The organism is Alcanivorax xiamenensis, assembly GCF_009846745.1.
In the GTDB taxonomy this organism is placed as follows: Bacteria; Pseudomonadota; Gammaproteobacteria; order Pseudomonadales; family Alcanivoracaceae; genus Alloalcanivorax; species Alloalcanivorax xiamenensis.
Genome location: NZ_AQPF01000027.1, coordinates 1 through 51826 on the forward strand (window position 1 = coordinate 1; position 51826 = coordinate 51826).

At 62.2% G+C, this 51826-nt stretch carries 45 protein-coding genes, 1 tRNA gene and 2 pseudogenes; 37 read left to right on the top strand and 11 right to left on the bottom strand.

Going from position 1 to position 51826, the window contains the following annotated elements; genetic code table 11:
* Nucleotides 1-139 precede the first annotated feature (139 nt).
* The 5 genes and pseudogenes from fadA (A6D6_RS14610) to fadB all read right to left on the bottom strand — a co-directional run.
* Nucleotides 140-402, bottom strand: a pseudogene (fadA, locus tag A6D6_RS14610) (acetyl-CoA C-acyltransferase); the annotation flags it as partial.
* Nucleotides 403-452: 50 nt separating this feature from the next.
* Nucleotides 453-746 carry a type II toxin-antitoxin system RelE/ParE family toxin gene (locus A6D6_RS14615; protein WP_159661139.1) on the bottom strand — a complete coding sequence of 98 codons (294 nt, stop codon included), beginning with the start codon at nt 744-746 and terminating at the stop codon, nt 453-455.
* Complete coding sequence (locus tag A6D6_RS14620) at nt 743-1003, bottom strand: type II toxin-antitoxin system ParD family antitoxin (RefSeq protein WP_159661140.1); 261 nt, start codon at nt 1001-1003, stop codon at nt 743-745. The genes A6D6_RS14615 and A6D6_RS14620 overlap by 4 nt, the downstream gene beginning before the upstream one ends.
* Nucleotides 1004-1152: 149 nt before the next feature.
* Nucleotides 1153-2328, bottom strand: coding sequence for an acetyl-CoA C-acyltransferase FadA (gene fadA, locus A6D6_RS14625; RefSeq protein WP_116028165.1), 1176 nt, complete (start codon nt 2326-2328; stop codon nt 1153-1155).
* Nucleotides 2329-2352: 24 nt separating this feature from the next.
* Nucleotides 2353-4500: a fatty acid oxidation complex subunit alpha FadB gene (gene fadB / locus A6D6_RS14630; RefSeq protein ID WP_159661141.1), complete on the bottom strand. Its 2148-nt coding sequence runs from the start codon at nt 4498-4500 to the stop codon at nt 2353-2355.
* A gap of 546 nt (nt 4501-5046) precedes the next feature.
* Between fadB and recJ the strand changes: the two genes are divergently transcribed.
* From recJ to A6D6_RS14670, 8 genes are all read left to right on the top strand, one after another.
* A complete protein-coding gene (gene recJ / locus A6D6_RS14635; protein ID WP_159661159.1) occupies nt 5047-6738 on the top strand; it encodes a single-stranded-DNA-specific exonuclease RecJ in 1692 nt (563 codons plus the stop codon).
* 340 nt (nt 6739-7078) lie between these two features.
* The gene (locus A6D6_RS14640; RefSeq protein WP_014993874.1) at nt 7079-7363 is read left to right on the top strand and encodes a DUF7352 domain-containing protein; all 285 of its coding nucleotides are present in this window, start codon (nt 7079-7081) and stop codon (nt 7361-7363) included.
* A gap of 257 nt (nt 7364-7620) precedes the next feature.
* A protein-coding gene (gene prfB, locus A6D6_RS14645) for a peptide chain release factor 2 (protein WP_159661142.1) occupies nt 7621-8740 on the top strand; the annotation gives its coding sequence in 2 pieces (ribosomal slippage) (nt 7621-7692 and nt 7694-8740; 1119 coding nt in all).
* A 98-nt stretch (nt 8741-8838) separates the two neighbouring features.
* Nucleotides 8839-10335: a lysine--tRNA ligase gene (gene lysS / locus A6D6_RS14650; protein WP_159661143.1), complete on the top strand. Its 1497-nt coding sequence runs from the start codon at nt 8839-8841 to the stop codon at nt 10333-10335.
* A 114-nt stretch (nt 10336-10449) separates the two neighbouring features.
* Complete coding sequence (locus A6D6_RS14655; protein WP_133490619.1) at nt 10450-11118, top strand: TetR/AcrR family transcriptional regulator; 669 nt, start codon at nt 10450-10452, stop codon at nt 11116-11118.
* Nucleotides 11111-11791 (top strand): uracil-DNA glycosylase, encoded by a 681-nt coding sequence (gene ung, locus A6D6_RS14660; RefSeq protein WP_133490620.1) that lies wholly within the window; start codon nt 11111-11113, stop codon nt 11789-11791. The genes A6D6_RS14655 and ung overlap by 8 nt, the downstream gene beginning before the upstream one ends.
* 116 nt (nt 11792-11907) lie before the next feature.
* The gene (locus A6D6_RS14665; RefSeq protein ID WP_159661144.1) at nt 11908-13020 is read left to right on the top strand and encodes an enoyl-CoA hydratase/isomerase family protein; all 1113 of its coding nucleotides are present in this window, start codon (nt 11908-11910) and stop codon (nt 13018-13020) included.
* Between the two features lie 207 nt (nt 13021-13227).
* Nucleotides 13228-14229 carry an NAD(P)H-dependent flavin oxidoreductase gene (locus A6D6_RS14670; RefSeq protein ID WP_159661145.1) on the top strand — a complete coding sequence of 334 codons (1002 nt, stop codon included), beginning with the start codon at nt 13228-13230 and terminating at the stop codon, nt 14227-14229.
* A 238-nt stretch (nt 14230-14467) separates the two neighbouring features.
* On the opposite strand, the gene ygfZ is transcribed toward A6D6_RS14670, so the two are convergent.
* Nucleotides 14468-15415, bottom strand: a complete 948-nt coding sequence (ygfZ, locus tag A6D6_RS14675; protein WP_159661146.1) for a CAF17-like 4Fe-4S cluster assembly/insertion protein YgfZ — start codon at nt 15413-15415, stop codon at nt 14468-14470.
* 126 nt (nt 15416-15541) lie between these two features.
* Between ygfZ and A6D6_RS14680 the strand changes: the two genes are divergently transcribed.
* Both A6D6_RS14680 and A6D6_RS14685 read left to right on the top strand, forming a co-directional pair.
* Complete coding sequence (locus A6D6_RS14680) at nt 15542-15799, top strand: FAD assembly factor SdhE (protein ID WP_133490624.1); 258 nt, start codon at nt 15542-15544, stop codon at nt 15797-15799.
* The gene (locus A6D6_RS14685; protein WP_159661147.1) at nt 15759-16193 is read left to right on the top strand and encodes a hypothetical protein; all 435 of its coding nucleotides are present in this window, start codon (nt 15759-15761) and stop codon (nt 16191-16193) included. Before A6D6_RS14680 ends, A6D6_RS14685 begins: the two co-directional genes overlap by 41 nt.
* Here A6D6_RS14685 and nadB read toward each other — a convergent pair.
* Nucleotides 16177-17814, bottom strand: a complete 1638-nt coding sequence (gene nadB / locus A6D6_RS14690; RefSeq protein WP_159661148.1) for an L-aspartate oxidase — start codon at nt 17812-17814, stop codon at nt 16177-16179. The genes A6D6_RS14685 and nadB overlap by 17 nt on opposite strands.
* Nucleotides 17815-18182: 368 nt before the next feature.
* Between nadB and rpoE the strand changes: the two genes are divergently transcribed.
* The 11 genes from rpoE (at nt 18183) to recO (ending at nt 27870) form a co-directional block, all read left to right on the top strand.
* Entirely contained in the window at nt 18183-18767 is a 585-nt protein-coding gene (gene rpoE / locus A6D6_RS14695; protein ID WP_133490627.1) for an RNA polymerase sigma factor RpoE, read from the top strand.
* A 4-nt stretch (nt 18768-18771) separates the two neighbouring features.
* Nucleotides 18772-19353, top strand: a complete 582-nt coding sequence (locus tag A6D6_RS14700) for a sigma-E factor negative regulatory protein (RefSeq protein ID WP_133490628.1) — start codon at nt 18772-18774, stop codon at nt 19351-19353.
* Between the two features lie 3 nt (nt 19354-19356).
* Nucleotides 19357-20334 carry a MucB/RseB C-terminal domain-containing protein gene (locus tag A6D6_RS14705; RefSeq protein ID WP_133490629.1) on the top strand — a complete coding sequence of 326 codons (978 nt, stop codon included), beginning with the start codon at nt 19357-19359 and terminating at the stop codon, nt 20332-20334.
* A complete protein-coding gene (locus tag A6D6_RS14710) occupies nt 20331-20792 on the top strand; it encodes a SoxR reducing system RseC family protein (RefSeq protein WP_133490630.1) in 462 nt (153 codons plus the stop codon). Before A6D6_RS14705 ends, A6D6_RS14710 begins: the two co-directional genes overlap by 4 nt.
* Nucleotides 20793-20888: 96 nt before the next feature.
* Nucleotides 20889-22358, top strand: coding sequence for a DegQ family serine endoprotease (locus A6D6_RS14715; RefSeq protein WP_159661149.1), 1470 nt, complete (start codon nt 20889-20891; stop codon nt 22356-22358).
* A gap of 297 nt (nt 22359-22655) precedes the next feature.
* Complete coding sequence (gene lepA / locus A6D6_RS14720) at nt 22656-24455, top strand: translation elongation factor 4 (protein WP_133490632.1); 1800 nt, start codon at nt 22656-22658, stop codon at nt 24453-24455.
* Nucleotides 24455-25243, top strand: a complete 789-nt coding sequence (gene lepB, locus A6D6_RS14725) for a signal peptidase I (RefSeq protein WP_159661150.1) — start codon at nt 24455-24457, stop codon at nt 25241-25243. Before lepA ends, lepB begins: the two co-directional genes overlap by 1 nt.
* 4 nt (nt 25244-25247) lie before the next feature.
* Nucleotides 25248-25625, top strand: a complete 378-nt coding sequence (locus tag A6D6_RS14730; protein ID WP_133490634.1) for a DUF4845 domain-containing protein — start codon at nt 25248-25250, stop codon at nt 25623-25625.
* On the top strand, nt 25622-26308 hold the full coding sequence (rnc, locus tag A6D6_RS14735; RefSeq protein ID WP_133490635.1) for a ribonuclease III: 687 nt from the start codon (nt 25622-25624) through the stop codon (nt 26306-26308). Before A6D6_RS14730 ends, rnc begins: the two co-directional genes overlap by 4 nt.
* Nucleotides 26301-27209, top strand: a complete 909-nt coding sequence (gene era / locus A6D6_RS14740; RefSeq protein ID WP_133490636.1) for a GTPase Era — start codon at nt 26301-26303, stop codon at nt 27207-27209. Before rnc ends, era begins: the two co-directional genes overlap by 8 nt.
* Nucleotides 27187-27870 (top strand): DNA repair protein RecO, encoded by a 684-nt coding sequence (recO, locus tag A6D6_RS14745; RefSeq protein WP_133490637.1) that lies wholly within the window; start codon nt 27187-27189, stop codon nt 27868-27870. Before era ends, recO begins: the two co-directional genes overlap by 23 nt.
* A gap of 188 nt (nt 27871-28058) precedes the next feature.
* On the opposite strand, the gene pdxJ is transcribed toward recO, so the two are convergent.
* Entirely contained in the window at nt 28059-28787 is a 729-nt protein-coding gene (pdxJ, locus tag A6D6_RS14750; protein WP_133490638.1) for a pyridoxine 5'-phosphate synthase, read from the bottom strand.
* A gap of 247 nt (nt 28788-29034) precedes the next feature.
* Nucleotides 29035-31749, bottom strand: a complete 2715-nt coding sequence (locus A6D6_RS14755; RefSeq protein ID WP_159661151.1) for a response regulator — start codon at nt 31747-31749, stop codon at nt 29035-29037.
* A 281-nt stretch (nt 31750-32030) separates the two neighbouring features.
* Between A6D6_RS14755 and cysM the strand changes: the two genes are divergently transcribed.
* The 7 genes from cysM (at nt 32031) to A6D6_RS14790 (ending at nt 41306) form a co-directional block, all read left to right on the top strand.
* On the top strand, nt 32031-32930 hold the full coding sequence (gene cysM, locus A6D6_RS14760) for a cysteine synthase CysM (RefSeq protein ID WP_133490640.1): 900 nt from the start codon (nt 32031-32033) through the stop codon (nt 32928-32930).
* A 6-nt stretch (nt 32931-32936) separates the two neighbouring features.
* Nucleotides 32937-33716, top strand: coding sequence for a 3'-5' exonuclease (locus tag A6D6_RS14765; RefSeq protein WP_133490641.1), 780 nt, complete (start codon nt 32937-32939; stop codon nt 33714-33716).
* 202 nt (nt 33717-33918) lie between these two features.
* Complete coding sequence (gene rlmD / locus A6D6_RS14770; RefSeq protein WP_159661152.1) at nt 33919-35265, top strand: 23S rRNA (uracil(1939)-C(5))-methyltransferase RlmD; 1347 nt, start codon at nt 33919-33921, stop codon at nt 35263-35265.
* 239 nt (nt 35266-35504) lie between these two features.
* A complete protein-coding gene (gene relA / locus A6D6_RS14775) occupies nt 35505-37742 on the top strand; it encodes a GTP diphosphokinase (protein WP_133490643.1) in 2238 nt (745 codons plus the stop codon).
* Nucleotides 37743-37796: 54 nt separating this feature from the next.
* Complete coding sequence (gene mazG, locus A6D6_RS14780) at nt 37797-38612, top strand: nucleoside triphosphate pyrophosphohydrolase (protein ID WP_159661153.1); 816 nt, start codon at nt 37797-37799, stop codon at nt 38610-38612.
* Between the two features lie 217 nt (nt 38613-38829).
* Nucleotides 38830-39858 (top strand): porin, encoded by a 1029-nt coding sequence (locus tag A6D6_RS14785; RefSeq protein WP_159661154.1) that lies wholly within the window; start codon nt 38830-38832, stop codon nt 39856-39858.
* A 365-nt stretch (nt 39859-40223) separates the two neighbouring features.
* A complete protein-coding gene (locus A6D6_RS14790; RefSeq protein ID WP_159661155.1) occupies nt 40224-41306 on the top strand; it encodes a porin in 1083 nt (360 codons plus the stop codon).
* Between the two features lie 131 nt (nt 41307-41437).
* Here the strand turns inward: A6D6_RS14790 and fabB are convergent, their stop codons facing one another.
* Both fabB and fabA read right to left on the bottom strand, forming a co-directional pair.
* On the bottom strand, nt 41438-42655 hold the full coding sequence (gene fabB, locus A6D6_RS14795) for a beta-ketoacyl-ACP synthase I (protein WP_133490647.1): 1218 nt from the start codon (nt 42653-42655) through the stop codon (nt 41438-41440).
* A gap of 8 nt (nt 42656-42663) precedes the next feature.
* Entirely contained in the window at nt 42664-43194 is a 531-nt protein-coding gene (gene fabA / locus A6D6_RS14800) for a 3-hydroxyacyl-[acyl-carrier-protein] dehydratase FabA (RefSeq protein ID WP_370450515.1), read from the bottom strand.
* A gap of 600 nt (nt 43195-43794) precedes the next feature.
* Between fabA and A6D6_RS14805 the strand changes: the two are divergent.
* The 9 genes and pseudogenes from A6D6_RS14805 to A6D6_RS14845 all read left to right on the top strand — a co-directional run bounded on the left by A6D6_RS14805 (nt 43795) and on the right by A6D6_RS14845 (nt 51454).
* Nucleotides 43795-45733, top strand: a pseudogene (locus A6D6_RS14805) (heme lyase CcmF/NrfE family subunit).
* Nucleotides 45720-46313, top strand: coding sequence for a DsbE family thiol:disulfide interchange protein (locus A6D6_RS14810; RefSeq protein ID WP_133490650.1), 594 nt, complete (start codon nt 45720-45722; stop codon nt 46311-46313). The pseudogene A6D6_RS14805 and the gene A6D6_RS14810 overlap by 14 nt, the downstream one beginning before the upstream one ends.
* On the top strand, nt 46313-46720 hold the full coding sequence (locus A6D6_RS14815; protein WP_159661156.1) for a cytochrome c-type biogenesis protein: 408 nt from the start codon (nt 46313-46315) through the stop codon (nt 46718-46720). Before A6D6_RS14810 ends, A6D6_RS14815 begins: the two co-directional genes overlap by 1 nt.
* On the top strand, nt 46717-47745 hold the full coding sequence (locus A6D6_RS14820) for a tetratricopeptide repeat protein (protein WP_159661157.1): 1029 nt from the start codon (nt 46717-46719) through the stop codon (nt 47743-47745). The genes A6D6_RS14815 and A6D6_RS14820 overlap by 4 nt, the downstream gene beginning before the upstream one ends.
* A gap of 298 nt (nt 47746-48043) precedes the next feature.
* Nucleotides 48044-48700 (top strand): adenylate kinase, encoded by a 657-nt coding sequence (gene adk, locus A6D6_RS14825; RefSeq protein WP_159661158.1) that lies wholly within the window; start codon nt 48044-48046, stop codon nt 48698-48700.
* A 730-nt stretch (nt 48701-49430) separates the two neighbouring features.
* Nucleotides 49431-50135, top strand: coding sequence for a hypothetical protein (locus A6D6_RS14830; RefSeq protein WP_133490653.1), 705 nt, complete (start codon nt 49431-49433; stop codon nt 50133-50135).
* 289 nt (nt 50136-50424) lie between these two features.
* Nucleotides 50425-50661 (top strand): bacterioferritin-associated ferredoxin, encoded by a 237-nt coding sequence (locus A6D6_RS14835; RefSeq protein WP_080530697.1) that lies wholly within the window; start codon nt 50425-50427, stop codon nt 50659-50661.
* 141 nt (nt 50662-50802) lie between these two features.
* Nucleotides 50803-51282 (top strand): bacterioferritin, encoded by a 480-nt coding sequence (gene bfr / locus A6D6_RS14840; protein ID WP_133490654.1) that lies wholly within the window; start codon nt 50803-50805, stop codon nt 51280-51282.
* Nucleotides 51283-51377: 95 nt separating this feature from the next.
* Nucleotides 51378-51454 (top strand) — tRNA-Arg (locus A6D6_RS14845).
* Nucleotides 51455-51826: the final 372 nt, after the last annotated feature.

Here is a 51826-nt window from a genome sequence, read left to right on the forward strand (position 1 = left end):
TGGACTGTCAGGGGAATACCATCACTACACATTTTTTTGTATCCTGGATCTTACTCGATGATTAGATGGTGTCAGCAGAGGCAAGCTTGTGCGCCTTACCCCTCTCTCATCAGAGGAAAAGGGGGCTGTTTAGAAGGACTTAAGCCCGTTCAATAACCGTAGCAATCCCCTGGCCCAATCCAATACACATGGTTGCCAGGCCAAGCGGGCCCCCTTTCCATTCCATGACGTTGAGCGCGGTGCCCCTATTGGTAGGGCGCCGGAGCAGCCCAGGGGGTGGCCCAGGGCGATGGCGCCGCCGTTGAAGTTGACCTTCTCTTTGACTTTGTCGATCAGCTTCAGGTCTTTCAGCACCGGGAGGGATTGCATGGCGAAGGCTTCGTTGAGTTCGACGTAGTCGATGGTCGGGCCGGCGCGGGCCTAACCGCGAGGGAAGCAGACTACTGCTCTGCTCAAAAGTGCCGCGTAACGTCCTGTCTGGCGTGAAGAATTCGAATGACTTGCAACTCTTGCTGGTGAATTCGATAGAAAATGATATGGCTGGTAACGGAAGCGCTGTATACGTCGGGGGATAGCTCAGGTCGCGCCTTGCCGGTCTTCGGTTGTCGGAACAGTTGCCAGAGTTTGGCTTTGAGCGAGTTCATGTACTCGTCCGATCTGGTCGTGCCCCAATGGCGCGATCCGTATTGGTGGATGGAGCGCAAATCCTCGCGGGCGGCGGGCGAGATGATCAGAGAAAGCGTCATCCGGTCTTGATGTCGTCAAACAGGCGGTCGAGTCCGGCCTTGCTGTCAACGCGAATGCCTTGGCCCTGGTTCAATGGCAGGATGCCTTCTTGAAGCTGTTCGCGTAGTCGGGCCAGTTTGAGTTCGTTGACCCATTCCTCGTGGGTTTCCACGAACCGCAGGGCTTCCCGGACCACCTCACTGGCGTTGTTGTATAGGCCGCTGTCCACTTTGGCTTTGATACGGGCTTCGAGTTCGGGGGTTAGTGAGACGTGCATGCCCACTCTCCTGAGGGTGAGGGTATCGTTAGATACTAGTCTTGCTACATAGATTGTCAATCTATGTATTTTCCTGGAGATGAAAAAAGCCCCGGCGGGTTCACCCGCCGGGGCTTTTGAGCTCTTGGCAACGATGGAAGAGAGGGCGATTAAACCCGCTCAATCACAGTAGCAATCCCCTGACCCAACCCAATGCACATGGTCGCCAGGCCGAGCTGGCCGTCTTTCCATTCCATGACGTTGAGCAGGGTGCCGGTGATGCGGGCACCGGAGCAGCCCAGGGGGTGGCCCAGGGCGATGGCGCCGCCGTTGAGGTTGACCTTCTCTTCGACTTTGTCGATCAGTTTCAGGTCCTTCAGTACCGGCAGGGACTGCGCGGCGAAGGCTTCGTTGAGTTCGACGTAGTCGATGTCGTCGATGGTCAGGCCGGCGCGGGCCAGGGCTTTCTGGGTGGCCGGTACCGGGCCGTAGCCCATGATGGCGGCGTCGCAGCCGGCCACGGCCATGCTGCGGATCTTGGCGCGCGGTTTCAGGCCCATGGCCTGGGCTTGTTCGGCGCTCATCACCAGCATGGCGGAGGCGCCGTCGGACAGTGCCGAGGAGGTGCCGGCGGTGACGGTGCCGCTGACCGGGTCGAACACCGGGCGCAGTTTGGCCATGTCCTCGATGCTGGCGTTGGGGCGGATCACTTCGTCGATTTCACACAGCACTTTGTGGCCGTCGGCGTCGTGGCCTTCGATCGGCACGATTTCGTTTTTCCAGCGGCCTTGTTCGGTGGCTTCCCAGGCTTTCTGGTGGGAGCGCACGCCGAACTCGTCCTGCTGTTCACGGGTGATGCCGTGCATGCGGCCGAGCATTTCCGCGGTCAGGCCCATCATGTTGGAGGCCTTGGCGGTGACCTTGGACAGTTCCGGGTTGAGGTCCACGCCGTGGTCCATGGCCACATGGCCCATGTGCTCCACGCCGCCGATCACGAACACCTCGCCGTTGCCGGTCTGGATCGCCTGGGCCGCGGAGTGCAGCGCCTGCATGGAGGAGCCGCACAGGCGGTTGACGGTTTGCGCCGCGGTGGTGCGGGGCAGGCCGGCCAGCATGGCGATGTTGCGGGCGATGTTCATGCCCTGTTCCTTGGTCTGGTTCACACAGCCCCAGATCACGTCCTCGGTTTTGCTCAGGTCCCAGCCCGGGTTACGGGCTTGCAGCGCTTCCACCAGCAGGGCGGACAGCTTTTCCGCGCGAACGTTGCGGTACTGGCCGTTTCTGCTTTTCCCCATGGGGGTACGGACAGCGTCGACAATGACTACGTCTTTCGGATTCAAACTCATAAATAAATCTCCTCTGCCCGTGCCTTACGCGAAGAAGGACTCGCCCTTGGCGGCCTTGTCCTTGAGCATTTGCGGCGCTTCATAAAGGGCGCCCAGGTGTGCGTACTTGTCGCACAGGTCGGCGAATGCCTTGGTACCGATGCTGTCGATGTAGCGCAGCGGCCCGCCACGGAACGGCGGGAAGCCGATGCCGTAGATCATCGCCATGTCCGCTTCGGCGGCGGAGCCGACGATGTTGTCTTCCAGACAGCGGACGGTTTCGGTGCACATCGGGATCATCATGCGGGCGATGATCTCTTCGGCGTCGAATTCCTTGCGCTCGGCGGCCATCGGCTTGAGCAGCTCGTAGCTGCCTTCGTCGGCCACTTTCTTCGGTTTGCCCTTCTTGTCCTGCTCGTAACGGTAGAAGCCAATGCCGTTCTTCTGGCCGTAGCGCTCGTTCTCGAACATGATTTCGGTGGGGTCCTTGAAGTCGTGCTGCATGCGGTCCGGGAAGCCTTCCGCCATCACTTTGGCGGCGTGCACGCCGGTGTCGATGCCGACCACGTCGAGCAGGTAGGCCGGGCCCATGGGCCAGCCGAACTTCTGCATTACTTTATCCACTTGCTGGAAGTCGGCGCCGTCGCGTACCAGCATGCCGAAGCCGGCGAAGTACGGGAACAGCACGCGGTTCACCAGGAACCCGGGGCAGTCGTTGACCACGATCGGGTTCTTGCCCATTTTCTGGGCGTAGGCGACCAGGGTGGCGATGGTTTCGTCGGAGGTTTTCTCACCACGGATCACTTCCACCAGGGGCATCATGTGCACCGGGTTGAAGAAGTGCATGCCGCCGAAGTTTTCCGGTTTTTTCAGCGCTTCCGCCAGTTTGGTGATGGAGATGGTGGAGGTGTTGGAGGCCAGAATGGTGCCGTCCGCCACTTTCTCTTCCACTTCCGCCAGCACGGATTGTTTCACCTTGGTGTTTTCCACCACGGCTTCGACGATCACGTTGACGTTTTCAAAGTCGCCATAGTTGAGGGTCGGGCGAATGGAGGAGAGCACCTTGCCCATCTTGGCGGCGTCCATCTTGCCTTTGGCGACGCGCTTGGCGAGCAGTTTGGAGGCCTCGTTCATGCCCAGGTCCAGCGCCTTGTCGGCGATGTCCTTCATGATGATCGGGGTGCCTTTGAGGGCGGACTGGAAGGCGATGCCGCCGCCCATGATGCCGGCGCCCAGTACCGCGGCCTGCTGGATGTCCTTGGCGGTCTTGGCGACCTTGCCGTTGACTTTCTTCACTTGCTGGTCGGCCAGGAACAGGCCCACCAGGGCGGTGGCTTGCGGGGTCTTGGCCACTTTGGCGAAGCCCTGGGCTTCCACGTCCAGCGCTTCCTCGCGCTTCATGCCGGCGGCTTTCTGCATCACCTTCACGGCTTCCACCGGCGCCGGGTAGTTCTTGCCTGCCTGCTGCATGACCATGGCGGTGCAGGTCTGGAACGCCATCATGTTTTCCATCGGCGGCAGCTTCAGCGGCTCCAGCTTTTCCTGGCGCTTGGCGCGGAAGTCGATCTTGCCGGCCAGGCATTGCTTGACCAGATCGATGGCGGCGTTGTGCAGGTCGTCGTGCTTGACCACCGCGTCCACCACGCCGTCTTTCAGGGCTTTTTCCGGTCTTTGCTGGGCGCCGGTGGCGATCCACTCAACGGCGTTGTCCACGCCCACCAGGCGCGGCATGCGCACGGTGCCGCCGAAGGCCGGGAAGATGCCGAGTTTCACTTCCGGCAGGCCGATCTGGGCCTGTTCGCTCATCACCCGGAAGTCGCACACCAGGCACATTTCCAGGCCGCCGCCCATGGCGAAGCCGTTGATCGCGACCACCTTGGGAATGTCCAGATCCTCGAAGGCGCTGAAGATGTTGTTGGCTTCACGGGACCATTTGGCGATCTCCGCTTCTTCCTGGGCGAACATTTCGGTGAATTCGGTGATGTCCGCGCCAACGATGAACACCTTCTTGCCGGAGGTGACGATCAGACCCTTGATCTGGTCACTGCCCTTGATGGCGTCGATGGCTTTCTGGAAGTCTTCCAGGGTGGCCCGGTTGAACTTGTTGACGGACTCGCCCTGAAGGTCGAACTTCAGCTCGGCGATGCCGTCGTCAAGCAGTTGTACGCTTACGGCGTTGCCTTGATAGATCATAAGATTGCTCTCCAGTCCCAAAGTCCGCGGCGTGTCGCCGCATTTGGTGAGCCTGCTTCCGCCTCCGTGGAGGCCCGTGTGCCAGCACGTGAGTAAACACTCACATGAATGGCGAAACCATGAATCCGGATGCCGTACCCGATGGTGCGTGGCAGGCGAGTTCCAAAGTGCGCCCGATGTTCTCGGGCCGCGCCGCGCCAGGCCGGGGCCTGGTCCAGCGACACGGGGGCGTCGGGCGCGCTTTGGGGCCGCCTGATGCGTGCCAAGCATGGGCATCTCTGTGCCACTTGTTAACACCTCCAGCGACGTAATGTCCTGAAGCCCCCGGATTAAATCGTCATTCCGCGTGCTGGTGCGGTATCCGGATTGGGCGCCAAGTATAGGAAAGCGGGCGCGGTTTATTTAGCCCCTTTTGTGACTTTATGGTCGGAGAAGGGACTTTCATGGTTGCCGCCCGCGCCCTGGCCCTTTAAATGCATTGACCCAGTATACCCGTCGACCCTGTATACTCAGCCCCCGCTTCAAATTGATGAAAGGGTGTCCGCCGTGGTCCGTGCTTTCCCTACCGTTCGCCGCCGTCATGTGGAAATCCCCGCCGGTCTGGCCGAGGTGCCGCCGTTGCTGGCACGCATCCTGGCGGCGCGGGGCATGAGCGGCGCCGAGGAGCTGGACCTGAGCCTGAACCGCCTGCCGCACCCGCGTCAATTCGGTGGCCTGGAGCAGGCGGTGGCGCTACTGCTGCAAGCGCGGCGCGAGCATTGGCGGGTGTGCGTGGTGGGCGATTACGACGCCGACGGCGCCACCGCCACCGCCGTGATGGTAAAGGGCCTGCAACAGCTCGGCTTCGTCCGTCCCGACTATTTGGTGCCGGACCGCTTCGAATACGGTTACGGCCTGTCGCCGGCCATTGTCGACCTGGCCCGGGAGCGTTACCAGCCGGATTTGTTGATCACCGTGGACAACGGCATCGCCAGTATCGATGGCGTGGCGGCGGCCCGGGCCGCCGGTTTGCGGGTGCTGATCACCGACCACCATTTGCCCGGCGACACGCTCCCCGAGGCCGACGCCATTCTCAACCCCCGTCTGTGCGAGGAGGGCTTTCCCGCCGCCAACCTGGCCGGCGTTGGCGTGGCCTTCTATGTATTGATGGCGTTGCAGAGCGCGCTGGAACTGCGCGGCCGGGTGGTGGATCTGCTCGATCTGGTGGCGCTGGGCACGGTGGCGGACGTGGTGGTGCTGGACGGCGCCAACCGCATTCTGGTGGAGCAGGGCCTGCGCCGTTTGCGCGCCGGTCAGGGTTCACCGGGGGTGCGCGCGCTGCTGCGGGTGGCGGGCCGCGATCCGGCGGTGGCCGCCGATCTCGGCTTCGCCGCCGGGCCGCGCCTCAATGCCGCCGGGCGCCTCTCGGACATGAGCCACGGCATCGAGTGTCTGCTGGCGGAGAGCGACGCGGAGGCCGAGCGTCACGCCCAGGAGCTGGACACCATCAATCGAGAGCGGCGCGGCATTGAGCAGGGCATGCGCGAGGCCGCCATGGCAGAGGTGGCACGGCTCACCGGACCGACGCCGGCGGCGCTGTGCCTGCATGGTGACGACTGGCACGAAGGGGTGGTGGGCATTCTCGCCTCGCGGGTCAAGGAGGCGCTGAACCGGCCGGTGATCGCCTTCGCCCCGGCCCGGCAACAGGGCCTGCTGAAGGGCTCTGGCCGTTCCATTCCCGGCCTGCATCTGCGCGATGTGCTGGACGCGGTGGCCACCGGCCATCCCGGTCTGCTGCAGAAGTTCGGCGGCCACGCCATGGCCGCCGGGTTGACCCTGGAACGCCGCTATCTGGCCGAATTCACCGAGGCGTTCCAGGCGACGGTGGCGGCCCAGGCCGACGAGGACGTGTTCCTGGATGTGATCGACACCGACGGCGAGCTCGGTGAGACGGACATCACCCTGGCCAACGCCGAGCTGCTCAGTCACCGTTTTCCCTGGGGCCAGGGCTTCCCGCCGCCGCGTTTCGACGGGGTGTTCGAGGTGCTCAACCACCGGGTGGTGGGCGAGCGTCACCTTAAACTGACCCTGGGTCTGCCGGATGTGGGCGCGGCGGTGGACGGTATTTTCTTCAACGCGCCGGTGGCGGACCTGCCCACCCGGATTCAGCGGGTGGAGGGCATCTACCGGCTGGAAGTGAATGAATTCCGCGGCCAGCGCAATCCGCAGTTGCTGTTTGAGTATTTGCAGGTGGTGTGAAAAGGCGCTTGCACGCAGCACGCTCGCACGCGAATGAGGAGGCGGCCATTGGCCGCGCCTTCAATAAAGGACAAGGCGTTGACTGAGAGAAAGAGGCCACAACGCTTTTCGCTGCGTGTTGCGTGTTGCGTGTTGCGTGTTGCGTGTTGCGTGTTGCGTTTCAGGTGTCTCCCCCCGGGGACTTTGCTAGCATTGCTCTTCGCGCCTGACCGCGCCTTAACGATTGCGCGCCCCGCCGCCTTCGCGGCCTGGCGCTAACGCCGGCCCAAAAGGCCGGATTGACCATCCCCCGGCGGCTATCGCCATCCCGGGGAGCAGCGACCCTTAACGGAGGGGAGACATGAAAACAATTCACAAGCATCGCCTGGACATCTCGAGCCAGGTGCAGGAGCTGCGTTTGCCCGAGGACGGCACCGTTCTGCGGGTGGACTACGTGGCCCAGGAAGCCTTGATTTATATGTGGGTGGAAGTGGACGCCGACACCGTCATCGACACGCCGAAGGAAACCCGGCGCTTCAAGGTGTTCGCCACCGGCAGCGGTATTCCCGACAACGCCCGCTACATCGGCACCACCCTGGATACCCTCAAACCGGAGGCGTATCACGTTTTTGAGTTGAAGGATTAGACGACGCTTACACGCAACACGCAACACGCAACACGCAACACGCAACACGCTGGCACGCAAAGACAGGAGCCCGGCTGATGGTAGGCATCATGGTGATTCACTTTCCCGGGTAATCCGGCCTTTCCAACAGGCCCCGGGGCCGGCAAGTATGGCGTGCCGGCGTGTTGCGTGTAAGCGTGCCCCTCGTCAGTCGCCCCACAAACCGCTAAAATCCCCGCCTTTCCCCATTCATTTGAGACGATTCGAGTAGACGCCTTATGGAAGTCAATCCGCTGCGTACGCACCTTTCCGACCTGTCCGAGCGCGTGGAAGCGCTTAGGGGGTATCTTTGACTACGCTGTAAAAAGCGAACGACTGGTCGAAGTAGAAAGGGAGCTGGCCACCCCGGACGTGTGGAATGAGCCGGAGCGGGCCCAGGCCCTGGGCAAGGAGCGGGCGCAATTGGAGTTGGTGGTGAAGACCCTCGATGAGGCCACTCAGGGCATCGCCGACACCGGTGACCTGCTGGAACTGGCGGTGGAAGAGGGTGACGAGGCCACCGTCCAGGAAGTGGACGCGGACCTGGAGCGGCTCGAACGGCAGGTGGCCGATCTGGAATTCCGCCGTATGTTCTCCGGCGAGATGGACACCAGCAACGCCTATCTGGACATCCAGGCCGGGTCCGGCGGCACCGAGGCCCAGGACTGGGCGGAAATGCTGCTGCGCATGTACCTGCGCTGGGGCGAGGCCCACGGTTTCAAGACCTCCCTGGAAGAAGCCTCCGCCGGTGACGTGGCCGGCATCAAATCCGCCACCGTGCGTTTCGAGGGGCCTTATGCCTACGGCTGGCTGCGTACCGAAACCGGCGTGCACCGGCTGGTGCGCAAGAGCCCGTTCGATTCCGGTGGCCGCCGTCACACCTCGTTCAGCTCGGTGTTCGTGGCGCCGGAAGTGGACGACAACATCGACATCGAAATCGATCCCGGCAAGTTGCGCACCGACACCTACCGTGCCTCCGGCGCCGGTGGTCAGCACGTTAACCGGACCGACTCGGCGGTACGTCTGACCTATGTGTTCACCGATCCGGACACCGGCGAGGAGCACACCGTGGTGACCCAGTGCCAGTCCGAACGCAGCCAGCACCAGAACCGCGACAAGGCCACCAAGATGATGATGGCCAAACTCTACGAACTGGAAATGCAGAAACGCAATTCGGCCAAGCAGGCGCAGGAAAACGCCAAGTCGGATATCGGCTGGGGCAGCCAGATTCGCTCCTATGTGCTGGACGACGCCCGCATCAAGGATTTGCGCACCGGGGTCGAGAACCGCAACACCCAGGCGGTGCTGGACGGCGACCTGGACCGCTTTATCGAAGCGTCCCTGAAAAGCGGGTTGTAACAACGCTTGAAGCCGGACGCCAGACGCCGGATGCTGAGCCACAATAGCGTCCGGCGTCTGACGTCCAGCGTCGGGCGCTTTATCGGAACTGAAATGCTATGAGTAATGACGATATTTCCCAGAATGCCGCGGCCTCCCAGGCCGATGAAAACCGCCTGATCGCCGAGCGCCGCGCCAAACTGGCGGCCTGGCGGGAAGAGGGTGCCGCTTTTCCCAATGACTTCCGCCGCGACGCCCTGGCCGCCAGCCTGCAGGCGCAATACGGCGAGTTGAGCAAGGAAGAGCTGGAAGAGCGGGACATCCAGGTGGCGGTGGCCGGCCGCCTGATGCTGGACCGCAAGGCGTTCAAAGTGCTTCAGGACATGTCCGGACGGATCCAGATCTACGCCAGCAAGGACGTGCAGAAAGACACCAAGCACTGGGATCTGGGCGACATCGTCGGCGTGCGCGGCAAGCTGTGCAAATCCGGCAAGGGCGACCTGTACGTGATGATGGACGACTACCGTCTGCTCACCAAGGCGCTGCGGCCGCTGCCGGAAAAACACAAAGGCCTTACTGACACCGAGGCCCGTTATCGTCAGCGTTACGTGGACCTGATCGTCAATGAGGACAGCCGCCGCGCCTTCCAGATCCGCTCACAGGTGGTCGCCGGCATCCGCAACTATCTGGTGGCGCACGGCTTCATCGAAGCGGAAACGCCGATGCTGCAGGTGATCCCCGGTGGCGCCACGGCGCGGCCGTTCATCACCCACCACAACAGCCTGGATCTGGACATGTACCTGCGCATCGCGCCGGAACTGTACCTCAAGCGGCTGGTGGTGGGCGGCTTGGAGAAGGTGTTCGAGATCAACCGCAACTTCCGCAACGAAGGCCTCTCCACCCGGCACAATCCGGAATTCACCATGCTGGAGTTCTACCAGGCCTACGCTGGTTATCAGGACCTCATGGATCTCACCGAGGACATGCTGCGCACCCTGGCGCGGGACGTGCTGGGTACCACCGAGATCCCGTACCAGGGCGAGGTCTATGATTTCGGCAAGCCGTTCGCGCGGCTGTCGGTGTTCGACTCGATCCTCCAGTTCAATCCGGACATGGAGGCCGCCGAACTGGCCGACGAACAGGGCGCCCGCCGCATTGCCGAAGGGCTGGGCATTCCGCTCAAGCCGATCTGGGGCCTGGGCAAGGTGCAGATCGAGATCTTCGAGAAAACCGTGGAGCACCGGTTGAAGGACCCCACCTTCATCACCGACTACCCCACCGAAGTGTCGCCGCTGGCCCGCCGCCGTGACGACAACCCGTTCGTCACCGAGCGTTTCGAGTTCTTCGTCGGCGGCCGCGAGATCGCCAACGGCTTCTCCGAGCTTAACGACGCCGAGGACCAGGCCGAACGCTTCAAGCAGCAAGTGGCGGAAAAGGAAGCCGGCGACGACGAGGCCATGTTCTTCGACGAGGACTACATCAACGCCCTGGAACACGGCCTGCCGCCCACCGCCGGTGAGGGCATTGGCATCGACCGGCTGGTGATGTTGTTCACTGATTCGCCGTCGATTCGGGATGTGATCCTGTTCCCGCACATGCGGCCCCAGGGGCGTTGACAATTGGCGGGACGGACGAGTCTGGTCACGAAGCGTTGCAAAGTGAGGCCTTACTAAGCTTACACCGGCTGGTAAGCTGGAGAGGCCATCATTAGCAGAACAACGAGTCGTCCCATGACCACGACCATTCAATACCAAGGCCGCAAGGCCCGCCGCGCCGGCAGTGAGCAACGCCGGCGCGCCATTCTCGAGGCTGCCCTGACCATCATCGTTCGCGACGGTATCCGCGCCGTGAGGCACCGGGCCGTGGCGCGCGAGGCCGATGTGCCGCTGTCCGCCACGACCTACTATTTCAAGGATATCGGTGACCTGATCGCGGATACCTTCACCTTGTTCGCGGAACGGGCCCTCAGCGACGTGATCGGGCCGTTCCGGGACCAGGCGTTCGCGCTGATCCGTCAGCTCGACGGGGCGCCGGTAACCAACGCGGCGCAAAGGAGCCAGTTGATTGACCAATTGGCGGACCTGACCACGCGCTTTATCCTTGATGAGCTGCAGAACCGGCGCGAGCACCTGATCGCCGAGCAGGCGTTCCTGCAGGAAGCCATCCTCGATCAGCGGCTGCGGAAGCTGGCGGACCTTTATTTGCAGCAGCAAACCGATATTCTGGTGGAGGCTTGCCGGGCTTTTGGCTCGGACCAGCCGCAATTGGACGCGGAACTGATCCACGGCCAGATCATGGTCATCGAGGTGCGGCTGCTGGCGCACCCCGAATGGGTGGATGAGTCGTCCCTGCGTAACCGGACACGACATTTACTGGACAGGTTGGTACCCCATGTCTGACGCCAAGGCCGCCCTGGAACCGGGGTGGATGAACGTTCTCGGAGCGGAGTTCGACAAGGATTACATGGCGCGCCTGAAGGCGTTCCTGCGTGAGGAAAAGCAAAAAGGCGAGACCGTGTTTCCGCCGGGCCCGGACATCTTCCGGGCCTTCAACGACACCCCCTTCGAGGACGTCAAGGTGGTGATCCTCGGCCAGGACCCGTACCACGGGCCGGGCCAGGCCCACGGCCTGTGTTTCTCGGTGCAGCCGGGCGTGCGGGTGCCGCCGTCGCTGGTCAATATTTTCAAGGAAATCGAACGGGATCTGGGGATTCCCGCCCCGGATCACGGCAATCTCGAGCCCTGGGCCCGGCAAGGCGTGCTATTGCTCAACGCGGTGCTCACCGTGCGCGCCGGCCAGGCCGCCTCCCATCAAAAGCAGGGCTGGGAAGAATTCACCGATCAGGCCATCGACCACATCAACCGCGAGCGTGAGGGCGTGGTGTTCATGCTGTGGGGCAGTTACGCGCAAAAGAAAGGACGCCTGATCGACCGTCAGCGCCACTGTGTGCTGACCGCGCCGCACCCGTCGCCGCTGTCGGCGCACCGCGGTTTTCTCGGTTGCGGGCATTTTTCCCGCGCCAACCAGTATTTGATTCAACAGGGCAAGACGCCGGTGGACTGGGCCCTTTAACGGCTTTTTGCAACACCCGGGTGCTTTCCGTGGTTTGATACTTGCTATGGCGATTGTTTCTCCAATCGATTCTTTTTCGATCGGGATTTCTATCGGAAAAAGGAGCCCGTTCAGGCATGACCGACACCGTTCTGTTTCAGGAATTGCCCACCGCCTCCGGCCATGTGATCGGCCGCGCCACCCTTAACGCTCCCGCCGCCCTCAATGCGCTCAGCCTGGACATGATCGAATCGTTGAGCCGGCGGCTGGACGACTGGCAGCGCCGTGATGACGTGGTCGCGGTCTGGCTGGACGGTGCCGGTGACAAGGCGTTTTGCGCCGGTGGTGATGTGGTGGCCCTGCACCGGGCCATGGTGCGCCACGCGGGCAAGAACCGTAATCCGGAAGTGGAGGCTTACTTCGCCGCCGAATACCGGCTCGACCACCGTCTGCACCGCTCACCGGTGCCGGTGATCTGCTGGGCCGATGGCCTGGTGTTGGGTGGCGGCATGGGACTGATGCAGGGCAGCACCTTCCGGCTGGTGACGGCAAACAGCCGGTTCGGTATGCCGGAAATCAACATCGGTCTGTACCCGGACGTGGGCGCCAGTTGGTTCCTCAATCGTCTGCCGGGGCGTACCGGTTTGTTCCTGGGACTCACTGGCGTGCATTTCGATGCCCGCGACGCCTTGAATCTGGGGCTGGCGGACCGCTGCCTGGATCAGGACGCGGAACATTTGCTGGACGATCTCGGTGGCCAGAGCTTCACCGGCGAGCGCACCGCCGACCACGCTCTGCTGTTTCGTTTCTTTCGTGACGCCGCCCATTATCCATTGCATCTGGACGGCGCGGTCAGCGCGCGGCGGAATCTCATCGACACTTGGTGCGACGGCGCGGATCTGCCGGAAGTGGTGGAGACTCTGCTGGCGGCGAAAGAATGCGACAGCTGGCTCGACAAGGCTCGCGCCAACCTCACCAACGGCTGCCCGCAAACCGCTTTCCTGGTGTGGGAGCAACTGCGCCGGGGGCGTTATCTGTCGCTTGAAGACGTGTTCCGCATGGAATGGACGCTGTCGGTGCAATGCGCGCTGCACGCGGATTTCCGTGAAGGCGTACGGGCGCTGCTGATCGACAAGGACGGCAAGCCCCGTTTCCGCCACCGCGGTGTTCATGATGTGCCGGCGGGGTACATCGATGCCTTCTTCGAAAACCCGGCGCCGCGGCATCCGCTGGCGGATTTGGGGTCCTAGCGGTGAAAATCGCTGGCAAGCCAGCTTCCCACGGCGGCGTCGCAGCCCCGTCTGTGGGAAGCTGGCTTGCCAGCGAATCGGCGTTCAAGCGTGTCCGCACTTTCCCATAAATACCAGTGATAATGAGTATGCCCGCGTTGTGCTGGTGCCCCGCGCCGCGCGGCGTTAGGGTTAGGTTCCTTCTTCGTTCCAAGCAGGGAGCCAGGCATGTCTTTCCAGCATTACAACTTGATTCAAGCGCCCATGGCCGGTGGTATCAGTGGTGCCCGTTTCGTCGCCGAGGCGAGCCGTGCCGGAGCGCTCGGTTCGGTGGGCGCCGGTTATTTGAGCGGCGCCGTGATTCTGGAGTCGGCGCGTGGCGTGCGTGATGCCGGTGGCGATGCGTTCGCCATCAATCTGTTTATTCCACCCTCACAAACGCCGGACGCCGAACAAGTGGTGCAAGCAAAGGCGGCACTGCGCGCTTGCTATGCCGCCGCCGATGTACCGATGCCGGAACAGTTCGCGCCGCTGCCGTCCTTCGATGAGCAGTTCGAAGCGGTGCTGGAAGCGCGCCCGGCGGTGTTCTCCTACACCTTCGGCCGTCTGCCCAAGGACCGCATGGACGCCTGCCGCGCGCGCGGTATCGCCCTGGTGGGTACCGCCACCAGTGTGGCGGAGGCGCAAGCGCTGGCCGAGGACGGCGTTGACGCGGTGGTGCTGCAGGGCGAGGAAGCCGGTGGTCATCGCGGCAGCGTCGATCCGCTGGCGCCGGGCATGCCGCTGGATGATCTGCTGGCGGCCTGCCGGCAAGCGGTGTCGCTGCCGTTGATCGCCGCTGGCGGCCTGATGGACGGCGCCGACATGACGCGGGTAATGCGCGCCGGTGCCGCCGCCGCGCAATTGGGCACGGCGTTTCTGCGCTGCCCGGAAGCGGACACCGCGTCAGTCTGGAAACAACGGCTGGCCGAAGCGGGCCCCGACGCCACCGGCGTCACCCGCGCGGTCTCCGGCCGCTGGGCACGGGGCCTGGCCAACGCCTGGATGGACGAACGCGCCCCCCGGGACATCGCTCCCTACCCGGAACAGCACCGCCTGACCTCGCCCCTGCGCAAAGGCGCTGGCGCCGACTGGAAAAGCCTCTGGGCCGGCACCGGCGCGCACCGTTCCCGGGAGATGCCGGTGGCGGAGCTGGTACGGACGCTGGAAGAAGAATGGAGAAGCAGTTGACAGTTGATAGTGGACAGTTGACAGCGAAAAAACAAAAAAAGCCCGATCTTTAGCCGCTGTGGGAAGCTTGCTTGCAAGCGAATGGGGGGCGCTTCATCGTTTGGCAATATTCGCTTGCAAGCAAGCTTCCCACAGCGGTTTCGTAGCATGATCTGTGGGAGCCAGCCTGCTGGCGAATGGCGCGCGCAAATGGAGTTTGCACTTCCGCATTTTTCTTTTCGCTGTCAACTGTCCACTATCAACTGTCAGCTTGTTTCGGTAGCTCATAAGGCAAATCGAGCGGCGTTACGTTCAGCGCCTGATCGTCAGCGAACAATTCCCCCTCATAGTCCAGGCGCACCACCGCGAGCAGGCGCGGGGAGGGGGTGCCGCGGGCGCTGTCGACGACTTCGCCGACGGCGCGGCCGTTGCTGTCGCGCAGGGGCTGGCCAGGGGAAAGGCGCGGGCCGTGGTGGGTGAAAGCGGCCATGCGTTGTTTGAGTTTGCCTTTGAAGTGCATGCGCGCCACCACTTCCTGGCCGGTATAGCAGCCCTTGTTGAAGCTGACGCCGCCGAGCAGGTCGTAATTGAGCACTTGTGGCAGGAACAGGTCCTCGGCGCCGGGATAAATCTGTCCCTCGCCGGCGCCGATATCGAGAAAACGCCAACCTTCACTATCGATCACGGTGCGATTGGCGCGGTCCAGGCCGGCCAGCGTGGCGGCGTCGCCAATCGCCAGCAGTTGCTCGGTGAGTGGATAGCGCAGCAGGGTCAGGCCATCGTCGTGGCGGCCATGGCCGGGTTCCGGCAACGCCAGACCGGTTTGCTCCAGCGCTCCGGCCAGACCGGCCACCAGCAGGTCCCCGGCCACTTCGAACGTCACTTTGGCGCGCAGACGGTATTTTTCCAGGCAGCGGATCACCGCTTCGGTCATGGTCGCCGGACACAGAATCAAATAGCCCGGGTCATCGCGGACCAGGCGCAGGCTCACCAGGCCGCGGCCTTTCAGTGACAGATGCATGGCGGCATGGTGCTCGCCCTGGTCGATCCGTTTCAGGTCGCAGGTGAGCTGCCCTTGCAGATAGGTTCCCGCTTCCTCGCCGCGCACCCGCACCACCGCCAGATGGTCGCAGATTGCGAAGGCCGGTGTGGTCACGCCGCCGTTGGCGGGGGAGAGTTCCGCGATCAAAGAGGACCAAGCGCTCATAGTGTTCCCGGTTATTGGCTGGTCACACATGATAGGGAATTACACCGGGTGCTGTCAGCCATGGCCCATACCCTCCGGCGAGCCGCTGACATACAATTGCGGTTCGCTTAATCGTTGGGGAAAGACATGTCGCTGGCCGATCTGAAACGTCGTTATCGCTGGCAGTGCCGTCGTGGCGCTTCCGAGGTGGAGGTGGTGCTGTACGGCTATCTGGATCACCACTTCGAGCAGGATAGCGAGGCCAACCGGGCGCTGTTCCCGCAACTGCTGGAATGCGCGGACGTCGACATGCTGGAGTGGTTCACCGCCCGTTCGGAACCGCAAGACCCGGAGTTACGCGCCTATGTCCACCACATCCTGGGCCTCGTTTCCGCCCCGTCTTGAACTGCGCCCCTCACGCTGGCCGCGCCGCCTGCGTCTTGCTGCTCTTCTGATTGCCGTGCTGGCACTGTGGCACAGCGCGGTGCCGGTGTGGGCGTGGCCGTTGCTGTTGGCCGGGTTGGTCTGGGGGGTGCGGCGATGGCGGCCGCCAGTGGTGACGGCGGTGGCGGTGACCGCCACGGAGGTGACGCTGGTGTTGGGAAATGGGGGCCTGGAGGATCGGGGGTTGGAAGAGCGCCGGGTCACCGTGACCGCGCCGTTCCGTGCCTGGACGCCCGGGCCCTGGCTGGCGTTGCGCTGCCCCGGCCGGGGCTGGGTGTGGATCTTCGCCGATCAGGCCGGGGAGGCGGCGCTCACACCGCTGCGCCAGGTGCTCTGGCTCAATCGGCGGCGCTGACCGGCGAAAGGGCGCCCTCGTGCAAGGGGCTGTTGTCCGGCACCAGTACGCTGTCCCGTGGCGGATCCTGGGGGCCGGGAAACTCGCGCATGAAATGCAGTCCCCGGCTTTCCCGGCGTTGCAGCGCCGAACGGATGATAAGGTCGGCGATCACCACCAGGTTGCGCAGCTCCAGCAGGTCATTGCTGATGTGGTAGTTGCTGTAATACTCACTGATTTCCTTCTGCAGCAAGTCCACCCGGTGCTGGGCCCGCTCCAGCCGTTTCACCGTGCGTACGATGCCCACGTAGTCCCACATGAAGCGCCGCAGTTCGTCCCAGTTGTGGCTGATCACCACGTCCTCGTCGGAGTCGGTGACCAGGCTGTCGTCCCATTCCTCGGCGCCGCGTGGCAGCGGCGGACCGGGCAGGTGCTCGCTGATGTGGCGGGCCACGGAGCGGCCGTACACCAGGCATTCCAGCAGGGAGTTGCTGGCCATGCGGTTGGCGCCGTGCAGACCGGTGAAACTGGTCTCGCCCAGCGCGTAGAGGCCGGGCAGGTCGGTTTCGCCGTTCTGGTTGATCATCACCCCGCCGCAGGTGTAATGGGCCGCCGGCACCACCGGGATCGGGTCGCGGGTGATGTCCAGGCCCAGTTGCAGGCACTTGGCGTAGACGGTGGGGAAGTGCTCGATAATGAAGTCCGCCGGCTTGTGGCTGATGTCCAGATACAGACAGTCGGCGCCCAGGCGTTTCATTTCATGGTCGATGGCGCGGGCCACCACGTCCCGGGGCGCCAGCTCGGCCAGTTCGTGGAAGCGCGGCATGAAACGCTCGCCGTTGGGCAGCAGCAATTTGCCGCCTTCGCCGCGGATCGCTTCGGTGATCAGGAAGCTCTTGGCCTTGGGGTGATACAGGCAGGTCGGGTGGAACTGCATGAATTCCATGTTCGCCACCCGGCAGCCGGCGCGCCAGGCCATGGCGATGCCGTCGCCGGTGGCCACGTCCGGATTGGAGGTATACAGGTACACCTTGGACGCGCCGCCGGTGGCCAGCACCACCGAGCGGGCCAGAATGACATCGGTTTCACCGCTGCGGATGTCATGCACATAGGCGCCGCAGCAGCGCCGCTCGCCATCGTGCACCTGGGTGATCAGATCCACCGCCACCCGGTGTTCGAACCGTTCCACGTTGGTCTTTTCCTTGACGCGGTCGATCAGCGTGCTGGAAATCGCCACGCCGGTGGCGTCGGCGGCGTGGATGATGCGCCGGTGGCTGTGGCCGCCCTCACGGGTCAGGTGGTAGGGCAGGGGCGCGTCCTGGCCGCCGGGCATGCGGGTGAAATCCACCCCTTGTTCAATCAGCCAGCGGATCGCTTCCGGGCCGTTTTCCACCGTGAACCGCACCGCGTCGTCGTGGCACAGGCCAGCACCGGCCACATGGGTGTCCTGCACATGGCTGTCCATGGAATCGGATTCATCCAGCACCGCCGCCACGCCGCCCTGGGCGTAATAGGTGCTGGCGTGGGTCAGTTCGCCCTTGGAAAGCAGTGCCACCCGGGCATTGTCGGGCAGGCGCAGGGCCACGGTCAGGCCGGCGGCGCCGGAACCGATGATCAGAACGTCGTAATGAAAGGTTGCCATAGCTATCCGCGGTTATCCGCGCTGCCGGCTCGACACCGTGACCGGGGACGGTACGCAAAGCGGCGCATTATGGAGGTGAATTGTTGAACCATTGTGAAAACCGGCCATGTTCAGGGAGGCCAGTATAGCGGTCCAGGCAACTCCTGTTACAATACCGCGCTTCAATCCTGGCCGGCGGGGCGGAATCCACTCCGGCGCGGCCAGGGCAAGGCGAAGATCGCGACATTCCGGGGGGCACAGTGCTTCTGCAACACCAGCTCACGACGGGAAAAACAGGGCCATCGGTTCCTGGTCGGCATATGCCGTGCGTCCCGTGCCGACGGGATGTCGCCGCTCGTCTTGCCACGACCACCCCGAAGGAGTGCTAGGTGCCCGACGAACAGTTGGTCAAAAAAGCCAAAAATGGTGATCAGCGCGCCTTCGAAGTGTTGGTACTAAAGTATCAGCAGCGTATTTTCGCTCTCATCAGCCGCTATGTTCGTGACCAGGACGAGGTCCAGGACGTGGCCCAGGAAGCCTTCATCAAAGCCTGGCGCGCGTTGCCGCGGTTCCGTGGTGACAGTGCCTTCTATACCTGGCTTTACCGCATCGCGGTCAATACCGCCAAGAACCATTTGGTGGCCCAGGGGCGCCGTCCTCCGGGCACCGATCTGGATGCCGCCGAGGCGGAGCAGTACAGTGGCGCGGAAATCCTGCACGAGATTGGAACCCCTGAGTCCCACGTGTTGTCCGAGGAATTGGAGGCAGTGATCCACCGGGCCATCGAGGAACTGCCCCAGGAACTCAAGACCGCCGTGACCTTGCGTGAATTCGAGGGCCTCAGCTATGAGGACATCGCCGCGGTCATGGAATGCCCGGTGGGAACGGTGCGTTCGCGCATCTTCCGGGCTCGGGAAGCCATCGACGAGGCGGTGCGGCCCCTGCTAGGGTCGCAACGTGGAGACAAAGGGTGAGGTCATGAAACGGGACTTTGAAGTGTTGTCCGCCCTGCTGGACGGTGAAACCAATGAATTCGAGACGCGGCGGGTGCTGCGGGATCTGGACGATAAGGGTCTGGATACGCTGGCCCGTTGGCAACTCACCCGTGATGTGATGCATGGTCAGGCGGTTCGGCCGGTGCCATCGTCCTTTAACGCGCGTTTGTCCGAGGCGCTGGCGGCGGAGTCGGCGCCAGCGCGCCGGTCCGGCCTGGTGGGCGGTTTCGCCCGGGTGGCGGTGGCCGCCTCCGTGGCCGCCGCCACCGTGGTGGGCTGGCAGTACTGGAGCGGGCCCTCCGGCTCTTCCATGTCTCCCGGCGCGCCGCAAAACACCCTGGCCGCCAATGATCAGCGTATGAGCCGTCCGTTCGGTGATCTGTCTCTGGTGTCGCAAAGCGCCCGTGGCGGTGCCGGCGCGGTGCCGGTGCAGGTCAACGCGGCCCAGCCGCGGGTCAACGCCATGCTAATGCGGCACAGTGAGTTCGCCGCCCGCCACAGCGGTCAGGGTATGATGCCCTATGCTCGCCTGGTGAGCATGGACGCCCGCAACGGAGCACGCTAACGAATGCTGCGAACCCTCGCTTTTGGCCTGACCCTGATGGCGCCGCTGCCGGCGCTGTTGCTCGCCCCGCCGGCCTCGGCCCAGGAAGCCCCCGCGGCAACCCTGCTGCAATCCATGTCCGAGGCATCCCGGCAACTCAACTATAAAGGCCGTTTCCTCTATCAGTTCGGGGCCGAAGTGAGCACCATGGAGGTGAGCCATGCGATCTTCGATGGCCACCAGTATCAGCGTCTGACCCATCTCGATGGCCGTCTGGTGGAAGTATTGAGGCGCGGACCGGAACTGGTCTGTCTGCATTCCAACGGCACCCTTACCCGAATTGACGACGCCAATGGTTCTCCACTGGAATTCCAGGACCGGCTGGCCAGCGCGATCCCTTCCCAGTACAACGTTCTCCTCGACGGCGATGGCCGGGTCGCCGGCCGCCCGACCTTGCGCGTGCGCGTGGCGCCGCTGGACAACCACCGTTACGGTTACCGGCTGTGGCTGGATGGCGAAAGCAAGCTGCTGCTCAAGTCGGAAATGGTGGACGGCAATGGCCTGGCGCTGGAGCGGGTGGAATTCGTCACCCTGGACCTGAATCCCGGGCTGCGGCCCGAGGACTTCAACGTGCCCGAGACCCACAGCGAACGGGCCCTGGAAAACGTGGCGTCTTCCCGGCCCGGCAACTTCGTCATCGAGGCGCAGTGGCTGCCCGGCGGTTTCGAGGCCGTGGATCAGGACTGGCGCCGGGTCGACACGGTGGCGGACCCGGTGGCGGCGCAGAGTTACAGCGACGGTCTCGCCACCTTCACCGTGTTCGCCGAAGCCACCGATAGCGCCAGCCCGGAAGAGGGCGTCAGCCGGGTCGGGCCCACCGTGGCGATCAGCCGCCACACCCAGAACGGCCCGGTTACCTTCCTTATGACCCTGGTCGGTGAGATTCCCCAGCCCACCGCCGAACGGGTCATGCAATCAATACAGGTCTCCACGGCGCAATGATCGAGGAGCACGGGCGCGTGGTGGCACGGGAGCCCGGCGCGATCTGGGTGGAGACCGTGCGGGCCGGTGTCTGTGATGCCTGCCAGGCCCGCAAGGGTTGCGGCCATCGTCTGATCAATCAAAGCGGCGGGCAGCGGGCCCGTCTTCGCGTGCTCACCCCCGATACGTTCCAGGAAGGCGAGGAAGTGGTGGTGGGGATTCCCGAAGGCGCTTTGTTGCGCGGTGCTTTGTGGGTTTACGCTTTACCCTTGGTTCTACTGTTCGCGGGCGCTCTGCTCGGCGGCGCCCTGCCGCTGCCGTTCGACGGCGCCGCGCTGTTCGGGGTGCTGGGCCTGCTGCTGGGTTTCATCATCAATCGCTGGCGCGATCACGGTGATCGCGGCCGGGCGTATCAGCCAACGGTCCTGCGCCGCTGTCCGGCGCGGGAGGAAGGGGCGGTCAGGATGCTTTCTCCATAGCGGTGTCAGTACAAGACACACTGACCGGAGTTTGTTTGGGGTAGAGAAGCCCTTCAAGGGTGGCAAGAGACTCCATCGATGCACAGGGAGCTTTCCATGGGAATGATTCAACACTATTTGTTGCCGCCGCTGCTGGCGGTGGGACTGGTGGTCGCTGGCTGCGGTGGTTCCGAGCAACAGGAGGCGCCGCCGGAGCAACCCAAAGCGGCCGCGCCAACCCAGGCGCAGCCGTCTTCCCGGCCGCTGGTCACCGGCTTGCCGGACTTCACCGCGCTGGTGGAGAAAGAGGGGCCGGCGGTGGTCAACATCAGTACCGTTACCCACCGTGACGCCAGCGACCAGCAACAGCAGATGGAGCAGCTGCCGGAATTCTTCCGCCGCTTCTTCGATGAATTCGGCGGCGGCATGCCGGAGCAGGAGGATGTTCGCTCCCTGGGCTCCGGCTTCATCATCTCCAGCGACGGCTATGTGCTGACCAACAATCACGTGGTCGCCGACGCCGACGAAATCGTGGTGCGCCTGCAGGACCGCCGGGAACTGGATGCGGAGCTGGTGGGCGCCGACGAGCAGAGCGACCTGGCCCTGCTCAAGGTGGAAGCCTCCGACCTGCCGGTGGTCAATATTGGTTCCTCCGAGGATCTCAGGGTGGGCGAATGGGTGCTGGCGATCGGCGCGCCGTTCGGCTTCGACAGCTCGGTAACCGCGGGCATCGTCAGCGCCAAGGGGCGCAGCCTGCCGTCGGACAACTACGTGCCGTTCATCCAGACCGACGTGGCCATCAACCCGGGCAACAGCGGCGGGCCGTTGTTCAACCTGAACGGCGAAGTGGTCGGCATCAATTCCCAGATCATCAGCCGCTCCGGCGGGTACATGGGGCTGAGTTTCGCCATCCCCATGGACATGGCCATGGACGTGGTGGAACAGCTCAAGGACACCGGCAAGGTGAGCCGGGGCTGGCTCGGCGTACTGGTTCAGGAAGTGGACCGGGATCTGGCCGAGTCCTTCGGCCTGGAGCGGCCCATGGGCGCGCTGGTGGCCCAGGTGGTGGACGGTTCTCCGGCCGCTGCCGCGGGCCTGCGGCCCGGTGACGTGATCATCGAGTTCGATGGTCACCAGATCGAGCGTTCCGGCGACCTGCCGAAGGTGGTCGGTACCATCAAACCGGACAGCGAGGTGGATCTGACGGTGATGCGTGACGGCGGCGAGAAAGACCTGTCGGTGACCGTGGGCCAATTGCCCGAGGATCCGCGCCAGGCCGCCGCTGGTGGTGGCAGCGAGAGCGCCCAGGGCGGCGTGCTCGGCCTGCAGGTGCGTGACGCCAGTGCCGCCGAGCTGGCCCGCGCCAAGGCCGAATCCGGTGTCGTCGTCGCCAAGGTGGAAGAGGGCCCGGCTCGCGCCGCCGGTGTCCGTAATGGCGATATCCTGGTGTCGCTGAACAACCAGCCGGTCAAGGACCTGGATACCTTGCGGGAGATCGTCAAGAACCTGCCCGAGAAAGGCACCGTGCCGGCTCTGGTCAATCGCGGCGGCAACGCCCGGTTCATCGCCCTCAAGTTGGGGCAGTGATGTGACCATCGCGGTGCAGGGACCACTGCTGTCCCACCATTCGCTGGCACGCTTACACGCAAACACGCCGGCACGCCAAGGCCAAAGCTGAATAGCCGGCCTTGGCGATATGAGTTGGCACTGCGCGTGTCAGCCCGCTCCCCACAGGGGGCTACAGGGTCGCTGCGGGAGTGGCCGGGTGCTCCGCTCGCGAGCCGCGATTGGCGTGTTAGCGTGCCCGGTGACCAACAACTTTGGTTGCCGGGTGCATAATCCGCTAGAATCGCCCTCCATCGTTTCGTTCCTTGGCGGCAATCTGTGACCGACATTACCCATATTCGCAACTTCTCCATCATCGCCCACATCGATCACGGCAAATCCACTCTGGCGGACCGCTTCATCCAGACCTGTGGCGGCCTCAGTGATCGGGAACTGAAGGAGCAGGTTCTCGATTCCATGGACCTGGAGCGCGAGCGCGGCATCACCATCAAGGCGCAAAGCGTGACGCTGCACTACACCGCTCGCAATGGGGAAACCTACCAGCTCAATTTTATCGATACCCCCGGCCACGTGGACTTCTCCTACGAGGTGTCGCGCTCGCTGTCGGCCTGCGAGGGGGCCTTGCTGGTGGTGGACGCCGCCCAGGGCGTGGAAGCGCAGTCGGTGGCCAACTGCTACACTGCCATCGAGCAGGATCTGGAAGTGCTGCCGGTGCTGAACAAGATCGACCTGCCGCAGGTGGAGCCGGAACGGGTCATTGAGGAAATCGAGGAGATCATCGGTCTCGACGCGGTGGACGCCTGCCGGGTATCGGCCAAGACCGGTATCGGCATCGAGGAGTTGCTGGAGCAATTGGTGGAGCGGATTCCGCCGCCGGAGGGCGAGCGCGACGGCCGCCTTCAGGCGCTGATCATTGACTCCTGGTTCGACAACTACATGGGCGTGATCTGCCTGGTACGGGTCAAGCACGGTCGCCTCAAGAAAGGCGACAAGATTGTGGTCAAATCCACCGGTCAGACCCATGTGGTGGACAGTCTCGGTATCTTCACCCCAAAACGCACCGAGACCAAACAACTGGAAGCCGGTGAGGTGGGCTGGGTCAGCGCCACCATCAAGGACATTCACGGGGCGCCGGTGGGCGACACCCTGACCCACGCCAATACCCTGGACGTACCGGCGTTGCCCGGCTTCCAGAAGGTCAAGCCGCAGGTTTACGCCGGCATGTTCCCGGTCTCCGCGGACGACTACGAGGATTTCCGCGACGCGCTGTCCAAGCTGGCGCTGAACGACGCTTCCCTGTTCTATGAGCCGGAAACCTCGGATGCCCTTGGCTTCGGCTTCCGCGTCGGTTTTCTCGGCATGCTGCACATGGAAATCATCCATGAGCGGCTGGAACGGGAATACGACATGGACCTGATCACCACGGCGCCCACCGTGGTGTACGAACTGATGCTCAGTGATGGCAGCCTGCTTTACGTGGACAACCCGTCCAAGCTGCCGGAAGGCAACAAGATCGAGGAATTCCGCGAACCCATCGCCCGCGTCAATATCCTGGTACCGCAGGAGTATGTGGGCAACGTGATCACCCTGTGCGTGGAGCGGCGCGGCGAGCAGAAAGGCATGCAGTACCTGGGCAAGCAAGTGTCGCTGGTGTACGACATTCCCATGGCCGAAGTGGTGCTGGATTTCTTCGATCGGTTGAAATCGGTAAGCCGTGGCTTCGCCTCCCTGGACTATGCCTTCGAGCGCTTCCAGGCCACCAAACTGGTGCGTGTGGACGTGTTGATCAATGGCGACAAGGTCGACGCGCTGGCGATGATCTGCCATCTGGATCAGTCCGCTCACCGTGGCCGGGTGCTGATCGAAAAGATGAAGGAACTGGTGCCTCGACAGATGTTCGACGTGGCGATTCAGGCCGCCATCGGCAGCAAGATCATTGCCCGTCAGACGGTCAAGGCATTGCGCAAGAACGTGACCGCCAAGTGTTACGGCGGTGACGTGTCTCGTAAGAAGAAGCTCCTCCAAAAACAGAAGGAGGGCAAGAAACGGATGAAGCAGGTGGGCAACGTGGAAATTCCCCAGGAGGCCTTCCTTGCCGTGCTGAAGGTGGATGACTGATGGATATAGATATTGGCTTCTGGTTGACCCTGGCGCTGCTGGTCACCGTGGTGGTATGGATACTCGACCGGCTGTTCAAACTGCGTCAGAGAGGCGGAAGCCTGGCCAGCACGGTGGAGACCTCGAACTCGTTGATTTCGGTGTTCTTCGTGGTGCTGGTGATCCGTTCTTTCGTGGTGGAACCGTTCACCATTCCCTCCGGGTCCATGCTGCCGACCCTGGAAGTGCACGACTTCATTCTGGTCAACAAGTTTTCCTATGGACTGCGCCTGCCGGTGACAAACACCAAGATCCTGGAAACCGGTGAACCGGAACGCGGCGATGTGATGGTGTTCAAGTTTCCGGAAAACCGTGCCCAGAATTTCATCAAACGGGTGATCGGTCTCCCCGGCGATGTAGTGGAAGTGCGTGATAATGTGGTGTATGTCAACGGTGAGGCGGTGGACCGTGATCTGATCAAGAATGGCAGCAACAGCCAGGCCTGGCGCCGTGAGTACATCGAAATGCTCGGCGAACACCCGCATCTGATCCGCCAGGAAGGCCCGGTCAATCCGTACACCGGGGACAAGGTCATTCCCCGTAACACCCAGGGCAAGTGGCAGGTACCCGAGGGGGAGTACTTTGTCATGGGTGACAATCGGGATAACAGCAACGACAGCCGTTTCTGGGGCTTTGTCCCCGAGGAACTGGTGGTGGGCAAGGCGTTCCTGATCTGGATGCACTGGGAACCGCTCTTCTCGCTGCCCAGCTTCTCCCGTAACGGCGCGATCGACAAAGTGGAGACATAACAAGATGAAAGGGCGCGCACGTCAGAGGGGGCTGTCCCTGTTGGGCTGGATCGTGGTGCTGATCGTTCTGGCGGTGTTTGGCACCGCCGCGTTCCGCATGGTGCCGGCGTACATGGAATACAACACCATCAAATCGGCGGTCGTCTCCCTGCTCGGAGACAGCAAGACCGCGCTGATGTCGGAGCGGGAAATCCGTGACGCGCTCAGCAAACGTTTCACCATCAACCAGGTCAACGCGATCAGCGCCAACGATCTGGCGGTGAGCAAGGAAGGTGGCCGTGTCGCGGTGGCGGTGGACTACGAAGTCCGTGAGCCGCTGTTCTACAATGTGTCCGTGGTGATGACGTTTCAGGATACCTTCAGCAAATCGGCGGCGCCGTGATCGAACACCGTGAGCGTTTGGAAAAAGCCCTGGGTTACCGCTTCAGTGACGGCGAACGGCTGGAACTGGCGCTGACCCATCGCAGCGTCAGCCGGCGCCACAACAATGAGCGGCTGGAATTCCTCGGTGACGCCCAGCTCAGCCAGATCATTTCCACTGAGCTGTTTCATCGTTTTCCGGACGCGGCGGAAGGGCAGCTGACCCGCATGCGCGCCTCGCTGGTGCGCGGCCAGACGCTGGCGGAAGTGGCCCGTGAACTGGGCCTGGGGGAATACCTGATTCTTGGTGGCGGCGAGCTGAAGAGCGGCGGCCACCGGCGTGAGTCCATCCTGGCCGATACCCTGGAGGCGCTGATCGGCGCCATGGTCATCGACGGCGGTGAAGAGGCCTGCCGCCGGGTGGTATTGAATTGGTTCGAGGCACGGCTGGCGGCGATCAGCCCGCAGAGCGTGCGCAAGGACGCCAAAACCCGCTTGCAGGAATGGCTGCAGGCGCGCAAATATGAATTACCCGTCTACGGCGTGCTGTCGGTGACCGGCCAGGCGCCCAAACAATCCTTTGAGGTGGAATGCGATCTGAGCGGCTTGAAGAAAACCTTCCGTGCCAGTGGCCCGAGCCGCCGGCGTGCCGAGCAGCAGGCCGCGGAGCAGGCTCTGGACTGGCTGGAGCAGACTCATGAGTGAATCCCGCCGCTGCGGCCTGGTGGCGATCATCGGCCGCCCCAATGTGGGCAAATCCACGCTGATGAACCATTTGATCGGCCAGAAAGTGAGTATTACCTCGCGCAAGCCGCAGACCACCCGTCACCGTATCCACGGCATTCTCTCCCGGGATGACTATCAGATCGTGTTTGCCGATACCCCGGGCATCCATACCGGTCAACAGCGGGCGCTGAATCGGGCCATGAACGAGGCGGCCATGTCGGCGTTGTCCGACGTGGACGTGATCTGTTTCATGGTGGACAGCGACAAGTGGAACGAAGGTGACGAGCACGTGCTGTCATTGCTGGCCCGGGCCGGCGACATCCCGGTGATCCTGGTGGTGAACAAAGTGGATCGCCTGGACGACAAAGCCGCCATGCTGCCGTTGCTGGACAAACTCAACCAACGCCATGAGTTCGCCGAAGTGATCCCTGTGTCGGCGCTGGGCGGGCACAACCTGGACGTGTTGGAACAGGCGCTGGCCTCGCGTTTGCCGGAAGGCGACTTCTGGTTCGACGAGGATCAGCTCACCGATCGCAGCTTGCGATTCATGGCGGCGGAAATCATCCGTGAGAAGGTGGTGCGGCAACTGGGTCAGGAAGTTCCGCATCAGGTCACCGTGGAAATCGATCTGTGGGAGGACGGTCCCCGTGTCACCGACATCGCCGCCACCATTCTGGTGGAACGGCGTGGCCAGAAAAAAATCCTTATCGGCGACAAAGGCGAGCGCATCAAGAGCATTGGCACCCAGGCCCGCCGCGACATCGAAAACCTGATCGAGCGCCGCGTCATGCTCAATTTGTGGGTAAAGATCAAAGCGGGCTGGTCCGACGATGATCGCGCCCTGCGCTCCCTGGGCTATGACAACTCGCGACAATCCTAACGGTCTCGAACCGGCCTGGTTGCTGCATCGGCGGCCGTTCCGCAACACCAGTCTGATTCTCGACCTGTTCCTGCCCGGCCGCGGCCGGGTCGGCGCGGTGGCCCGCGGCGGCCGTCGCAACCCGGCGCTGGCCCCGTTCGTGCCTCTGTGGGTACAACTGCAGCGGGGCAGCGGCGATCTCCATACTCTGCGTCAAGTCGAACCACGTGGCGCCGCCGTGGTCTTGACCGGCAACGCCTTGTATTGCGGCTTCTATCTCAACGAGCTGCTGATACGCCTGCTGCACCGTGACGATCCCCATCCGGACCTGTGGCCCGCCTATGAATACACTCTGAGCGAATTGAAAGGCGACACGCCCCTGGACGTGACCCTGCGCCGTTTCGAAATGGTGCTGCTGGAAGAAGTGGGCTATGGCCTGGTGCTCGAGCACGATGGCGAAGGGCAACCGCTCTCGCCGGAACTGCGCTACGGCTGGGTGCCGGACCTGGGATTGATACCCAACAAAAACGGCCACTCCGGCGCCGACCTGCAAGCCCTGGCCGAAGACCGCTGGGCCCCGGCGGTACGCCGCATGGCCAAACAACTGCTGCGCGAAGCCCTGGCCCCGCACCTGGGCGGAAAGCCGCTCAGGAGCCGCGAACTTTTTCGCGGCTCCAGCTGATAGTTGATAGTTGGATAGTTGACAGCGGAAAACAAAAGTCAAAAAACTCAATCTTTAGCCGCTGTGGGAAGCTTGCTTGCAAGCGAATACTGTTAACGCCTGAGTTGCCCCCATTCGCTTGCAAGCAAGCTTCCCACAGTAGCTAAGGAGACCTGTTTTTTTCGCTGTCAACGGTCCACTATCAACTGTCAGCTATTCTTTATGATGTCCCGCATCTCCCGCACCGCCTCGTGCAGGCCGCTGATGACCGCTTGGGCGATAATGGCATGGCCGATGTTGAGTTCGTTGATGCCGGGGATGGCGGCGATGTCACGGGTGTTGTGGTAGTGCAGGCCGTGGCCGGCGTTGACGATCAGTCCGGCATTCAGACCCAGCGCCACGCCTTCTCGCACCCGTTCCAGTTCCGCCCGCCGGGCCGCTTCGTCAGTAGCGTCGGCGTAATGTCCGGTATGGATCTCGATGGCCGGGGCGCCACAGCGCCGGGCGGCTTCGATCTGCGCCGGGTCGGCGTCGATGAACAGGGACACTTCGATGCCCGCGTCGCCCAGGCGGTCACAGCACGTCTTGATCCAGGCTTCGTTGCCGACCACATCCAAACCGCCTTCGGTGGTCAGTTCCTCGCGCTTTTCCGGCACCAGACAGCAATGGGCCGGACCAATGCGGCGGGCGATGCCAACCATTTCCTCGGTGGCCGCCATCTCCAGATTCATGCGTGTCTGCAGCGTCCGCGCCAGCAGTTCCACATCACGATCCTGGATATGCCGCCGATCCTCGCGCAGGTGCACGGTGATCCCATCGGCCCCGGCTTGCTCGGCCACCAGCGCCGCCTGCACCGGCTCCGGATAACGGGTGCCGCGGGCCTGCCGCAAAGTGGCAATGTGGTCGATGTTGACGCCGAGAAGAACGGAAGAAGGCATGGGGATGAGCACCGTGGGTTGGAAATGAACCGATATGATAACGGAAAAGACAGTGGGCAGTTGATAGTGGACCGTTGACAGCGGAAAAAACAAAAAACTCAATCTTTAGCCGCTGTGGGAAGCTTGCTTGCAAGCGAATGGGGGTTCGCTCGGGCGTTTGGCAATATTCGCTTGCAAGCAAGCTTCCCACAGCGGTTGAAGATCGAGCTTCTTTGTCCTTTTGTTTTCCGCTGTCAACGGTCCACTATCAACTGTCAGCTGCTCTTCCATGTTCTTGCACTTGCTCAATCTCCGCCAGCAATTGTCCCACCAGAGTATCCAGTTGAGCGTCCGGCTGGTGCCCCTTGAGGCCTTCCTCCAGGCGGCGGGCGGCTTGTTCCAGGCGCGGCGTGCCGCAGTAGCGGGTGGCGCCGTGGAGGCGGTGGACTCGCTCCAGCAGCTCTTCCTGGTCGCCGCTTCGCGCCAGATCACGGATGCCGGGGCCGTCCTGTTCCAGATTGTTGAGCAGCATGTCGAACATGTCGCGGGCCAGGGCGTCGCGGCCGCCGGCGCGCTTGCGGCCCAGTTCCGGGTCCACCACCGGGGTATCCGGTTCGATATCGGTGTCGGCGATGTTGTTTTCCGGTTGCGCCGGCGTACGGCTATGCTGGCCGAGCACCCAGCGTTCCAGAGTATGGCGTAGCTGCTCCTCGGTGATCGGCTTGCTCAGATAATCGTCCATGCCGGCGGCGAGCAGGGCGCGCTTTTCGTTTTCCAGGGCGTGGGCGGTGAGCGCGATGATTGGCGTTCTCTGGCTTTCGCCTTCCCGTTCACGCAGGGCCAGGGTGGTTTCCAGGCCATCCATGCCGGGCATGTGCACGTCCATGAAAATCAGGTCGAAGGTGCCCTGGCTGAACGCCTCCAGGGCCTCCTGGCCGCCGGCGCAGGGCACTACCCGGGCACCCAGCTCCTCAAGAAAAATACGCGCCAGTTTGAGATTGCCGGGATGATCGTCCACCACCAGCACGCGGGGATGGCAGCCCAGGGGCGTCAGCAATTCCTGATGGCGGGCGCGGTCGCCGCCCAGGCCGCTCAGCTCCAGCAGGGCGTCGCGCAAGCGTCGGCGGGTGGCGGGTTTTCCCAGCACCCGGCAACGGGGCTGGTCGGCCAGTTCGTCCGCCAGATAGTCGCCGTTGTTGGCCAGCACCAGCACCGGCGCCTGACTGTGCCGTGCCAGTCGCTGAATCAGTGGCGCCAGACCCACCGGGTCCCGGGTCATGGCCGGTACCCCGACCACATAGAAATCGGTGTCCGGCAGGTTCTCCGCCGCCAGCTGGGAATCCAGCACCTCCAGGCCCTGGATCTCGCTGACCCGCATGCGCCAGCCGGAAAACATATGGTACAGGCCGAGGCGGGCGTATTCGCTGGCTTCCACCAGGGTGACCGACAGCCGGGCCAGTTCCGCCGGCGGTGATTCCGGACGGGTGCCCACATCGCGCTCACAGCGCAGCGTGAACCAGAACGTGGAGCCCTGGCTGGGGGTGCTGTCGATGCCGATCTCACCGCCCATGCCTTCCACCAGGCGTTTGGAGATGGCCAATCCCAGCCCGGTGCCGCCGGCACGGCGGCTGGCGCTCTGGTCGGCCTGGGTGAAGGCGTTGAACAGGCTGCGCTGCACGTCTTCGCTGAGCCCGTTGCCGGTGTCGGTGACGGTGATCTTGACCACCGCCTCGGCGCCTTTCTGCTCCTCGAGCATGGCCCGTACCACCACCGAGCCGTGCTCGGTGAATTTGATCGCGTTGCTGACCAGATTGGTGAGCACCTGACGGATGCGCAGCGGGTCGCCGAGCAGGTGGGAGGGCAGATCGGAATAGATGATCGCCGCCTGCTCCAGGCCTTTTTCCTGGGCCAGTGGCGCCAGCATGGTCTGCACGTCCTCGATGATGTCGTGCAGGTTGAGCGGGATGTGCTCCAGCGACAGGCGACCGGCCTCGATCTTGGAGAAGTCGAGAATGTCGTTGATGATCGACAGCAACGCCTCCGCGCTCTTGCGGATGGTGTTCAGGTAATCCTGCTGGCGGGGAGACAGATCGGAGCGTTCCAGCAAGCGGGTGAAGCCGATGATGCCGTTCAGCGGCGTGCGAATCTCATGGCTCATGTTGGCCAGGAACTCGGATTTGATCTGGCTGGCCTTGAGCGCTTCCTTGCGCGCCATATCCAGTTCGATGTTCTGGATTTCGATGGTCTCCAGGGTTTCGCGCAGGTCCTGGGTGGCCTGGTCCACGTTCTTTTGCAGCTCCGCCTGGGCATCGTCCAGGGCGCCTACCATATTGCGCAGGCCGTCTTCCAGATCGGCCAGCTCACCCAGCGCGCCGGTTTTCGGCGGTGGGCTGAGGTCGCCGTCACGGACCCGGCGCACGGTGTCCAGCAGACCGCCGATCGGCAAGGTGACCTGGCCGGCCAGCCGCGACGCCGGAATCAACGCCAGCGCCATCAGCAGCATCACCACACCGAACATGGTGAGCACGGACTCGAGGATTTCCACGTACTGACCCTGGCGGGAAAACTCCACCGTCAGCAATTGGTTGGGCCGACCGGGCAGGGGGCGGACCAACTGCCAACTGGAGTCGGTGACCAGCCGGGCGCCGCCCACCTCGTTGGTTTCGCTGCGTTCCACCGGTCGCAGCCGGGGACCGGCGTGTAAATGCCAACCGGCACGGTGATCGGCCAGGCTGGCGGCGCGGACGTCCGGCTGCTCCAGCAGTTCGCGCAGCAGCTGATCCCGAGAGGTGTCCGGCATTCCTTCCAGGGCGGCGAGTCGGGCTGCGTAGCTGTCGATGATCAGTTGCTGACGCAGCGCATCGTCCACGCGCAGCTCCAGAATCCGGTTGATCAGCGCATAGCCGCCCACCACCAGCGCCGCCAACAGAGCGGGCAGTGCGGTCATCGCCATGATGCGGGTACGCAGACTGGAACGGGCCATATTCGCCTTATTACTATTCGGTGGCGGTCATTATGCCGGAGTTTGCGGTGGCTGCCAGTGGCGGGAGGGATTGTTCGCCTGCACGCAACACGCTTGCACGCCATGCTTGCTGGCCTTGTAGCGAGACGGGGAGGGCGGATTGCTTGGGAAGTCAGTCTCGTGGGTACGCAAACACGCTTGCTATTGTTTGCTGACGATCAGGCTTTCGGGTTTAGCGTGTTGCGTGCCAGCGTGCCAGCCAGCTATGGGCCCGCCATCGGGCTTGGGCTACAATGCCGACCATGAACTACAAAACCATTGAATCCACGGTTGGCAACACGCCGCTGGTGCGGCTGCGGCGGCTGCCGGGGAACACGACGAACACCATTCTGGTCAAGCTGGAAGGCAATAATCCCGCCGGTTCGGTGAAGGATCGCCCGGCGCTCAACATGATCCGCAAGGCGGAGGCGCGCGGCGAGATTCAACCCGGTGACACGCTGATCGAGGCCACCAGCGGTAACACCGGCATTGCCCTGGCGATGGCGGCGGCCATGCGCGGCTACAAGATGACATTGATCATGCCGGCCAATCAAAGTCAGGAGCGTCGCGACGCCATGGCCGCCTACGGCGCCGAGTTGATCTCGGTGAGCGCCGAGGAGGGCATGGAAGGCGCCCGGGATCTGGCCCAGGCAATGCAGGCGCGCGGTGAAGGCAAGGTGCTGGACCAGTTCGCCAACCCCGACAACCCGCTGGCCCACTATGAATCCACCGGGCCGGAAATCTGGCGCGACACCGGCGGCGGCGTCACCCATTTCGTCAGTTCCATGGGCACCACCGGGACCATCATGGGCTGCAGCATGTATCTCAAGGAACAGAATCCGGAGATCCAGATCATAGGCCTGCAACCCACCGACGGCGCCTCAATCCCGGGCATTCGCCGCTGGCCCAAGGAATATCTGCCGAGCATCTACGATGACGCGCGGGTGGATCAGGTCATCGATATGACCCAGGAGCGGGCCGAGGCCATCATGCGTCGTCTGGCCCGGGAAGAAGGTATCTTCTGCGGGGTGTCCTCCGGCGGCGCGGTGGCCGGGGCGCTGCAACTGTCCGAGCAGTTGGAAAACGCCGTGATCGTGGCGATCATCTGTGACCGGGGTGACCGCTATCTGTCCACCGGTGTGTTTTCCTCCGGTCAGGAGTAAGCGGACATGAACGTACTGGTTTTCGATATCGAGACCATTCCGGACCTGGAAGGCGGCCGCCGTCTCCACGATCTGGAAGGGCTTAACGACAAGGACACCGCCAGCGCGTTGTTCAATCTGCGCCGTCAGGAAAACGGCACCGAGTTCCTGCGTCTGCATTTGCATCGGATCGTGGCGATCTCGGTGGTGTTGCGCTCCGCCCAGGGCATCAAGGTGTGGTCCCTGGGAGATGAGGACAGCAGCGAGAAAGAACTGATCGAACGTTTTTACGACGGTATCGAACGGTTCACGCCGCAGATCGTGAGCTGGAACGGCGGTGGCTTTGACCTGCCGGTGCTCAACTATCGTGCCCTCAAGCATGGCGTGGTGGCGCGCCGCTTCTGGGAGACCGGCAACGAAGACACCAGTTTTCGCTTCAACAACTACATCAGCCGCTTCCATCAGCGCCACCTGGATCTGATGGAACAATTGGCTATGTTCAATAATCGCGCCAACGCGCCCCTGGATCAGATCGCTTCCTTGCTCGGTTTTCCCGGCAAGATGGGCATGAGCGGCGCCAAAGTGTTCGATGCTTTCCAGGAAGGCGACCTCAAGGGTATTCGCGATTACTGCGAGACCGATGTGCTCAACACCTGGCTGGTGTTCCTGCGTTTCCAGTTGATGCGCGGCGAAATCGACGCCACCGGCTACGAGCAGGAACTGACCTTGCTGCGCGACTATCTGCGTGACCAGAACCGCCCCCATTTCCAGGCGTTCCTGGAGACCTGGGAATCCGTTGACAGTTGATAGTGGACAGTTGACGGCGCAAGACGAAACAGCCTGATTATTAGCTGCTGTGGGAAGCTTGCTTGCAAGCGAATGGAGTTTGCTCGGGCGTTTGGCAATATTCGCTTGCAAGCAAGCTTCCCACAGCGGCTGAAGATCGGTTTTTTTTGACTTTTTTCTCGCTGTTAACTGTCCACTATCAACTGCCCACTCAATTGCATTTATGGCCCCACGTCGCAAGAAAAAGCTGCCGGAAACGCCGGTGGCCGCCACCATTGAATCCCTCAGCCACGATGGCCGGGGGATCGCCCGTCTGGACGGCAAAACCACGTTCATCGACAACGCCCTGCCCGGCGAGGAAGTGATGTTCAAGTTCACCTACCGGCGGCGCAAGTTTGACGAGGGCCGGGCGGTGGAAATCCTGTCGTCCTCGCCGGACCGGGTCACGCCGCCCTGCGAACACGCCGGCCTGTGTGGCGGTTGCAGCCTGCAGCATGTGGCGCCGTCCCGGCAGATCACGCGCAAACAGGCGGTGCTGGAGGAACAACTGGCGCACTTCGGCGGTTTGACGCCGGAGCGATGGCTTGATCCTCTCACCGGACCGGTCACCGGCTATCGTGCCAAGGCCCGCATGGGCGTGAAGTACGTGGAGGGCCGTGGTGAGACGCTGGTGGGGTTCCGCGAGAAGCGCAACAGTTTCATCGCCGATCTGCGCCAATGCGAAGTGCTGATCCCGGAGGTAGGGCACCGCTTCATGGAATTTCGCGCCTTGATCGATGGCCTCGAGGGGCGCAGCCGTATTCCGCAGATCGAAGTGGCCCGGGGTGATGGCCCGGTGGCCCTGATCGTGCGTCACATGGACCCGCTCAGCGAGGCCGACCGGCAGCGGTTGCTGACGTTCTGCCAGCAGTGCGATTTCCATCTGTACCTGCAGCCGGGTAACGAATCCACCGTGCACCGGATATGGCCGGAACAAGGGGAAGAGCGCCTTTACTATCGTCATGAGAATCCGCGTTACCCACAGGCGGATGTGGAACTGGCTTTCCACCCCACCGATTTCACCCAGGTCAATAGCGATATCAACCGGCAAATGGTGCCCTTGGCATTGGATTTGCTGGAGATCGCTCCGGACCATCGGGTGCTGGACTTGTTTTGCGGCCTGGGTAACTTCACCGTGCCAGCGGCCCGCCGTGCCGCCCACGTGGTCGGCGTGGAGGGCAGCGAGGCGATGGTGCGGCGCGGTTACGAGAACGCGCGCCGCAACGGTCTGGACAACCTGGAGTTTCACGCCTGGGATCTGTTTCAGGCGCCGGAGGGACAATCCTGGGCGCAACAGCGGTATGATCGTGTGTTGCTTGACCCTCCACGCAGCGGCGCGCTTGAAATGGTGCGGCTTATGCCCCAATTCGGTGCGCGGCGCTTGGTGTATGTATCTTGTAACCCGGCGACTCTGGCCCGTGATGCCGGGGAACTGGTGGGCCGGGGTTACCGTCTTAAAGCGGCGGGTGTGATGGATATGTTCCCCCACACCGCCCATGTCGAATCGATCGCGGTGTTCGACCGCGATTGAGGGCGCGCTGGCCGGGCCGGCGACGACAAATGGATTATATGCAAATCGGCGCATGGTTCCGGTTTGCAAGACCAGGATCCGAGGGCCCGGTAAGGGTGATCGGATTGGCGGATTGAGAGCGGGACGGCCAGGGCTGGTCCGTCCGGAAGAATGCGCGGTCATGAGCGGGCCCCTCCGAGGTGTGTTATCGGGGCGGTGGCCGGCGGTGATCCGGCGCCAAGACATCACGGAGGTATTCCATGGTCACCGTACGGCGGCAGCAGCCCCTGGAAACCCCGAGCCATGACTGGCGAGCATGGCTTGAGCAGTTACAGAAGCGCACCGTGGTGCGCGATGTGGAAACCCTGGCGCAGGCCTGCGCCAGGGCCGAACAGTGCGAGCTGGCCGGCAACGCGGCCGGAGCCCACTGGCCCTACGGCAAGGGCTGTCTGACCATCGGTTTGGAAATGGCGGACATCCTCGCCGATCTCGGTGCCGATACCGAAACCCTGCCGGCGGCGGTGCTGTACCGGGCGGTCCGGGAAGGGCAGATGTCCCTGCTGGAAGTGGACAAGGAGTTTGGTGAGCGGGTAGCGCGGCTGATCGAGGGCGTGCTGCGCATGGCCGCCATCAGCACCGTGCTCAACCCCACCCGCAAGGCGGTGCTCGGCCAACAGGACGGTCAACTCGACAATGTCCGCAAGATGCTGGTGGCGCTGGTGGACGACGTGCGCGTGGCGCTGGTCAAACTGGCGGAGCGGACCGTCATCATCCGGGCGGTGAAGGAGTCGGAGCCGGAGCGTCAGCGCAAGGTGGCGCAGGAGATCTTCGACATCTACGCGCCGCTGGCCCACCGTCTCGGCGTCGGTCACCTGAAGTGGGAGCTGGAGGACCTGTCCTTCCGCTACCTGCAACCGGGGGCCTACAAGAAGATCGCCAAGCTGCTGGATGAGAAGCGGCTGGATCGCGAGCACTACATCGAAAAAGTAATCGAGGATTTGCGCGGTCATCTGGAACGCAGCGGCATCCGTGGCGCCCAGGTGTATGGCCGGGCCAAGCACATCTACAGTATCTGGCGCAAAATGCAGAAGAAGCACCTGGAGTTCGGCGAGGTTTATGACGTCCGTGCCGTGCGTGTGCTGGTGCCGGAGGTGCGGGACTGTTACGCCGCCCTGGGGGTGGCGCATTCGCTGTGGAAGCACGTGCCCAAGGAGTTCGACGACTACATCGCCAGTCCCAAGGACAACGGCTACCAGAGCCTGCATACGGCGGTGGTCGGTCCGGAACGCAAAATGCTGGAAGTGCAGATCCGTACCTTCGATATGCACGAGGAAGCGGAACTCGGCGTGTGCGCGCACTGGCGCTATAAGGAAGGCTCCAAGGCGCGCCGTGGGCAGAGCGACTACGAGCATCGTATCGCCTGGTTGCGCCAGGTGCTGGAATGGCAGGAAGAACTGGGCGACAACGCCAAGAGCGTGGTCGACGAGCTCAAACATGGCCTGACCAGCGAGCGGGTTTATGTGTTCACCCCGGATGGCCATGTGGTGGATCTGGAAGCCGGCGCCACCCCGGTGGACTTTGCCTACCATATTCACACCGAGGTAGGGCACCGTTGCCGGGGCGCCAAGGTCAACGGCCACATCGTGCCGCTCAACTACACCCTGAACACCGGCGAGCAGGTGGAAATCCTCACCGCCAAGGAAGGGGGCCCCAGCCGCGACTGGCTGACGCCGTCACTGGGCTACGTGGCCGCCTCTTCCACCCGGGCCCGGATCCAGCAGTGGTTCAAACGCCAGGACCGGGATGTGCACATCGCCCAGGGCAAGGCGATGCTGGAACGGGAGATGTCACGGCTGGCCCTGGATCGCATCGACCTCGATCTGCTGGCGCCGCAGCTCAATCTGAAAAGCGGTGACGATGTGCTGGCGTCACTGGGGGCCGGCGACCTGCGCCCGGGCCACGTGGTCAACCAGGCCCAGGCGTTGTCGCCGGACAATCCGCAGCAGGAACTGGCGTTCGTACCGGCCCGTCCGCGTGCTTCGGAGTCCGGAGATATCACCATCCACGGGGTCGGCAATCTGCTCACGCAGATGGCCAAATGCTGTCAGCCGGTGCCGGGTGATCCGGTGATGGGCTTCATCACCCAGGGCCGTGGTGTCACCGTGCACCGGGCGGACTGCCCGAACCTGCTGGCGATGCAGGGGGAGGATCCGAACCGGGTGATCGAAGTCAGCTGGGGCGAGGCGGATCGGATCTTCTATCCGGTGGACGTGTTCCTGCGCGCCTGGGACCGCCAGGGGCTGTTGCGCGACGTGATCGCGGTGCTGTCCAATGAAAAGGTCAATGTCACCGCGGTGCATACCCAGTCCCACACCGAGGACAACACCGCCACCATGCTGCTGACCCTGGAGATTGCCTCGCTGGGCAACCTGGGCAAGGTGCTGGCCAAGCTGGACCAGCTCAAAGGGGTGCTGGAAGTGCGGCGCTATAAGAAGTGAACGGCTTGCACGACGAAACACGATAAGGCCGGTCTCCAGGCTTGGAGTGCGGCGATGTTTCACCAGGAGGTTTTCTTGAGCACGGACAATAACGCGACCAGCGCCATCGCCCAACTGCTCGACATCATGGCCCGTTTACGGGATCCAGACGGCGGCTGCCCCTGGGATCTGAAACAGAACTTCGACACCATCGCGCCTTATACCATCGAGGAAGCGTTCGAGGTGGCGGAGGCCATCGCCCGGCGTGACTATGGCGAACTCAAGGAAGAACTGGGCGATCTGTTGTTGCAGGTGGTGTTTCATTCACAGATGGCCAGGGAAGCGGCGTTGTTCGACTTCGAGCAGGTGGCGCGAACCCTCAGTGAAAAAATGATTCGCCGCCATCCCCATGTGTTCGGCACCGACCCGGCCGCTGATGAGCAGGCGGTGAAGGTCAACTGGGAGGCGATCAAAGCGGAGGAGCGGCGGGCGAAAGGGCGTGAACACGACAGCGCGCTCGACGGCGTGCCGGCCGGACTGCCGGCTCTGCAACGTGCCACCAAACTGCAAAAGAAAGCGGCTAAGGTAGGGTTCGACTGGCCCGGCCCGGCGCCGGTGCGGGCCCAGGTGGAAGCGGAATGGGCGGAGCTGGATCAGGCCCTGGACGGCGATCATATCGACGCCGTGGAGGATGAGTTCGGCGATGTGCTGTTTTCCCTGATCAACCTGGCTCGCCATCTGAAACTGGATCCGGAACAGGCGCTCCGTCGCGCCAACGCCAAGTTCGAACGTCGTTTCCGTTACATGGAAACCGCCAGTCCGTCCTCCCTGGACGGGCTGAGTACTGACCAGTTGGAACGACTCTGGCGCCAGGCCAAGGACCAGGAGTAATTCCCTCGGCGCCGCTAATGGCGGTGCCCCGGGGACATCGTCATTTGTCTGTCACGTCCCACCTCCCGATCGTGAAATAAAAACTTCACATAAAAGCAACTTTTCCGTCATTCGCTCTCCCCATACTCCGCCCCCAAGCAACCAGGATGTTCGCGCGGCTTCCGCTCGACGTCTTCCGTGCTGTTTTTAACTTGCCTGATTGATAGGAGATGCTGCGATGAAAAAGAATTTGCTCGCGATCGCTGTGGGGGCGGCCGTCGCTCTGCCTGGCCTGGCCCTGGCGGACGGTCCTACCGTCTACGGTAAAGTGAACATTTCACTGGAAAACCAGGAAAATGAAATCGGTCAGACCGGGAGCGTGGACGACGACTGGTCCTTGAACAGCAACGCTTCCCGTATTGGTATCAAAGGCGACTTCGACCTGGACTTCGCGGGTCTGAAGGCGATCTACCAGGCGGAATACCAAATCTCCGTTGACGGCGATGATGACGAGTTCAGCCAACGTAACATCTTCGGTGGTCTGGCTGGCGACTTCGGTGTGCTGAAAGCGGGTAAGTTCGACACCCCGACCAAAGTTGCCCAGGGTAAAGTGGATCAGTTCAACGATCTGCAGGGCGATATCAAAAACATCATGGCCGGCGAAAACCGCGCCGGAAACATCATCCAGTACAGCACCCCGACTCTGGCCGACATGATCACCATCCACGGTGCTTTTATTCCGGGTGAAGGCGAAGACATCGACGGTGATGGCAAGGACGATAACGACCTGGCCGATTCCTATTCCGTAGCGATCATCGCGGAAAAAGGCATTTTCTACGGTGCCTTGTCCCACGATTCGGATATCGAGGACGAACTGCTGTTTGATGGTGTCGGTTTGGCTCAGACCCTGGATATCACCCGTGCCGCCGTCATGCTCAAACCCGGTAATTTGGAACTGGGCGCGCTGTACCAGATCGCCGAGGAATCTGAGGATCTGAGTGGCACCAACGCGGGTGAGGGTAAGGAAAACTCGTTCCTGGTCAGCGGTGCTTACAAAATAGACCGTTGGAAGCTGAAAGCTCAGTACGGTATGACCGAGGCGGACAAGACCGACGACGAAGCCACTCTGATGGCGCTCGGTGCCGACTACAAACTGGCCAAGGCCTCCAAGGTTTACGCCTACTTCTCCCAAGTGTCCTACGAACCGGATGCCGGTGATGACCGTGACGATACCACCTTCGGTGTTGGCATGGAGCACAAGTTCTAAAGAAAACGGATCGGGGCCCTGAACGGGCCCGCGTCCTGAAGTTTCCTCGAAGCAAGTGACAGCCTTGCCCGCCTTCCTGGCGGGCTTTTTTTATTTGACGCATACACGCAACACGCCAAACCCATGGCTCGCTTGCGCAGCCTTGCGGACATGAAGGTAAACCAATTCGCTGGCAAGCCAGCTTCCCACGGAGGGGCCCCGGAGCCGCCGTGGGAAGCTGGCTTGCCAGCGAATCAGTATGCTTGCCAGTTGTGAGACAGCAGCGATCCACGGACCGCGATACGGTTCGTTGACCCCATTCATTGGTCCTGTCATTAAATCGTCATATAGTGTGCTCCCATTTTTTATGTGAGGGAGCTGGGATCATGAACACCGTACACCGCAAGCTTGTTCCGGCATTGCTGGTTTTCCTGCCGGCGTCGACGCTGGCCGCGCCGCAGTTTTATGGCCGCATCGATATCGCGCTGGAAGGCACCGACGACTATCCGACCCGTTCTTTGTCCTCGGCGCTCAACGACATGAGCAGCGGCGATTCGCCGCTACGTGATGGCTGGTTCGTGGAAGCCTACAACTCCTATCTGGGCGTGCGTGATGAGGTGCCCCTGGATGTGGGCGGTCTGTCACTGATCTATCAATTCGAAGCCGGCTACGACGTCGACGGCGACAGCAGTGACACTTTCACTACCCGCAACAGCTACATTGGTCTGGCCACACCCTGGGGCCGGATTTTCGCCGGTCGCTACGACAGCCTGGTGAAGCAGGCGGAAGGCAAGCTGGACCAATTCAACAATACCGGTGCCGACATGCAGACGGTGTTCACCAGTCAGTACCGCAACGACAACACCTTGAACTGGGTCAGCCCGAAGCTGGGCAATCTGGTATTGAAAGCGCAGATCGCGCCGGGTGAGCAGGACGACCTGGGCACGCCTCCCTACGATGAGACCAAGGACGGGCTGGCCGACATCCATGCGGTATCCGCCATCTGGAACAGCGATGCTCTGTACGCGGCGCTGGCCTACGAACATGGCTACACCGAGCGAGCGCTACCGGCGCCGGTGAGCCTGAATGTGCCCGCCGACCGGGATGTGCTGCGCGGGGCCTTGGGGATGCGGGTAGGTAACCTGTCCCTGGGCGCGATCGTTGAGGAACTGCGTCTGGATCCGGATTATCCCGGTGCCAGCCGTCTCGACGGCACTTCCTATTTGCTCAGCGCCGGTCTGGCCATGAGTCCGCGTCTGACCCTCAAGGCGCAGGGTGGCCGCTTCGACAGTGACGATCTGGGGTACACCCTGACCACCGGCACCGTTGGCGCGGACTACAAACTGGGTTCCCAGACCACGGCCTATACGCTGCTGTCGGTGTCCGACGCGGACGTGGACGACAGCGCCGCCGGTTATGACGATGGTAAAGGCGGGCTGGTGTCAGTAGGGTTGGCGCACAAGTTCTGATACGCACCGTATTCGCTGCCAAGGCAGTTCCCACAGCGACTTCGTGGCCCGTCTGTGGGAAGCTGGCTTGCCAGCGAATTGGTTTGCCTTCATGGCCGCAAGGCCGCCAAGGGTTTGGCGATCGCTTCTGATCAGCCCTGCCAGCGTTGCAGCGCCAGGGTGGCGTTGGTGCCACCGAAACCGAAGCTGTTGCTGATCGCCAGATCCGGGGCGCGCTCCAGCCGTTCGGTCAGGATCGGCAGGCCATCGGCTTGTTCATCCAACTGCTGGATGTTGGCGGAAGCGGCGGTGAAGCCGTCGCGCATCATCAGCAGACAGTAGATGGCTTCCTGCACGCCGGTGGCGCCCAGGCTGTGGCCGGTCAGGCTCTTGGTGGAGCTGATGCCGGGCACGGTGCCGCCGCCGAATACCTCGCGAATCGCTTTCAACTCCGCCACGTCACCCACCGGAGTGCTGGTGCCGTGGGCGTTGATGTAATCCACCGGGCCTTCCACCGTGGACAGGGCCTGACGCATGCAGCGCGCCGCGCCTTCGCCGCTGGGCGCGACCATGTCGTAGCCGTCACTGGTGGCGCCGTAGCCCACCACTTCCGCGTAGATACGGGCGCCGCGGGCCTTGGCGTGCTCCAGCTCCTCCAACACCACCATGCCGCCGCCGCCGGCGATGACGAAGCCATCACGGCTGGCATCGTAGGCGCGGGAGGCGGTTGCCGGGGTGTCGTTGTACTTGGTGGAAAGCGCGCCCATGGCGTCGAACAGGCAGCTCAGGGTCCAGTGCTCTTCCTCGCCGCCGCCGGCGAACACCACATCCTGCTTGCCCATCTGGATTTGCTCCACGGCATTGCCGATACAGTGGGCGCTGGTGGCGCAGGCGGACGTGATGGAGTAGTTGAGGCCCTTGATCTTGAACGGCGTGGCCAGACAGGCGGAGACCGTGGACGCCATCACGCGTGGCACCATGTACGGACCGATGCGTTTGACGCCGCGGGAGCGGGCAATGTCCGCCGCTTCCACCTGATTCTGGGAAGAGTGGCCGCCGGAGCCGGCGATCAGACCGGTGCGCTCGTTGCTGACCTGATTGTCTTCCAGGCCGGAATCGGCGATGGCCTGTTGCATGGCCACATAGGCGTAGGCCGCGGCATCGCCCATGAAGCGGCGGCTTTTGCGGTCGATCAGCGCTTCCAGATCAATGTCGGGGCTGCCGGCGATCTGGCTGCGCATGCCCTGAGCCTGATATTCCTCCTTGAAACGGATGCCGGAGCGTCCTTCGCGCAGCGCAAGAGAGACGGTATCGGTATCGTTGCCCAAACAGGAAACGATCCCCATGCCGGTAATAACGACGCGTCGCATAATGACTCCTAGAAACCTTCCGTCGAGGTGAACAGGCCCACACGCAGGTCGTCGGCCTGGTAAATGGGTTTACCGTCCACGGACACCACCGCATCGGCGAGACCCATGGTCAGTTTGCGGGCGATGACCCTTTTGATATTGATCTGGTAGGTCAGCTTCTTGGCGGTGGGCAGCACCTGGCCGGAGAACTTGACCTGACCCACGCCGAGGGCGCGTCCGCGACCGGGGTGGCCGAGCCAGCCCAGATAGAAGCCAAGCAACTGCCAGGTGGCGTCCAGGCCGAGACAGCCGGGCATCACCGGATCGGTTTCGAAGTGACATTGGAAGAACCACATATCCGGGTGGATATCCAGTTCGGCGACCACTTCACCGCGATCATGGGCACCGCCGGTCTCGGCAATGCGGGTGATGCGGTCGACCATCAACATGTTGGGCAGCGGCAGACGGGCGTTGCCCGGGCCGAACAGTTCGCCATGGGCGCAGGCGAGCAGCTCGTCGCGCTGATAGGATGATTGTCTTTCCACGTTCGTGTTACTCAAATCTCTGACTCTCCACACAGGCCAATTCGGCAATGGCATCCCAGCGGGAAAAGACCGGCGTCCATTATTGTTGAGCTAGTATGTTGTTGAGCGAGTATATGGACACCCGATGACTGTTTGACTGCAGAATTAAGACATTTTGCCATGCAGAGTCACCATACTAGCAGACCCGAAATGACCGGGACGGACGCAAGCGTCTCAAAATATGTCCAGCAACGCCGGCCTGAGCGGCCCGTCACGCCGGGTGCCGGGCTTGCATTGCGGCGGCGTTGTGCCGATCATGCGCCGGCGGCGTAAGGGCTCCACGGGGCCGGCCGCCAGTCTAATCTATTGTGGGGCAGGACCCGGTCGTCTCAAGGTGTCATCTTCGGACATTCGGTGGTGCGACTGACCGACCCGGACCCGATAAACGGATCAGCCAAAAGAATGATCCGTGACAGGGCAAGGGGGCCGATTTCAGGGAACCCTGGGGCGGCGCGGTTATCGAATCCCCTCGGTGCCGTGAAACGGCAACGTGAAACAACAACAGAGCGCGCGGCCGTTGGTTCGCGGATGGCCGTTCGGGCCGACCCTTCCCAGGCGTGTCTCAGGAGGTAACTGGTGGCGGCGGAAATCGGACATCTCTCCCTGTGGGTGGCATTGGCGGCTTCTCTGGTGCTGGCGATCTTTCCTCTGATCGGCGTCCACCGTGGCGTATTGGCCTGGCAGCGCTATGCGCGTCCACTGGCCTGGCTGCAATGGATGGCCATGACGGCGGCCCTGCTGGCGCTGGGCTACAGCTTCTACATCAACGATTTTTCCATCACCTATGTGGCCAATCACAGCAACTCCGAATTGCCGCTGGGCTATCGCCTGTCCGCGATTTGGGGCGGACACGAGGGCTCGCTGTTGTTGTGGGGCTGGATGCTGGCGGGCTGGACCGCGCTGGTCGGATTGTTGAGCCGCACCGTGCCGCTGACCATGGTGGTGCGGGTGCTGTCGGTGATGGGCATGATCGCGGTGGGCTTCCTCGCCTTCATGCTGTTCACCTCCAATCCCTTCGACCGGGCCTTGCCCTGGTTTGTCATGGACGGCGCTGATCTGAATCCGCTGCTGCAGGACCCTGGTCTGATCGTCCATCCGCCGATGCTGTACATGGGCTATGTGGGGTTCGCCGTGGCGTTCGGCTTCGCTGTCGCCGGCTTGCTGGAAGGCAACCTGGATCCGGCCTGGGCGCGCTGGGCCCGTCCCTGGACCACGGTGGCCTGGTGTTTCCTCACCGTCGGTATCGCGCTGGGATCCTGGTGGGCGTACTACGAATTGGGTTGGGGCGGCTGGTGGTTCTGGGATCCGGTGGAAAACGCCTCATTGATGCCCTGGCTGGCCGGCACCGCGTTGATCCATTCCCTGGCGGTGAGCGAGAAGCGCAACCTGTTCCGTGCCTGGACCGTATTATTGGCGATCGTCACTTTCTCACTGAGCTTGCTCGGCACCTTCCTGGTCCGCTCCGGGGTGCTTACCTCGGTACACGCGTTCGCCAATGATCCCAGCCGTGGGGCTTTCATCCTCGCTTTCCTGGTGGTGGTGGCCGGCGGCGCTGCGCGCCGGCCGGTTGTCGGGGCAGGGCGGCTTCAGGGCGATGTCCCGGGAAAGTTTCCTGCTGGGCAACAATCTGGTGCTGTTGGCCGCCACTTTCGTGGTGCTGATGGGAACCCTGTTCCCCCTGCTCGGTGAGGCCATGGACATCAAGGTGTCGATCCGCAGCCCTTACTTCAACGCTTTCTTCGTGCCGCTGACCTTGCTGCTGATCCTGCTGCTGGTCCCCGGCATGATGAGCAATTGGAAACGTCAGGCCGGCAAGCCACTGGTGCGGCGCCTGCTGTGGTTGGCGCCGGCGGCTCTGATTGGCGGCTGGCTGGGCGCGCGGCTGCCCGGCGCGACGCCCTGGCCTGGCACGCTGGCGCTGATCCTGGCGCTGTTCCTGGTGCTTGCTCACCTGGATGACGTGGTGCGTCGTGCTCTGGCCTACAACCGGGGGCTGTTCGCTGGGCTGCGCAAACTGACCCGTTCCTATATAGGCATGGTGGTGGCCCATTGCGGGCTGGCGGTACTGGTGGCCGGGGTCACGGTGGTCAGCTTCCATGAGATCGAGCGGGATGTTCGCATGAGTCCTGGCGATGTGGCGGAAGTGGGTGGCTACCGTTTTGAATTCGAGAGCCTCAGCAGTCCCATGGGACCGAATTATCAATCCCAGAAAGCCCATTTCCTGGTGAGCCGGGATGGCCGACCGGTGACCGAAATGAATCCGGAGAAACGCACCTATCGGGCTTCCGGCCAGGTGATGACGGAAGCGGCCATCGACGGCCGGTTGATGCGCGATCTGTATGTGGCGCTGGGCGACCCTCGCGGCGAGGACGCCTGGGCGGTGCGCATCTATCACAAACCGATGGTGCGCTGGATCTGGCTGGGCGCGCTGATCATGGCGCTGGGCGGCGCCCTGGCGCTGTCCGACCGACGTTACCGCAAACCCATGGGAGGAGTGGCTGGTGAACAGGCGTGATCGTGATGAGCCGCGCCGTCAGCGTGGTGTCAGTTTGTGGGTGTTCCTGCCGCTGGCGGCTTTTGTGGCCCTGGCGGTATTGCTGGCCAGCGGCCTCGGCCGTAACCCGGAAGAGCTGCCCTCGGAATTGGTGGGCAAGCCGCTGCCGGCGTTCCAACTGCCTTCCTTATTAGGTGAAAGGACCCTCACGCCGGCCTCCCTGCGGGACCAGAACTGGAAACTGCTGAACGTCTGGGCGACCTGGTGCCCGACCTGTTATGTGGAACACCCCTATCTGCTGGAATTGGCGGCCCGGGGCATTCCCATCATCGGGCTCAACTACAAGGACGAGACCGACGCGGCGCGGGACTATCTGGCCAATCTGGGCAACCCCTACAGTGAGGTGGTGGTGGATCATGACGGCCAGTTGGGACTCGACCTGGGCGTTTACGGCGCGCCGGAAACGTTCCTGCTGAATCCGGAAGGGCGGGTGGTGTTGCGGCACGCCGGTGACCTCAACCAGCGGGTCTGGGAAGAAAAATTCCAACCCCTTCTCGATCAGGCCAAGGCCGGGGAAAACAGAAGCGGGGGAGAAGACTAATGCGCGTGTTGTTATTGCTCATGCTGGCGCTCTTGGGGCAGGGCGCCATGGCCGCCATTGATGTCTACCAGTTCGACACGGAAGAGCAGGAAAGCCGTTTCCGCGTGCTGACCGAGGAACTGCGCTGCCCCAAATGTCAGAACCAGAGCATCGCCGACTCCGATGCCGGGATCGCGCAGGACATGCGCGAGCGGGTGGCGCGCATGATCCGGGAAGGGCATGACGACCAGGCCATCGTTGACTATTTCGTTGACCGCTATGGTGACTTCGTCAGTTACCGGCCACCGGTGAACGCCCGGACACTGGTGCTGTGGCTGGGACCGGCGCTGCTGCTGCTGTTGGGCGGCGGCGCCATCGTGATATTGATCCGGCGGGCCAGCCGTCAGGTGGAGGATGAGGCGCAATGACTTTCCTGCTTGCGGTGCTCGGCGCCGCCCTCCTGATCGCCCTGCTGTCCATGTTTTTGTTGTGGCGGCGGGAACCCCGCCGTGACGGCGACCAGGCTTCCTGGTCCGGTCTGGCGCTGCCGTTGCTGGTGGTGGTGCTGGGTGGGTTGGGGTATCTGACCTTGGGTTATCACCCGGAAACCGCTCAGTGGTTGAGCGACCGCCGTGAATTGAGTGACGCCGCCCGCCAGGTGATCCGGGGGCAGCCACCGGAAATCAGCGATGACAAATTGAGCGCCGCCGCCTTTGCCCGGGTGTTGCAATCCGAGGTGGTCCGCGAGCATCAGACCATGGACGGCTGGTATGCCCTGGGACTGCTGTACGATCAACTGGGAGCTCCGGCTCAGGCCGAACAGGCGGCGCGGCGAGCGTTGTTTCTCGAACCTGACGACAGCGCTGCCCGTTTGCTGTTGGCACGGTCACTGATTCAGGCCAACGAAGGGCGCCTCACCGCCGCCGCCGAGGCGGAAATCCAGAAGGTGCTGGAGGCCTATCCGCGGCATGATGGGGCCTGGATGCTGCAAGCCATGGCGGCCAGTCGTGCCCGTCAATATGAACTGGCGCTGCGATCCTGGGAGGCGTTGCTTGCCCGTCACGGCGAAGGGGAGGCCGGCGATCTTCTGCGGCAAGGTAAAGCCAACACCGAGCGGCAATTGGCCAAAGCGCGGCAGTTGGACGATCTGAGCATCACGGTCAACGCCGCTGATGTGCCCGCCGGCGGAACGCTGTTCGTATTCCTGCGTCAGGGAGAGCAGGGTGGCCAGCCATTGGCCGCTCGCCGGGTGCTGGTGGAGCGGTTTCCGGCCACCGTGGTGTTGCGCCGCGATGACTGGCTGCGGTCATACCCGGCGGACCTTTCCGATTTGCGTGCCGGTGCCCGCTATACCCCGGCGCCGGGTTCCAGCGTCGATGAGGCCGGGCTCAGGGTGGCGCCAGAACCGCTGCGTGGCTCGCCTCTGGAGGCGAAGCTGACGCTGGGACAGTAGTCGCTCGGACGTATCCAGGACTTGAGACGGAAGCGGCCTGTACAAAGGTCGCCCTTGTACGCCGCTGACCCGCACGGTAAAGTTCCCGACCTTTGACAGGCCATGAAAGTACGGCCTGGACTGGCGACTCCATCGGATCGTCAGCGCAATCAAACGCCGCAAGCGATTGATTTTCCATGTCCCTCTTGGCGAAACAGACCGTGGAGAGGGGCTTGAAGAAGCCACGGTCTGGCTTTTTCGACACCTTATTGAGGGTGCCCCTTTTAGGCACCCATTCGCGGTAAGAAGGGAGATTCCTATGCGTGTCATCCTGCTTGGCGCGCCCGGTGCAGGCAAGGGCACTCAGGCGCAGTTCATAAAGGACGCTTTTTCCATTCCCCAGATTTCCACCGGGGATATGCTGCGCGCCGCCGTCAAGGCCGGCACGCCACTCGGCCTTGAAGCAAAAAAAGTAATGGACGCCGGCGGCCTGGTTTCCGACGACATCATTGTCGGCCTGGTCAAGGAACGCATCGCCGAGGATGACTGCGCCAATGGATTCCTGTTCGATGGCTTCCCTCGCACTATTCCGCAAGCCCAGGCGCTGGTGGATGCGGGGATCGACATCGACTATGTAGTGGAAATCGATGTGGATGATCAGGAAATCATTGATCGTCTGAGTGGGCGTCGGGTGCACCCGGGCTCCGGACGTGTCTATCACGTCACACATAATCCCCCCAAGGAAGCGGGTAAGGATGACGTGACCGGCGAAGAGCTGGTGCAACGTGACGACGACAAGGAAGACACCGTGCGCAAGCGTCTGGAAGTGTATCAGGCGCAAACCCGCCCGCTGGTGGATTTCTACCAGGATCTGGCCAAGAGCGATGCCGGCAAGGCACCGACCTATGTGCGCGTGCCTGGTGTCGGCTCGGTGGAAAGCATCCGGGACAGCATCTTCAAAGCGCTGGGCAAATAACACACGCCCGCGAACCTCTCTCATGAGAGTGGAAAAAGGAGCCGCACGGCTCCTTTTTTTATACCCGCCGTTCATGACGGTCACCCTTCGGGCGGCCGCAGTGCAACATTAAAAAATGGCTCCGGACCCTCTTTTTATGCCCCGCGGATATCGGGCTTTTATCGCACGAAGCCGCTGTGGGAAGCTGCCTTGGCAGCGAATCCGTTGTTCCATGACGATCGGCGGAACGGCCAGGCTGTGTTTATAAGGGCGCTTATCGGCGGCGTTCGCCAGATTAATCAACGCGGTTGTCGCATTTGCCTTTCCGGTTTCTTTGCTGTCGGTATCACGGTGATTCCGGTGGGGATGTTGGTTTCTCTTTATTCCTCTCCACCTTCGAGTGCCCCCTTTGTTCCGTTCGCCGGCTCGCCAGTGCCACTGGCGGTAACACTTCGTTGCGTTCCGTAAAGCAAAGCGGACGCGTGTCGTCATCCGACAATCCGACGGCAAAATGAAATGCGAGCGGCGTGATATTCGATCCACCGCCGAAGCTGATTTTCGTTATTTTCAGCGGAGAAGTAATGCCAAGGGCAAGTGCTCCTTCCACCGCTGAAGAGCGATGGAAATCTTCTTTTGTTTTCTTTTTACGCGGTCGTGCGTCGATCTGATTAAATAATGTACCAAGTGATTTTTTTTTATGCTATTTTCCGATTGTCGAAGTAAGTGACGTCATAGGATTAGGAGATCGATCATGGCACAAGCAAAGAAAGTCGCAGCGCGGAAGAAAACAGCGACCCGTAAAAAGGCCGCTACCGCTAGCAAGGCACCGGCGGTTCCGAAGTCCGTAAGCAATGCGGAAGCGAAAGCCAAACTGCAGGAAAAAGCGGTCGGCCAGGCAGAGAAGAAAGTTGCCCAGGCGCAGATCAAACTGGATCGCCACAAGAAAAAAGTGGATACGGAGAACGGCAAGCTGGCCAAACTCCGCACCGATCTGGCCGCCAAGCGCGATAAGGTAAAAGCAAAAGCCACCGCCGCCGCCAAGCGCGCCGTCGACACCGCTCGTGGCAAACTCAATACCCAACGTTTGAAGCTGCAGGACCTGCGCGGTGAAGCGAAACTGATTCGCGCGGAAATCCAGGCAGCCAAAAAAGTGGTGACTCGCGAGAATAAAAAGCTGCGTACTGCTCAGCGCAATCTGACCAGCAAACTGCGTGAGTACCAACGCAAGCTGGCGAAGAAAGAGAAGGCCGAGCAGAAGAAAGCGGAGCAAAAAGCCAAGCGCGCGGCTCGCAAGACCGCCGCGAAAGGAACCACCGCTCGTAAGAAGACCACCACCCGGGCCAAAACCAAAAAGGCAGCGACCCGTAAGAGCGCCACTCGCAAGACTCCGGCGCGCAAGAAAGCCGCTCGTCGTGCTCCGGCCCGTAAGAAAGCCGCCACCGGCAGCGCAAGCTAAGTCCCTTCGATCACTCCGGCCCCGTCTCAATGACGGGGACCGGAGCTCCCTTCCGAGCCTGATCTCTCCATAATCCGATCTCCGTTCCGGAACCGGCTGCAACCGGAGCCGGGGCGAACAGGCGGCGAAATGCCGGCCAGAATCGCTCCAAACGCACGCCCACGAATCCGAGACGTTTGCCGCGCTGTTTTTGCACTATTCTTGTGCAATAATTAGGGCAAATAAACGTGTTGATAATAATTCGCATTAGGGTTAACCTGCTTTCCAGAGATTGAGGAGTAGGTGTGGTATGTACGTTTGTCTCTGCAACGGCATCACTGACGGTCATATACGGGAAGCGGCCATGAATGGTTGCGACAGCCTGCGTGATCTTCGTCGGGAACTTGGGGTTGGCAGTCAGTGTGCCAAATGTGCCCGCCACGCCCGTCAGGTACTGCGTGATACCCGTAGCGCGGTAGCGGCGACCTCCGTCTCTGTTTCCTCCGATCAGTCGGTTGCGGTGCAATATTGGCCGCAGCCGGCTTGATCTCATGAGCAAGGTCGGCAAAGACTGATTCTCATTTGTATAACTACTTGTATTTATTGGAATTTTTTTCGATATCCCTTGCCCGTGCCGGGCTATTGCTGAACAATATTGGCACCCCAAATACCGGCACGGAGACCACCCATGAAAGGCGACAAGAAGGTTATCGAGCACCTGAACCGGGCGCTGGGTAATGAGCTGATTGCGATTAACCAGTATTTTCTGCACGCCAAAATGTACAAGGATTGGGGACTTCACGCTCTGTATGAGAAGGAGTACCACGAGTCCATTGATGAGATGAAACACGCGGACTGGCTCATCGAGCGCATTTTGTTCCTGGAAGGGGTGCCGAACCTGCAGGATCTGGGCAAGTTGATGATTGGTGAAAACACCAAGGAAATGCTCTCCTGCGATCTCAAGCTGGAGCATCTGGCGGTACCGGATCTGCGTGAAGCCATGGCGTATTGCGAGTCGGTGCAGGATTATGTCAGCCGGGATCTGTTCCGCCGTATCCTGGAAAGCGAGGAAGAACATATTGACTGGCTGGAAACGCAACTGGGCCTGATCGACAAGGTGGGTCTGGAAAACTACCTGCAGAAACAAATGGAAACCGCGGAAGACTGATCGCGCAACTTTTAAGCGCTCTTCCCTTGACTCTCAAAAGGGCTTTGGGAATAATGCGCAGCCTCTTGAGGCGACACGCTTCAAGCACGATCAAAGCGCTGGTAGCTCAGTTGGATAGAGCATCTGGCTACGAACCAGAAGGTCGGGGGTTCGAATCCTCCCCAGCGCGCCATACAAACAAAAGCGGCTCCCTTTAGGGAGCCGTTTTTGTTTGTATCGTACTGTGGGAGTTATTCAGCAGAACCCCCCGGTTCGACCAGCCCGGCTTTGCCGGGCGCAGGGCGTCATCGCTTGCGATGACGGGGCGCAGCCCCGAGCCGCCGTGGCGGCGAGCCCATCCTCCCCGCACCATGCCTTCCCGTACCCGTCATGCTCGCTATCGCTTAGGGAGCCGCTTTTGTTTGTATCGTTCTGTGGGAGTTATAGAGCGCCAGACGCCAGACGCTTTAGAACACAGTGCCTCAGAACATTGCGGAAATAAGTAAGCGTTTTAAATGCTTGACAGGGTGCTGGGGCGGGTTTCGCATTACCGGCGTCCGGCGTC

What these genes read in the sequence shown, in the direction of transcription:
- A6D6_RS14705 (WP_133490629.1), top strand. Translation starts at nt 19,357, where the DNA reads ATGCTGCGAACCCTCGCTTTTGGCCTGACCCTGATGGCGCCGCTGCCG.
- nadB (WP_159661148.1), bottom strand. Translation starts at nt 17,814, where the DNA reads ATGGCAACCTTTCATTACGACGTTCTGATCATCGGTTCCGGCGCCGCC.
- A6D6_RS14785 (WP_159661154.1), top strand. Translation starts at nt 38,830, where the DNA reads ATGAAAAAGAATTTGCTCGCGATCGCTGTGGGGGCGGCCGTCGCTCTG.
- lepB (WP_159661150.1), top strand. Translation starts at nt 24,455, where the DNA reads ATGGATATAGATATTGGCTTCTGGTTGACCCTGGCGCTGCTGGTCACC.
- A6D6_RS14790 (WP_159661155.1), top strand. Translation starts at nt 40,224, where the DNA reads ATGAACACCGTACACCGCAAGCTTGTTCCGGCATTGCTGGTTTTCCTG.
- A6D6_RS14615 (WP_159661139.1), bottom strand. Translation starts at nt 746, where the DNA reads ATGACGCTTTCTCTGATCATCTCGCCCGCCGCCCGCGAGGATTTGCGC.
- fadA (WP_116028165.1), bottom strand. Translation starts at nt 2,328, where the DNA reads ATGAGTTTGAATCCGAAAGACGTAGTCATTGTCGACGCTGTCCGTACC.
- recO (WP_133490637.1), top strand. Translation starts at nt 27,187, where the DNA reads ATGACAACTCGCGACAATCCTAACGGTCTCGAACCGGCCTGGTTGCTG.
- A6D6_RS14835 (WP_080530697.1), top strand. Translation starts at nt 50,425, where the DNA reads ATGTACGTTTGTCTCTGCAACGGCATCACTGACGGTCATATACGGGAA.
- ygfZ (WP_159661146.1), bottom strand. Translation starts at nt 15,415, where the DNA reads ATGAGCGCTTGGTCCTCTTTGATCGCGGAACTCTCCCCCGCCAACGGC.
- rlmD (WP_159661152.1), top strand. Translation starts at nt 33,919, where the DNA reads ATGGCCCCACGTCGCAAGAAAAAGCTGCCGGAAACGCCGGTGGCCGCC.
- A6D6_RS14715 (WP_159661149.1), top strand. Translation starts at nt 20,889, where the DNA reads ATGGGAATGATTCAACACTATTTGTTGCCGCCGCTGCTGGCGGTGGGA.
- A6D6_RS14655 (WP_133490619.1), top strand. Translation starts at nt 10,450, where the DNA reads ATGACCACGACCATTCAATACCAAGGCCGCAAGGCCCGCCGCGCCGGC.
- A6D6_RS14765 (WP_133490641.1), top strand. Translation starts at nt 32,937, where the DNA reads ATGAACGTACTGGTTTTCGATATCGAGACCATTCCGGACCTGGAAGGC.
- A6D6_RS14685 (WP_159661147.1), top strand. Translation starts at nt 15,759, where the DNA reads ATGTCCACCACATCCTGGGCCTCGTTTCCGCCCCGTCTTGAACTGCGC.
- A6D6_RS14830 (WP_133490653.1), top strand. Translation starts at nt 49,431, where the DNA reads ATGGCACAAGCAAAGAAAGTCGCAGCGCGGAAGAAAACAGCGACCCGT.
- A6D6_RS14640 (WP_014993874.1), top strand. Translation starts at nt 7,079, where the DNA reads ATGAAAACAATTCACAAGCATCGCCTGGACATCTCGAGCCAGGTGCAG.
- A6D6_RS14815 (WP_159661156.1), top strand. Translation starts at nt 46,313, where the DNA reads ATGCGCGTGTTGTTATTGCTCATGCTGGCGCTCTTGGGGCAGGGCGCC.
- mazG (WP_159661153.1), top strand. Translation starts at nt 37,797, where the DNA reads ATGTTTCACCAGGAGGTTTTCTTGAGCACGGACAATAACGCGACCAGC.
- A6D6_RS14710 (WP_133490630.1), top strand. Translation starts at nt 20,331, where the DNA reads ATGATCGAGGAGCACGGGCGCGTGGTGGCACGGGAGCCCGGCGCGATC.
- cysM (WP_133490640.1), top strand. Translation starts at nt 32,031, where the DNA reads ATGAACTACAAAACCATTGAATCCACGGTTGGCAACACGCCGCTGGTG.
- pdxJ (WP_133490638.1), bottom strand. Translation starts at nt 28,787, where the DNA reads ATGCCTTCTTCCGTTCTTCTCGGCGTCAACATCGACCACATTGCCACT.
- A6D6_RS14700 (WP_133490628.1), top strand. Translation starts at nt 18,772, where the DNA reads ATGAAACGGGACTTTGAAGTGTTGTCCGCCCTGCTGGACGGTGAAACC.
- A6D6_RS14730 (WP_133490634.1), top strand. Translation starts at nt 25,248, where the DNA reads ATGAAAGGGCGCGCACGTCAGAGGGGGCTGTCCCTGTTGGGCTGGATC.
- relA (WP_133490643.1), top strand. Translation starts at nt 35,505, where the DNA reads ATGGTCACCGTACGGCGGCAGCAGCCCCTGGAAACCCCGAGCCATGAC.
- A6D6_RS14820 (WP_159661157.1), top strand. Translation starts at nt 46,717, where the DNA reads ATGACTTTCCTGCTTGCGGTGCTCGGCGCCGCCCTCCTGATCGCCCTG.
- A6D6_RS14665 (WP_159661144.1), top strand. Translation starts at nt 11,908, where the DNA reads ATGACCGACACCGTTCTGTTTCAGGAATTGCCCACCGCCTCCGGCCAT.
- ung (WP_133490620.1), top strand. Translation starts at nt 11,111, where the DNA reads ATGTCTGACGCCAAGGCCGCCCTGGAACCGGGGTGGATGAACGTTCTC.
- adk (WP_159661158.1), top strand. Translation starts at nt 48,044, where the DNA reads ATGCGTGTCATCCTGCTTGGCGCGCCCGGTGCAGGCAAGGGCACTCAG.
- fabB (WP_133490647.1), bottom strand. Translation starts at nt 42,655, where the DNA reads ATGCGACGCGTCGTTATTACCGGCATGGGGATCGTTTCCTGTTTGGGC.
- era (WP_133490636.1), top strand. Translation starts at nt 26,301, where the DNA reads ATGAGTGAATCCCGCCGCTGCGGCCTGGTGGCGATCATCGGCCGCCCC.
- A6D6_RS14670 (WP_159661145.1), top strand. Translation starts at nt 13,228, where the DNA reads ATGTCTTTCCAGCATTACAACTTGATTCAAGCGCCCATGGCCGGTGGT.
- A6D6_RS14755 (WP_159661151.1), bottom strand. Translation starts at nt 31,749, where the DNA reads ATGGCCCGTTCCAGTCTGCGTACCCGCATCATGGCGATGACCGCACTG.
- bfr (WP_133490654.1), top strand. Translation starts at nt 50,803, where the DNA reads ATGAAAGGCGACAAGAAGGTTATCGAGCACCTGAACCGGGCGCTGGGT.
- A6D6_RS14680 (WP_133490624.1), top strand. Translation starts at nt 15,542, where the DNA reads ATGTCGCTGGCCGATCTGAAACGTCGTTATCGCTGGCAGTGCCGTCGT.
- A6D6_RS14620 (WP_159661140.1), bottom strand. Translation starts at nt 1,003, where the DNA reads ATGCACGTCTCACTAACCCCCGAACTCGAAGCCCGTATCAAAGCCAAA.
- fadB (WP_159661141.1), bottom strand. Translation starts at nt 4,500, where the DNA reads ATGATCTATCAAGGCAACGCCGTAAGCGTACAACTGCTTGACGACGGC.
- lysS (WP_159661143.1), top strand. Translation starts at nt 8,839, where the DNA reads ATGAGTAATGACGATATTTCCCAGAATGCCGCGGCCTCCCAGGCCGAT.